Origin of the sequence: Lysobacter antibioticus (assembly GCF_000731095.1) — a bacterium.
Classification (GTDB): Bacteria; Pseudomonadota; Gammaproteobacteria; order Xanthomonadales; family Xanthomonadaceae; genus Lysobacter; species Lysobacter antibioticus_B.
In genome coordinates, this window is sequence record NZ_JMTZ01000016.1 from 1 (window position 1) to 57,316 (window position 57,316).

At 69.1% G+C, this 57,316-nt stretch carries 46 protein-coding genes and 1 pseudogene (1 of these 47 cut by a window edge); 23 read left to right on the forward strand and 24 right to left on the reverse strand.

Features of this window, described 5'->3' with window-relative positions:
- Positions 1–389 precede the first annotated feature (389 nt).
- The 4 genes from EX88_RS0106675 to EX88_RS0106690 form a co-directional block, all read right to left on the reverse strand.
- Positions 390–3,731 (reverse strand): ankyrin repeat domain-containing protein, encoded by a 3,342-nt coding sequence (locus tag EX88_RS0106675; RefSeq protein WP_031371228.1) that lies wholly within the window; start codon positions 3,729–3,731, stop codon positions 390–392.
- On the reverse strand, positions 3,724–3,981 hold the full coding sequence (locus EX88_RS0106680) for a YcgL domain-containing protein (RefSeq protein WP_031371229.1): 258 nt from the start codon (positions 3,979–3,981) through the stop codon (positions 3,724–3,726). Before EX88_RS0106680 ends, EX88_RS0106675 begins: the two co-directional genes overlap by 8 nt.
- Positions 3,982–4,188: 207 nt before the next feature.
- The gene (cydB, locus tag EX88_RS0106685; protein WP_031371230.1) at positions 4,189–5,193 is read right to left on the reverse strand and encodes a cytochrome d ubiquinol oxidase subunit II; all 1,005 of its coding nucleotides are present in this window, start codon (positions 5,191–5,193) and stop codon (positions 4,189–4,191) included.
- A gap of 63 nt (positions 5,194–5,256) precedes the next feature.
- Positions 5,257–6,657, reverse strand: a complete 1,401-nt coding sequence (locus tag EX88_RS0106690) for a cytochrome ubiquinol oxidase subunit I (protein ID WP_031371231.1) — start codon at positions 6,655–6,657, stop codon at positions 5,257–5,259.
- Between the two features lie 570 nt (positions 6,658–7,227).
- Here EX88_RS0106690 and EX88_RS0106695 point away from each other — a divergent pair.
- Together EX88_RS0106695 and hemF are read left to right on the forward strand one after the other, a co-directional pair.
- A complete protein-coding gene (locus EX88_RS0106695; protein ID WP_036148228.1) occupies positions 7,228–9,618 on the forward strand; it encodes a S9 family peptidase in 2,391 nt (796 codons plus the stop codon).
- A 136-nt stretch (positions 9,619–9,754) separates the two neighbouring features.
- Entirely contained in the window at positions 9,755–10,666 is a 912-nt protein-coding gene (gene hemF / locus EX88_RS0106700) for an oxygen-dependent coproporphyrinogen oxidase (RefSeq protein ID WP_031371233.1), read from the forward strand.
- Positions 10,667–10,721: 55 nt separating this feature from the next.
- Here the strand turns inward: hemF and EX88_RS0106705 are convergent, their stop codons facing one another.
- Positions 10,722–11,210 (reverse strand): DUF421 domain-containing protein, encoded by a 489-nt coding sequence (locus EX88_RS0106705; RefSeq protein WP_031371234.1) that lies wholly within the window; start codon positions 11,208–11,210, stop codon positions 10,722–10,724.
- A gap of 267 nt (positions 11,211–11,477) precedes the next feature.
- Between EX88_RS0106705 and EX88_RS23565 the strand changes: the two genes are divergently transcribed.
- On the forward strand, positions 11,478–13,460 hold the full coding sequence (locus EX88_RS23565; protein ID WP_152566137.1) for a TonB-dependent receptor domain-containing protein: 1,983 nt from the start codon (positions 11,478–11,480) through the stop codon (positions 13,458–13,460).
- Between the two features lie 377 nt (positions 13,461–13,837).
- Here EX88_RS23565 and polA read toward each other — a convergent pair whose 3' ends face one another.
- Positions 13,838–16,609: a DNA polymerase I gene (gene polA / locus EX88_RS0106715; protein ID WP_031371235.1), complete on the reverse strand. Its 2,772-nt coding sequence runs from the start codon at positions 16,607–16,609 to the stop codon at positions 13,838–13,840.
- A gap of 109 nt (positions 16,610–16,718) precedes the next feature.
- Between polA and EX88_RS0106720 the strand changes: the two genes are divergently transcribed.
- Positions 16,719–17,051 carry a DUF2782 domain-containing protein gene (locus EX88_RS0106720; RefSeq protein ID WP_051884641.1) on the forward strand — a complete coding sequence of 111 codons (333 nt, stop codon included), beginning with the start codon at positions 16,719–16,721 and terminating at the stop codon, positions 17,049–17,051.
- Positions 17,052–17,209: 158 nt separating this feature from the next.
- Positions 17,210–17,635: a GNAT family N-acetyltransferase gene (locus tag EX88_RS0106725; protein ID WP_031371237.1), complete on the forward strand. Its 426-nt coding sequence runs from the start codon at positions 17,210–17,212 to the stop codon at positions 17,633–17,635.
- Between the two features lie 336 nt (positions 17,636–17,971).
- Here the strand turns inward: EX88_RS0106725 and EX88_RS0106730 are convergent, their stop codons facing one another.
- Complete coding sequence (locus EX88_RS0106730) at positions 17,972–20,056, reverse strand: S9 family peptidase (protein WP_051884643.1); 2,085 nt, start codon at positions 20,054–20,056, stop codon at positions 17,972–17,974.
- A gap of 185 nt (positions 20,057–20,241) precedes the next feature.
- Here EX88_RS0106730 and EX88_RS0106735 point away from each other — a divergent pair, with 185 nt between their 5' ends.
- A complete protein-coding gene (locus EX88_RS0106735) occupies positions 20,242–20,838 on the forward strand; it encodes a hypothetical protein (RefSeq protein WP_152566138.1) in 597 nt (198 codons plus the stop codon).
- Between the two features lie 112 nt (positions 20,839–20,950).
- Here EX88_RS0106735 and EX88_RS0106740 read toward each other — a convergent pair whose 3' ends face one another.
- Both EX88_RS0106740 and uvrD read right to left on the reverse strand, forming a co-directional pair.
- Positions 20,951–21,370 carry a hypothetical protein gene (locus EX88_RS0106740; protein WP_152566139.1) on the reverse strand — a complete coding sequence of 140 codons (420 nt, stop codon included), beginning with the start codon at positions 21,368–21,370 and terminating at the stop codon, positions 20,951–20,953.
- 341 nt (positions 21,371–21,711) lie between these two features.
- Positions 21,712–23,892 carry a DNA helicase II gene (gene uvrD, locus EX88_RS0106745; protein ID WP_031371241.1) on the reverse strand — a complete coding sequence of 727 codons (2,181 nt, stop codon included), beginning with the start codon at positions 23,890–23,892 and terminating at the stop codon, positions 21,712–21,714.
- A gap of 64 nt (positions 23,893–23,956) precedes the next feature.
- Between uvrD and EX88_RS0106750 the strand changes: the two genes are divergently transcribed.
- Complete coding sequence (locus EX88_RS0106750) at positions 23,957–24,964, forward strand: hypothetical protein (RefSeq protein ID WP_152566140.1); 1,008 nt, start codon at positions 23,957–23,959, stop codon at positions 24,962–24,964.
- A 25-nt stretch (positions 24,965–24,989) separates the two neighbouring features.
- On the opposite strand, the gene EX88_RS0106755 is transcribed toward EX88_RS0106750, so the two are convergent.
- Positions 24,990–25,634 (reverse strand): TIGR00645 family protein, encoded by a 645-nt coding sequence (locus tag EX88_RS0106755; protein ID WP_031371243.1) that lies wholly within the window; start codon positions 25,632–25,634, stop codon positions 24,990–24,992.
- 206 nt (positions 25,635–25,840) lie between these two features.
- On the opposite strand from EX88_RS0106755, the gene EX88_RS0106760 reads away from it, so the two are divergent.
- The 4 genes and pseudogenes from EX88_RS0106760 to EX88_RS0106775 all read left to right on the forward strand — a co-directional run bounded on the left by EX88_RS0106760 (position 25,841) and on the right by EX88_RS0106775 (position 31,314).
- On the forward strand, positions 25,841–26,551 hold the full coding sequence (locus EX88_RS0106760; protein WP_031371244.1) for a glutathione binding-like protein: 711 nt from the start codon (positions 25,841–25,843) through the stop codon (positions 26,549–26,551).
- Between the two features lie 157 nt (positions 26,552–26,708).
- Positions 26,709–28,859: pseudogene (locus tag EX88_RS0106765) on the forward strand (S9 family peptidase); the annotation flags it as partial.
- A gap of 33 nt (positions 28,860–28,892) precedes the next feature.
- Complete coding sequence (locus EX88_RS0106770; protein ID WP_031371246.1) at positions 28,893–29,309, forward strand: cytochrome c oxidase assembly factor Coa1 family protein; 417 nt, start codon at positions 28,893–28,895, stop codon at positions 29,307–29,309.
- Between the two features lie 175 nt (positions 29,310–29,484).
- Positions 29,485–31,314 (forward strand): DUF885 domain-containing protein, encoded by a 1,830-nt coding sequence (locus tag EX88_RS0106775; RefSeq protein WP_031371247.1) that lies wholly within the window; start codon positions 29,485–29,487, stop codon positions 31,312–31,314.
- A 107-nt stretch (positions 31,315–31,421) separates the two neighbouring features.
- On the opposite strand, the gene EX88_RS0106780 is transcribed toward EX88_RS0106775, so the two are convergent.
- Positions 31,422–33,425 (reverse strand): serine hydrolase domain-containing protein, encoded by a 2,004-nt coding sequence (locus EX88_RS0106780; protein WP_051884645.1) that lies wholly within the window; start codon positions 33,423–33,425, stop codon positions 31,422–31,424.
- On the opposite strand from EX88_RS0106780, the gene EX88_RS26470 reads away from it, so the two are divergent.
- Entirely contained in the window at positions 33,418–33,987 is a 570-nt protein-coding gene (locus EX88_RS26470; RefSeq protein ID WP_031371249.1) for a hypothetical protein, read from the forward strand. The genes EX88_RS0106780 and EX88_RS26470 overlap by 8 nt on opposite strands.
- Before the next feature lie 513 nt (positions 33,988–34,500).
- The gene (locus EX88_RS0106790; protein ID WP_081930678.1) at positions 34,501–35,208 is read left to right on the forward strand and encodes a helix-turn-helix domain-containing protein; all 708 of its coding nucleotides are present in this window, start codon (positions 34,501–34,503) and stop codon (positions 35,206–35,208) included.
- A 230-nt stretch (positions 35,209–35,438) separates the two neighbouring features.
- On the opposite strand, the gene EX88_RS0106795 is transcribed toward EX88_RS0106790, so the two are convergent.
- Positions 35,439–36,122 (reverse strand): YdcF family protein, encoded by a 684-nt coding sequence (locus EX88_RS0106795; RefSeq protein ID WP_036148235.1) that lies wholly within the window; start codon positions 36,120–36,122, stop codon positions 35,439–35,441.
- Positions 36,123–36,400: 278 nt separating this feature from the next.
- Here EX88_RS0106795 and EX88_RS0106800 point away from each other — a divergent pair, with 278 nt between their 5' ends.
- From EX88_RS0106800 to EX88_RS0106810, 3 genes are read left to right on the forward strand one after another with little or no spacing between them, the layout of a single operon-like run.
- A complete protein-coding gene (locus EX88_RS0106800) occupies positions 36,401–37,603 on the forward strand; it encodes a beta-ketoacyl-[acyl-carrier-protein] synthase family protein (protein ID WP_031371252.1) in 1,203 nt (400 codons plus the stop codon).
- Between the two features lie 38 nt (positions 37,604–37,641).
- Positions 37,642–38,430: a beta-ketoacyl synthase chain length factor gene (locus EX88_RS0106805; protein WP_031371253.1), complete on the forward strand. Its 789-nt coding sequence runs from the start codon at positions 37,642–37,644 to the stop codon at positions 38,428–38,430.
- A complete protein-coding gene (locus tag EX88_RS0106810; RefSeq protein ID WP_081930681.1) occupies positions 38,423–39,313 on the forward strand; it encodes a glycosyltransferase family 2 protein in 891 nt (296 codons plus the stop codon). Before EX88_RS0106805 ends, EX88_RS0106810 begins: the two co-directional genes overlap by 8 nt.
- A gap of 420 nt (positions 39,314–39,733) precedes the next feature.
- Here EX88_RS0106810 and EX88_RS0106815 read toward each other — a convergent pair whose 3' ends face one another.
- Positions 39,734–40,213, reverse strand: a complete 480-nt coding sequence (locus EX88_RS0106815; RefSeq protein ID WP_031371255.1) for a hypothetical protein — start codon at positions 40,211–40,213, stop codon at positions 39,734–39,736.
- A 408-nt stretch (positions 40,214–40,621) separates the two neighbouring features.
- On the opposite strand from EX88_RS0106815, the gene EX88_RS0106825 reads away from it, so the two are divergent.
- On the forward strand, positions 40,622–41,875 hold the full coding sequence (locus EX88_RS0106825; protein WP_152566141.1) for a hypothetical protein: 1,254 nt from the start codon (positions 40,622–40,624) through the stop codon (positions 41,873–41,875).
- Positions 41,876–42,012: 137 nt separating this feature from the next.
- Here the strand turns inward: EX88_RS0106825 and fabG are convergent, their stop codons facing one another.
- The 9 genes from fabG to EX88_RS0106870 all read right to left on the reverse strand — a co-directional run bounded on the left by fabG (position 42,013) and on the right by EX88_RS0106870 (position 49,413).
- Positions 42,013–42,753, reverse strand: a complete 741-nt coding sequence (gene fabG, locus EX88_RS0106830; protein WP_031371257.1) for a 3-oxoacyl-ACP reductase FabG — start codon at positions 42,751–42,753, stop codon at positions 42,013–42,015.
- A 118-nt stretch (positions 42,754–42,871) separates the two neighbouring features.
- Positions 42,872–43,381, reverse strand: a complete 510-nt coding sequence (locus EX88_RS0106835) for a hypothetical protein (RefSeq protein ID WP_031371258.1) — start codon at positions 43,379–43,381, stop codon at positions 42,872–42,874.
- Between the two features lie 149 nt (positions 43,382–43,530).
- Positions 43,531–43,962, reverse strand: a complete 432-nt coding sequence (locus EX88_RS0106840) for a phosphotransferase (RefSeq protein WP_031371259.1) — start codon at positions 43,960–43,962, stop codon at positions 43,531–43,533.
- Positions 43,949–46,291: an MMPL family transporter gene (locus EX88_RS0106845; RefSeq protein WP_031371260.1), complete on the reverse strand. Its 2,343-nt coding sequence runs from the start codon at positions 46,289–46,291 to the stop codon at positions 43,949–43,951. Before EX88_RS0106845 ends, EX88_RS0106840 begins: the two co-directional genes overlap by 14 nt.
- A complete protein-coding gene (locus EX88_RS0106850; RefSeq protein ID WP_305067588.1) occupies positions 46,291–47,025 on the reverse strand; it encodes a LolA-related protein in 735 nt (244 codons plus the stop codon). The genes EX88_RS0106845 and EX88_RS0106850 overlap by 1 nt, the downstream gene beginning before the upstream one ends.
- Positions 46,940–47,917, reverse strand: coding sequence for an acyltransferase (locus EX88_RS0106855; protein ID WP_031371262.1), 978 nt, complete (start codon positions 47,915–47,917; stop codon positions 46,940–46,942). Before EX88_RS0106855 ends, EX88_RS0106850 begins: the two co-directional genes overlap by 86 nt.
- Complete coding sequence (locus EX88_RS0106860) at positions 47,914–48,219, reverse strand: dehydratase (protein WP_031371263.1); 306 nt, start codon at positions 48,217–48,219, stop codon at positions 47,914–47,916. Before EX88_RS0106860 ends, EX88_RS0106855 begins: the two co-directional genes overlap by 4 nt.
- Positions 48,220–48,382: 163 nt before the next feature.
- The gene (locus EX88_RS0106865; RefSeq protein WP_235186212.1) at positions 48,383–49,084 is read right to left on the reverse strand and encodes a ketosynthase; all 702 of its coding nucleotides are present in this window, start codon (positions 49,082–49,084) and stop codon (positions 48,383–48,385) included.
- A 59-nt stretch (positions 49,085–49,143) separates the two neighbouring features.
- Entirely contained in the window at positions 49,144–49,413 is a 270-nt protein-coding gene (locus EX88_RS0106870) for a phosphopantetheine-binding protein (protein ID WP_031371265.1), read from the reverse strand.
- Positions 49,414–49,642: 229 nt separating this feature from the next.
- On the opposite strand from EX88_RS0106870, the gene EX88_RS0106875 reads away from it, so the two are divergent.
- From EX88_RS0106875 to EX88_RS0106885, 3 genes are all read left to right on the forward strand, one after another.
- Entirely contained in the window at positions 49,643–51,043 is a 1,401-nt protein-coding gene (locus EX88_RS0106875) for an NAD(P)/FAD-dependent oxidoreductase (protein ID WP_081930682.1), read from the forward strand.
- A gap of 14 nt (positions 51,044–51,057) precedes the next feature.
- Positions 51,058–52,059 carry a pteridine-dependent deoxygenase gene (locus EX88_RS0106880; RefSeq protein ID WP_031371267.1) on the forward strand — a complete coding sequence of 334 codons (1,002 nt, stop codon included), beginning with the start codon at positions 51,058–51,060 and terminating at the stop codon, positions 52,057–52,059.
- 192 nt (positions 52,060–52,251) lie between these two features.
- Positions 52,252–52,500, forward strand: a complete 249-nt coding sequence (locus EX88_RS0106885) for a hypothetical protein (protein ID WP_031371268.1) — start codon at positions 52,252–52,254, stop codon at positions 52,498–52,500.
- Positions 52,501–52,699: 199 nt separating this feature from the next.
- Here EX88_RS0106885 and EX88_RS0106890 read toward each other — a convergent pair whose 3' ends face one another.
- Entirely contained in the window at positions 52,700–54,262 is a 1,563-nt protein-coding gene (locus EX88_RS0106890) for a dipeptide ABC transporter ATP-binding protein (protein WP_031371269.1), read from the reverse strand.
- On the reverse strand, positions 54,259–55,119 hold the full coding sequence (locus EX88_RS0106895) for an ABC transporter permease (protein ID WP_051884648.1): 861 nt from the start codon (positions 55,117–55,119) through the stop codon (positions 54,259–54,261). The genes EX88_RS0106890 and EX88_RS0106895 overlap by 4 nt, the downstream gene beginning before the upstream one ends.
- A gap of 464 nt (positions 55,120–55,583) precedes the next feature.
- Between EX88_RS0106895 and EX88_RS0106900 the strand changes: the two genes are divergently transcribed.
- From EX88_RS0106900 to EX88_RS0106910, 3 genes are all read left to right on the forward strand, one after another.
- Positions 55,584–56,048, forward strand: coding sequence for an RrF2 family transcriptional regulator (locus EX88_RS0106900; RefSeq protein WP_031371271.1), 465 nt, complete (start codon positions 55,584–55,586; stop codon positions 56,046–56,048).
- Positions 56,045–56,359, forward strand: a complete 315-nt coding sequence (locus EX88_RS0106905; protein ID WP_031371272.1) for a DUF2292 domain-containing protein — start codon at positions 56,045–56,047, stop codon at positions 56,357–56,359. Before EX88_RS0106900 ends, EX88_RS0106905 begins: the two co-directional genes overlap by 4 nt.
- Before the next feature lie 130 nt (positions 56,360–56,489).
- Positions 56,490–57,316 carry the 5' portion of an OprO/OprP family phosphate-selective porin gene (locus tag EX88_RS0106910; protein ID WP_051884652.1) on the forward strand. Its footprint extends 634 nt past the window's final position, so 827 of the gene's 1,461 nt are visible here — the first part of the coding sequence; the start codon lies at positions 56,490–56,492; its stop codon lies off the right edge, out of view.

Here is a 57,316-nt window from a genome sequence, read left to right on the forward strand (position 1 = left end):
TTTTGGGCTTAGCAAAAGAAAGTAACCCGGCCGCGTCAGCGGACGGAAGCTTTGCTATTGATGTTGCTTCACCGCTCTGTGATAACAAACACCGCAACGGCAAGCCACGCGGTCGCGGCTCGCGCCGCTCCTACCCTGTGGAGTTTCACTTCGATCAATAACGGCGTAGTTGCTGTCTCTGCGCGTTCCGTGGTCGCGGCTTACGCCGCTCCTACAGGGACATCCGCCGATACGAGGCGAGACCGCAGCCACGCGGTCGCGGCTCGCGCCGCTCCTACCCTGTGGAGTTTCGCTTCGATCAGTAACGGCGTAATTGCTGTCTCTGCGCGCCCCGTGGTCGCGGCTCCCGCCGCCCCTACCCCCACAGAAAACCCCTCGCGGCGAACCGCTCAGCCGCCCGGGCCGCGCAGGAAGCGCGCCATCGACACGTTGCTGCCGTTGCCCGGCGCCGGCGGGGTGAACTCGGCGGCGATATCGATGAAGCCGCGCATCACCGCGATCTCGCGCGGGGTGCGGTTGAGGGCATCGCGCATGTCCGGGTTGGCGCCGTGGCGCATCAGGCGCTGCACCACACGCAACAAGCCGTGCAGCGCCGCCAGGTGCAGCGGACCGAAACCGCGCGGGTCCTGCACGTCGAGCGAGGCGTCGTGATCGAGCAACAGTTCCAGGCCGGCGATCAGCACGTCTTCGTCGGCCGCGGTGCCGGGTTCGGCGCGCGCGCCCAGCAGCAACAGTAACGGCGTCGCGCCGGCCGCGGACTGATCGGCATCGACGCCCGCCAGCAGCAAGGTGTCGAACAAGGCCACCAGGCGGCTGCGCTCGCGCGCGGTGAAGCCGAACATCGCGGCGCAATGCAGGGCCATGCGGCCTTGCGCGTCGCGGGCATGGACGTCGGCGCCGGCGGTCAGCAGACGCGCGGCGAGGTCGGTGAGGCCGAGCGCGCAGGCGACCATCAGCACGGTCAGGTCGCCGGGCAGGCGCTGTTCCAGCGAGGCGCCGGCGGCGACCAGGCGGTCGACGATTTCGGCATGGCGCATGCTGACCGCGGCCGACAGCGGGGTCGCACCGGAATGCGCGGCGAGCTGCGGGTCGGCGCCGCGCGCGAGCAGCAGGTCGACGACCGCGCGATGGCCGCCACCGGCGGCGCGCAGCAGCGCAGTGCAGCCCTGGCTGTCGAGCGCATCGACCGGCAGGCCGAGGTCGAGCAGGCGGCGCACCGCATCGGCGTCGCCGACGATGGCCGCGGCCGGGACGTCCTGCGCGTGCAGAGCGCGGCGCGGCAGGGCCCAGCCACGCCAATCCAGCCAGTCGGCCAGATCGCGGCGGCCCGAGGACAGGGCCACGCCGAGCGGGGTCTGGCCGTCGGCGGCGAGCAGGTCGGGCGCGGCGCCGTTGGCGACCAGGCGCTTGAGCATGCTCTCGCGGCCCAACGCGGCGGCCAGGTGCAGGGCGCTCATGCCGTGGCTGTCGCGGGTATTGAGGTCGACGCCGGCGGCGAGCAGGCGTTCGAGCAAACGCGACCAGCCCAAGCGCACCGCGATCGCCAGCGGCGGATCGCCGGCCGGGGTCGGCGAAAACACGTCGGCGCCGCGCTCGATCAGGTCGAGGGCGAACTGCTCCAGGCCGCGGGTGGCCTGATCGCCGGCCGAACAGGTCGCCAGGAAGCGGCCGAGGCCGCCGCGACCGGCCGGCGAGACGCCGTGGCGCAGCAAGGCCTGCAAGGCCGGCATCGCGGCCGGGGTCCGGTCGAGCAGGGCGAACACCACGGTGTCGCCGTTCGTGTCGCGCACGTTGACGTCGGCGCCCTGGCCGAGCAACCAGTCGATGCGTTCGGCCGAGGGGATCTGGCCGTCTTCTTCGTGCAACTGCGCGCCGAGCTCGCTCGGGCTCAGCAACTTGGCCAGGCCGGTCAGTTCGGCGGCGCGGCCTTCGCGTAGGCCGTCGCGCAGCAGCGCGGCCGGCATGCGGTCGACGATCACCCGCTCGCCCTCGCCGTCCTCGCTGTCGCCTTCGCCGCTGACCGCGGCCGGCAAGGGATAGGCGCGGTCGAGCGCGGCCACCAACGACCAGCGGCCGGCCTCGGCGGCGCGGTCGACCGCGCGCTTGCCGTGGCGGTCGCGCAGTTCCGGGTCGATACCGAGGTCGAGCAAGCGCACCACCAGCGGCGGCGAGGCGGTCTCGGCCTGGCAGGCCAGGATCAGGGCGCTGGCGCCGTCGGCATCGAGCGCCGCGGCTTCGGCCACGCCACCCTGCGGCAGGTGTTCGAGCAGGCGTTCGAGCACCGCCGGGCGCGCACCGCGCGCGGCTTCGAGCAGCGGCGTGCGCTGTTGGGTGTCGATCGCGCCGGCATCGGCGCCGGCGGCGAGCAAGGCAGTGACGATATCGAGGTGGCCGGCGAACGCGGCCACGTGCAGGGCGCTGCGGCGCTGAACGTCGCGGGCGTCGATGCGCGCCTTGTGCTTGAGCAGCAATTGCACGCCGGCCGGATCGTCCTCGTCGCCGCCGGCCGCGGCCAGCAGCGCCGGGGCGCCGCCGGGCTGTTCGGTCTTGGCGCCGCGTTCGAGCAGGAACTTGGCCAGGCGCCAGTTGCCGCTGGCGCAGGCCACGCCGAGCGGGGAAAAGCCGTCGTGGTTGACCGGGTCGAGTTCGGCCTGGGCGTCGCGCAACAAGGCGGCGACGCCGGGGTCGGAACTGCGCGCGGCGTGGTGCAGCGGGGTGTTGCCTTCGTGATCGGCCAGGCGCGGGTCGGCGCCGTTGGCGAGCAGGGTCATGACCGCGTCGGGACGGCCGTGCCAGCTGTCGCGGGTGGCGGCCAGCAGCGGGGTCATGCCGGCGGTGGCGGCGTTCAGATCGACGCCGGCGCCGATCAGGGCGCGCAGCAGGCGCAGGTCGGGCAGCACCGCGGCCAGCACCGGCAGGCTGCGGCGGTCGCGATCCTCGGCGGCCGGCAGCACGTTGACGTCGGCGCCGAGTTCGATCAGCTCCAGCGCGCGCTCGACCTTGCCGGCGCGCGCGGCCGCGTACAGGGCCGGCTCCAACGCTTCGTCGTCGCCGAGTTCGTCGACCTGGGTGACGGTGTCGAGTTCCGGGTCGAAATCGACGCCGGGCAGGTAGTCGGCCGGGGCGATCCGCTGCAACAGCACGTGCAGGGCCGGCGAGACCAGGGCGAACACGACCGCCAGGGTCCAGCGCAGGCCATCGCTCAACAGGCCCGGCCAGGCCAGCACCAGGATCAGCCCGACCAGGCCGGCGACGATCGCCGCCACGCCGAGGCCGCGCCAGGCGCCGAGATCGAGATCGGGCAAGCGCGCCCATTGCGGCGCCAGCGCCGCACCTTCGCGCTCGGCCTCCTGCCACAGCGGCCACAGCCGCCACAGCGCCAGCAGCACCAGCCCGGCGACCACGCTCAGGCCCAGCACCGCCAGCAGCGAGCCGCTCTGCAACAACGCGCTCAGCGGCCAGGCCACCAGCACCGCGGTGGCCGCGGTCGCGCCGCCCCACAGCGTCGCCAGCACCGGCCATTCGCTGCGCCACTGCGGCGCGGCGTCGCGCCGCTGCCACAGGCGCGCGGCGATCGCGAACGCCGGCTGCGCCAGCGCGCCGCCGATCAGCGCCGCCAACGCACCGCCGACGCTGCCGCCGAAACCGGTCGCCAGGGCCAGCACCAGGCCGGCGGCGAGCGCAAGGGCGAGATCGCGGGACGGGGCGCGCGGAGTCTGGGCGTCAGGCATCGGGTGTCCGCGCCTCCTCGAGGGCCGGCGGGAACTGGAGATGGAAACCGCGCAGGCGCAGATTCTCCCGGACCGCCGCGGCATCGGCGCGGGCGAGTTTGCGTTCCGGGGTCAGCGCGGTTTCGAGCACGAATTGCAGGGTGCCCAGTTGATCGCGGACAGCGTCGGGCAAACGGGCGAAATCGTCGCGCTCGCTCAAAAACACATAGGTGTCTGCCTTGCGGAGACTTTTGTAAACGTAGGCTTGCATTAGGGCGGGCGGGTACGGCCGGGGGACGGGTTTTTCTGCGCCGCAGATGTGATGTACAGCATACCCGCCCGTCCGGGTGTCGCGAACCTGGGCGTTCAGCGCCAGGCGCAAGCCGAAGTGTTAGGACCGCCCCGTCGACGATCCAGTCGTGCGGACGGCGGCCCCGATGGGCAGCGTCCCGGTCCTATCTGCGAACGCCGGGCCGCATCAATGATACCCGGCGTCGGCGGCGATCTTGCCGCGGAACACGCGATACGACCAATACGTGTAGCCCAGGATCGCCGGCAGCAGCACCACCAGCCCGGCCAGCACGAAGCCCTGCGACGACGGCGGCGAGGCCGCATCCCAGATCGACAGCCCCGGCACGATGTTCGGCCAGATCCCCAGCACCAGGCCGAGGAAGCCGAGCACGAAGAACAACAAGGCGTAGACGAAAGGCTGGGCGTCGTTGCCCTCGCGCATCACCGCGCGCCACAGGGCATAAGCGTTGCCGATCACCAGCAGCGGCACCGGGAACAGCCAGTAGAAATTCCCGCCCTCGAACCAGCGCGCCATGATCCGCGAATCCAGGAACGGCAGCCAGGCGCTGACCAGACCGATGAACACCGCCACCACCAACACCAGCGGCCGCGCCAGGGTGCGGGCGATCTGCTGCATGCGGCCGTCGGTCTTGAGGATCAGCCAGGTCGAACCGAGCAGCGCATAACCGAACACCACCGCCGCGCCGGTCAGCATCGAGAACGGGCTGAACCAGTCGAACACGCCGCCGACGTACTTGCCTTCCTGCATCGGCATGCCCTCGACGATCGCGCCGAGGATCAAGCCTTGCGCGAAGGCGCAGAAGATCGAGCCCAGCGCGAACGCCGCGCCCCAGGCCGGCTTGGCGCGCCGCGCCTTGAACCGGAACTCGAAGGCGACGCCGCGGAACACCAGCGCAATCAGCATCAGCAACACCGGCAAGTACAGCGCCGACAGCACCAGCGCATACGCCTTCGGGAACGCGGCAAGCAGGCCGGCGCCGCCGAGCACCAGCCAGGTTTCGTTGCCGTCCCAGATCGGCGCGGCGGTATTCATCATGTGATCGAGCTGGCCTTCGTCCTCGGCGAACGGCGCCAGGATGCCGAGGCCGAGCACGAAACCGTCGAGCAACACGTACATCAGCACGCCGAAGCCGATCACGCCGAACCAGATCACGGGCAGCCAGTATTCCATCGTCCTACTCCATCGTGCTTTGCATGAGCGCGCGCGGCCTCGCCGGCGCGCACCGGGCCGCGCCTAGGCGCCGGCTTCGCTGGATTCGTCCGGCAACGACAACGGCCGCGCCGGGGTCTTCTCGCCCTGCTCGCTGCGCGGTGGCGGTTCGTGCGGATGCGGGCCCTTGCGGATCAGCTTGACCAGATAGCCGATGCCGGCGCCGAACACGACGAAATAGACCACCGCGAACACGATCAGCGAGGTCATCACGCTGGCCGCCGCGATCGGGCTGACCGCATCGGCGGTGCGCAACAAGCCGTAGATCACGTAGGGCTGGCGGCCGATCTCGACCACGTACCAACCCGACAGCAAGGCGACGAAACCGCTCAGGGTCAGCACGCGCCAGCCCCACAGCGCCGCGCGCGATTGGTACAAACGCCCGCGCCACCACTGCCACAGCGAGAACAGCACCAGCAGCAGCATCGCCACGCCGAGCCCGACCATGATGCGGAAGGCGTAGAACACCGGTTTCACCGGAGGCCGTTCGCTGGCCGGGACCGACTTCAGCGGCTGGATGTCGCCGTCGAGGGTGTGGGTGAGGATCAGGCTGCCGAGCTTCGGCACCGCGATTTCGAAGTCGTTGCGTTCGGCCTTTTCGTTCGGCACCGCGAACAGGATCAGCGGCACGCCTTCGCCGGGCGCGCCCGACTCCCAGTGCGCCTCCATCGCCGCGACCTTGATCGGTTGGTGCTCGCGCACGTTCAAACCGTGCAGGTCGCCGACGAAGACCTGCGCCGGCACGGTGATCGCGGCGAAGATCACCGCTGCTTTGAGCATGCGCTTGCCGGCTTCGACGTGCACACCGCGCAGCAGATACGACGCGGCGACGCCGCCGATCACGAAGCAGGTGGTGATGAAGGCCGCCAGCACCATGTGCGCGAGGCGGTACGGGAACGAGGGGTTGAAGACGATCGCCCACCAGCTGTCGGGTTCGAACACGCCTTCGACGATCTTGTAGCCGGCCGGCGTCTGCATCCAGCTGTTGGCCGAGATGATCCAGAACGTCGAAATCAGCGTGCCCAGCGCGACCATGCAGGTGGCGAGGAAATGCATGCGTTCCTTGACCCGGCTCCAGCCGAACAGCATCACGCCGAGGAAGGTCGCTTCGAGGAAGAACGCGGTCAGCACCTCGTAGGACAGCAGCGGACCGAGGATGTTGCCGGCCTGTTCGCTGAGCACCGCCCAGTTGGTGCCGAACTGGAAGCTCATGACGATGCCCGAGACCACGCCCATGCCGAACGACACAGCGAAGACCTTGGTCCAGAAGAAATACAGATCGCGCCAGAGCGTGTCGCGGGTGCGCAGCCAACGCCATTCGACGAAGGCCAGCCAACTGGCCAGGCCGATGGTGAAGGCCGGGAACAGGATGTGGAACGAGATCACGAAGCCGAACTGGATACGCGACAGCAGCAGGGCGTCCACGTGTATTGCCTCCACGGCGCCATACAGTGCGCCGGCCTGTTCATCTTGCGCCGCAGCGTGGGCGCGGTAAACGCGGATTACGGCGATTTCGTCGAATCACATAAACCGCAAAGACGTGATCGCGACGTGTTGATGCGATCCGGGTACGGCGGCGCTGGCCACTGGCGACCGCGGCAAGAGCGCGTCGCCTCAAGGCCTCGATGAGATCGCGAACGCGCCTGCCGGGCCCGGGACTGCATCACGAAACCGCCCGAATCCGGCCGGCCTCGTGCGACAAAATGCGACACGCGGCCATGACGGACGCGTGGCCCCTGCGAAGGGCGATCCGCGCCGGTGCGGCGACGCGAACGGCAATCTTTGCCGGCGCGGCGACGCGCCGGGGCCGGTTTCGGCAAAGCCGGCGAGCGGGCTCGGACAAGCCGCGAGAACGGGCCCGCCACGCCGCCGCCGATTCATCGGCCGCGACCCTCGCCGGACCGGCGATCATAGGCCTGGGCATGACCAACGGCCGGCCCGTCGGACGCTATCCGGCTGCTACCCTGCGCGGACTTTTGTCCCAGAGCCCGCTCGATGCGCCTTTCCTTCGTCACGCTCGCCGCGCTGCCTTGCGCGCTGTTCGCCTCCGCCGCCTTCGCCCAGGCCGCCGCGCCGCTGACCCTGGCCGACACCATGGCCAACCCGGACTGGATCGGAGCCCCGGTCGAACGCGCCTGGTGGAGTTGGGACGGCCAGCGCGTGCAGTACCAGCTCAAGCGCGACGACTCGATCATCCGCGACACCTGGCAGGTCGGCGTCGCCGGCGGCACGCCGCTGCGGCTCGACGGCGCCGCGCGCAACGATCTCGACGGCGCCAATCCGGCCTACGACGCCCAGCGCACGCGCATGGCCTTCGTGCGTAACGGCGACATCTTCGTGCGCGACCTGCGCAGCGGCGCGCTGACCCAGGTCACCCGCAGCAACGACACCGAGTCGCGGCCGCAGTGGAGCCGCGACGGCAACCTGGTATTCCGCGTCGACAACCAGTGGTACCAGTGGCGTGCCGGCCAGGGCCTCAGCCAGACCGCCCAGGTCCGTGCCGAGAACGACCCGGCCAAGGCGCCGAAAGCCGACGACCTGCGCGAACGCCAGCTCGCCATGCTGCAGACCCTGCGCGAGGACCGCGCCCAGCGCGAAGCCGCGCGCGAGCAGGACGACGCCTGGCGCCGCAGCGACGGCAGCCGCGCGCCGAAGCCGACCTATCTCGGCGACGACGTCGAGATCGTCGACAGCGCGCTGTCGCCCGATGCGCGCTGGCTGCTCGTCGTCACCCAGGCCAAGAAGGGCGATGCCGGCGCCGCCGGCAAGATGCCCAAGTACGTGACCGAGTCGGGCTACGAGGAATTCGAGGAAGTGCGCACCCGCGTCGGCCGCAACGAACCGCTGCCGCAGAAGCTGTGGCTGGTCGACGTTGCCAACGCCAAGGCCAGCGAACTCAAGTTCGGCGGCCTGCCCGGCATCGGCGAGGACCCGCTCGCGGCGCTGCGCAAGGCCGCCAAGAAGGACCCGCTGAAGGGCGAGCGCCCGGTCCGCATCGAGACCGACGGCGACGGCAGCGGCGTCTCGATCCGCTGGAGCGACGACGGCCGCCAGGCCGCGGTGCTGGTGCGCGCGATCGATAACAAGGACCGCTGGCTGGCCTCGGTCGACCTCGGCAAGGCCGCGCTGCAGCCCCGCCACCGCCTCACCGATGCGGCCTGGATCGGCTGGAACTTCAACGATTTCGGCTGGCTGCCCGACACCGGCAAGGGCGACGACGACCTGTGGCTGCTGTCGGAACAGAGCGGCTACTCGCACCTGTACGTCGCCAGCGGCGGCGGCGCGCCGCGCGCGATCACCTCCGGCCGCTGGGAAGTCTCCGAGCCGGAATTGAGCGCCGACGGCAAGACCTTCTTCTTCCTGTGCAACCGCAAGTGGCCCGGCGACTACGAAGTCTGCGCGGTCGACCGCAACGGCGGCGCGGTGCGCGAAGTGACCGCGCTCGACGGCGTCGAAAACTTCATGCTCTCGCCCGACGGCCGCAAGGTGCTGGTGCGCCATTCCGACAGCTACACCCCGCCGCAGCTCGCCGTGGTCGACAGCAGCGGCGAGAACACCGTCGCCCTGACCGACACGCGCAAGCCGGGCTTTCGCGAACGCGAGTGGATCCAGCCCGAGTACGTGCAGGTGCCGTCCAAGCACGGCGCCGGCACCGTCTGGGGCAAGTTCTACGGGCCGAAGAATTACGAGCCGGGCAAGAAGTACCCGATCGTGATGTTCGTGCACGGCGCCGGCTACCTGCAGAACGTCAGCGCGCGCTACCCGAACTACTTCCGCGAGCAGATGTTCCACAACCTGCTGGTCCAGGAAGGCTATGTCGTGCTCGATCTCGACTACCGCGCCTCCGAAGGCTACGGCCGCGACTGGCGCACCGCGATCTACCGGCAGATGGGCCACCCGGAACTCGAGGATTATCTGGACGGCCTGGAATGGCTGATCGCCAACAAGCAGGGCGACCGCGACCGCGCCGGCATCTACGGCGGCTCCTACGGCGGCTTCATGACCTTCATGGCCCTGTTCCGCGAACCCGGCACCTTCAAGGCCGGCGCCGCGTTGCGCCCGGTCGCCGACTGGTCGCAGTACAACCACGAATACACCTCGAACATCCTCAACACCCCCGAGCTCGACCCGGAGGCCTACAAGAAGTCCTCGCCGATCGAATACGCCAGCGGCCTCAAGGATCACCTGCTGATCGCCCACGGCATGATCGACGACAACGTGTTCTTCAAGGACTCGGTGATGCTGAGCCAGCGCCTGATCGAGCTGCGCAAGGACAAGTGGGAACTCGCGCCCTACCCGATGGAGCGCCACAGCTTCGTGCGCGCCGACTCGTGGTACGACGAGTACCGCCGCATCCACGAGCTGTTCAATCGCACGTTGAAGTAGCGCGGCCGGCGCGGGTCGTCGCCACGACCCGCGCCCGCGCCGGCGGCCGCATCCGACCGTCACGGCCAATGGCCGGCTCGCAGCCTCGGGCAATCTGTCCAAGGCTTATCGCGCCCGGGCCCACTACAATGGGCCCATGAACGATTTCGACCGCGTACGCGAGTATCTCTCCGGCCTGCAGGACCGCCTGTGCGCCGCCATCGAACAAGCCGACGGCGGCGCGCGCTTCGCCGAGGACCTGTGGCAACGCGCCGAGGGCGGCGGCGGACGCACCCGTATCCTGCGCGGCGGCAAGGTCTTCGAGCAGGCCGGGATCGGCTTCTCCGACGTCTCCGGCACCACCCTGCCGCCGTCGGCGACCGCGGCGCGCCCCGAGCTCGCCGGCGCCTCGTGGCGTGCGGTCGGGGTGTCGCTGGTGTTCCACCCGCACAACCCCTATCTGCCGACCACCCACGCCAACGTGCGCCACTTCCGCGCCATGCGCGACGGCGAGACCGTGGCCTGGTGGTTCGGCGGCGGTTTCGACCTGACCCCGTTCTATCCCTTCGACGAAGACGTGCGCCACTGGCATCGCACCGCACGCGAACTGTGCGAGCCGTTCGGCGGCGACGAACGCTATCGGGCGCACAAGCGCTGGTGCGACGAGTATTTCTTTCTCAAGCACCGCAACGAGACCCGCGGCGTCGGCGGCTTGTTCTTCGACGACCTGCACGGCGACTTCGAACGCGACTTCGCCTATCAGCGCGCCGTCGGCGACGGTTTCCTCGACGCCTACCTGCCGCTGGTCGAACGCCGCAAGGACATGGCTTACGGCGAGCGCGAGCGGCAGTTCCAGCTGTATCGCCGCGGCCGCTACGTCGAATTCAACCTGGTGTTCGACCGCGGCACCTTGTTCGGCCTGCAGTCGGGCGGACGCACCGAGTCGATCCTGATGAGCCTGCCGCCGCTGGTGCGTTGGGAATACGGCTACACGCCGGAAGCCGAGAGCGACGAAGCGCGGCTGGCCACGTATCTGGTGCCGCGCGATTGGCTTGGGAGCGAGGAGTGAGCGCAAAGGAGTGAGGAGCGAGTAAAACCGCCGCACTCTCGCCTCTACCAACTACTCACAACTGGTTACTCGTTCCTCGCTTCAAAATCGTGATGTGGCCGTTGGTCTCCAGCATCGCCACCGCGATGTCGTCGATCTGCGCGCAATCGTTCTCGCGCATCGCCTTGTCGAAATCCGCGCGGCTGACCAGTTCGCGGCGCAGCACGTCGCGGAACACGTGGCCGTCGCGCGCGAGCACCACCGGCACGCCTTCGAGCACGCGTTCGATGCGGTCGTTGCGCGAGGCGATATAGCCCACGCCCCAGTTCAACAGCATCAAGGTCGCCGCCAGGATCAGGCCGCCGCCGACCGAGGTGTCGGTGCCGAGCAAGGCGTTCTGCACGGCATTGCCGAGCAACACGATCAGCAGCATGTCGAACGAGGTGAACTGGCCCATCGTGCGTTTGCCCGACAGCCGGATCATGGCCAGCAAGACGAAATAGACGATGCAGGCGCGCACCAGGTATTGCCACCAGGGCATCGACAGATCGAAGGCGTCGGTCATGAACTCGGCTCCGGCAAGGCGAGGCCCGATTGTGGCCCGACCGGCCGTGCATCGGGCGTCATAGCCGGCGACAGGGCGCGACAGCCGGCGCGAATCCACACTTGTTGATCATGATTCGCATTTGCATCCTGGAGACGAGGACCGCAGAATGCGCAGGCTTCGCCCGCCCGGGGTTCTCCAGCCAGCGCGAAGCCTTCCCTATCCAGCGTCCGCCTGCGCCGTTCCGGCCGCAGGCGTTTGCGCGCCTATCCGAAGGAACGCCGCCTCATGTCCGCTCCGTCTTCGCGTCTGCTGTCCGGTCTGGCCCTGTTGGCCTGCGCCCCGCTCGCCCATGCCGCCGAGAGCGGCGACGCGGCGCGCACCCTGGACTCGATCACCGTCGTCGCCGAACGCGAGCCGGGCAATTTCGATCTCGATCGCGGCGAGATCGAGCTGAGCCAAGCCTCCGACCTCAGCGACCTGTTGTCGAACGAATCCGGTGTCGCCGTCGGCGGCGGCTCGCCGGTCGCGCAGAAGATCTACGTGCGCGGCTTCGAAGACACCATGCTCAACGTCACCATCGACGGCGCACAGGAGCCGGCCGAGTTGTATCACCACCAGACCCGGGTGCAGATCGAGCCGGAGTTCATCAAGTCGATCGAACTCGATGCCGGCGCCGGTGCGGCCACCGGCGGCGCCGGCGCGCTGACCGGCGCGTTGCGCGTGCGCACCCGCGACGCCTTCGACCTGCTGCGCCCCGGCCAGGACGCCGGATTCCTGGTCAAGGCCGCGGCCGGCCTCAACGGCGGCAACAGCTACAAGGGCGTGATGGCCGGCTACGGCCGCCTGTCCGACGGGCTCGGCGTGCTCGCCACCTACGTCTATCAGGACGGCGGCGATTACGACGACGGCCACGGCGACCGGGTCAAGCCGACCGCCTACCGGCACGAACGCGCCCAGTTCAAGCTCAGCGGCCTGTTCGATGCGCACAGCTTCGACCTGTCGGCCGAACACCTCGACGACACCGGCACGTTTTACGAACGCCCGCACATGACCAACTTCAGCGGTCGTTTCGTCCTGTCGGATCACCAGATGCGCCGCGACACGGTGTCCTACGAGCACCGTTACGACCCCGACAGCGACGCACTGAACCTGCGCCTCAACGCCTACCGCACCCGCAGCGAATACCAGAACCGCCGCAACACCACCGGCCTGCTCTACAGCGCCGGCGAACAGACCAGCACCGGCCTGGACCTGCGCAACACCGCGCTGTGGCAGTCGTTATCGCTGACCTACGGCCTGGACTACCGCAGCGACCGCCTGCATGCGCGCCAGCAGGCCACGCCGCCGCCGTTCTGGGGCCGCACCGAACAGACCGCGCGCGTGTTCGGCGCCTACGCCCAGGGCGACTGGGACGTGTCGCCGCAATGGAAGCTCTCGGCCGGCCTGCGTTACGACGATTACCGCCACAGGGGCGTGTCCGGCGTCAGCGCCGGCGCCTCCAACGATGCAGACAAGCTCAGCCCGAACCTGTCGATCGCGTGGACGCCGATCGAACCATTGACCTTCCGCCTGGCCTATTCGGAAGCCTTCCGCGGCGTGACCATCCGCGAAGCCTTCTTCAGCGCGCTCTACACCCACCGCGGCGATCTCGAAGGCGAACGCGCCGACAACCTCGAATTCGGCGTGTCCTGGGAGCGCAACGGTTACTTCGCCCGCGCCACCGCCTTCCGCCAGAACATCGAGCACTACATCTCGGCGGTGTATTCGGGCCAGGCCGCCTGGGGCTACTGGGAGAATATCGGCGACGCCAAGGTCGAAGGCTACGAGGCCGAGATCGGCAAGCGCTGGCAGCGCATGGGCGTGAGCGTCGGCGTGTGGCAGTCGGACAACAGCTTCGAGGACCGCCCGCTCAACGATGCGGACCTCGGCCTGGGCACCAGCATCGGCCGCACCTGGACCGCGCGCTACGACTGGCAGCCCGCATCCGGACAGGCCGACTACGCGGTGCGCGCGCGCCTGGTCGAGGACGAACGCAACAGCATCGCCGCCGATGCGCCCGACAAGCCGGGCTACGCCGTGGTCGACCTGATGGCGAACTGGAATCTGCTCGGCGACGATCGCCTGAAACTCGGCGCGGCGGTCAACAATCTGTTCGATCGTTTTTATTACGACCACGGCACTTACGGTTATCAGGCCGGTTCGAAAAGTTATATCGGTTTCCCGTCGCCGGGTCGCGAACTGTCGTTGTCGCTGACGTATCGATTCTGAAGATGCATCGATTCCGAGGCGGCGCGCTGCATACACATCGGTGATTAATAGCGCAGATAGCGACGACGCCCGGCGTCGCCCGCGAAACGCAGGCCTGGCCTACGTTAAGCATGTTCAGTAAACTTTCTGTCGCGCAAATAAAAAGCCCCGCAGGCAGGGGGGGCCGGCGGGGCTGGTGGAGCGTGACCTGGGGAGGGGTCGTTCGCTCCGGGGGATCACTCCAGGGGAGGGAGAGATCAGCGACAGACGTTGCATCTGTCGCGACCTATATGACCATCCCGCACATGGATAGTTCGTGAAGATGGGAGTTAATAAATTGTTGGATTCAGGACTGATTCATTAAACCAATTCCAGCAAAATCAATGGTTTCCGCATAATCAATGCGCTTCGTCCCAATTAATTCCGACCCCGCTGTCGACGACCAACGGCACCCTCAGGCTGGCCGCCCCCGCCATCCGGCGTGAAGCCTCGCCGACCAGGGTGTCGACGAAATCGGCTTCGACCTCGAATACCAGTTCGTCGTGCACCTGCAGGATCATCTTCGCGCGGGAGGCATGCGACGCCAACCAGGCGTCGATGTCGATCATCGCTCGCTTGATGATGTCGGCCGCGGTGCCCTGCATCGGCGCATTGATCGCCGCGCGTTCGGCGCCCGCGCGCAAGCCCTGGTTGGTGGCCTTGATGTTCTCCAGATACAGGCGCCGGCCGAACACCGTCTCGACGTAGCCGCGATCGCGCGCATCCTGGCGGGTGCGCTCCATGAAGTCGCGCACGCCGGGATAGCGGCTGAAATACAGGGCGATGTAATCCTGCGCTTCGCCGCGGCCGATGCCGAGCTGGCGCGCCAGACCGAACGCGCTCATGCCGTACATCAGGCCGAAGTTGATCGCCTTGGCGGCGCGGCGTTCGTTGCCGCTGACCTCGTCGAGCGATTTCTTGCCGAACACTTCGGCCGCGGTCGCGCGGTGCACGTCGGCGCCGGACTCGAACGCGCGCACCAGGCCGACGTCCTCGGACAGGTGCGCCATGATGCGCAGCTCGATCTGCGAATAGTCGCAGGCGACCAGGCGCCGGCCTTCGGGCGCGACGAAGGCGCGGCGGATGCGGCGGCCGTCGTCGGTGCGGATCGGGATGTTCTGCAGGTTCGGGTCGCTCGACGCCAGGCGCCCGGTCGCGGCGCCGGCCTGGTGATAGCTGGTGTGCACGCGCCCGGTGTCCGGGTTGACCATCTCCGACAGCTTGTCGGTGTAGGTGCTGCGCAGTTTCGCCAGGCCGCGGTATTCGAGGATCACCCGCGGCAGCTCGTGCTGGTCGGCGATCGCTTCGAGCGCCTCTTCGTTCGTGCTCGGCTGCCCGGTCGGCGTCTTCACCAGCACCGGCAGCTTCAACTCGTCGAACAACAAGGCCTGCAACTGCTTCGGCGAATCCAGGTTGAAGGTGCGCCCGGCCAGCTCGGTGGCCTTGATCTGCGCGTCGAGCATGCGCTTGCCGAGGTCCTGCGATTGCCGGCGCAGCTCGTCGCCGTCGATCATCACGCCGTTGGCCTCGATGCGTTCGAGCACCGGCACCAGCGGCATTTCGATTTCGCGGTAGACGCGTTCGAGCCCCGGTTCGGCGGCGAGGCGCGCGCCGAGCACGCGGTGCAGACGCAGGGTCACGTCGGCGTCCTCGGCGGCATAGCGGGTGGCGTCGTCGATGGCGACCTGCGAGAACGCGATCGCCTTGGCGCCCTTGCCGGCGACGTCGGCATATTTGATGGTGTCGTAGCCGAGGTAACGCTTGGCCAGCGAATCCATGTCGTGGCGGCTGGCGGTGGCGTTGTAGACGAAGCTCTCGAGCATGGTGTCGTCGGCATAGCCGAGCAAGTCGATGCCGTGCCGGCGCAGGATGTGCAGGTCGTACTTGCCGTGCTGGCCGAGCTTGCGCCGCGCCGGATCGGTCAGCGCAGGCCGCAGCGCGTCGAGCACCGCGGCGCGGTCGAGCTGGGCCGGCGCGCCCGGGTAGTCGTGGCCGAGCGGGATGTAGACCGCGCGGCCGGTCTCGGTGGCGAAGCTCAGGCCGACCAGGTTGGCGCGCATCGGGTCGAGCGAATCGGTCTCGCTGTCGAAGGCGAACTCGTCGGCCGACTGCAGCGCCGCGATCAGCGCGTCGAGCTGCGCTTGGGTGGTCACCGCCTCGTACTCGCCCTTGGCCGACAGGGCCGCATCCGGATTCTCAGCGCTCGCCGAGGCGCGCGCGTGGCCCGCCGCGGTCGCGCGCAAGCCGGCGCGGTCGGCGGCGAGTTCGTTGGCGGCCGCATTGGCGCCGCCTTCGAGCTCGCGCAGCGCCTGCTTGAAGCCGTAACGCGCATACAAGGTGCGCAGCGCCTCGGCATCGCGCTCGCGCAGGGCCAACTGCTCGGGGCTGCGGTCGAGTGCGACGTCGGTCTTGATCGTGGTCAGCTGGCGGTTGAGCGGCAGACGGCCGAGCGCGGCGCGCAGGTTGTCGCCGATCTTGCCCTTGATATCGCCGGCGTGGGCGATGACGTTTTCCAGGGTGCCGTACTCGCCGAGCCACTTTGCCGCGGTCTTGGGCCCGCATTTGTCGACGCCGGGGACGTTGTCGACGCTGTCGCCCATCAGCGAGAGCAGGTCGATGATCTGGTTGGGCTGCACGCCGAACTTGGCGAACACCGCCTCGTCCGAATCCATGCGGCTGCCGCTCATGGTGTTGACCAGGGCCACGCCCGGGCGCACCAGTTGGGCGAAGTCCTTGTCGCCGGTCGAGATGGTCACGTCGATGCCTGCGTTCGCGGCCTGCAGCGCCAGCGTGCCGATCACGTCGTCGGCCTCGACCCCGTCGACGCGCAGGATCGGCAGGCCCAGCGCTTCGACGATCGCGCACATCGGCAGCACCTGAGCGCGCAGGTCGTCCGGCATCGGCGGGCGGTTGGCCTTGTACTGCGGGTCGAGGTCGTCGCGGAAAGTCTTACCCGGCGCGTCGACGACGAAGGCCACGTAGTCGGGCCGTTCGTTCAAGGTCGAGCGCAGCATGTTGACCACGCCGAACAATGCGCCGGTGGGTTCGCCGGCGTCGTTGCTCAGCGGCGGCAGCGCATGGAAGGCGCGGTAGAGGTAGCTGGAACCATCGATCAGGACGAGTCTTTTCATGCCGGCGATTCTACGCTGCCCCATCGCCGGGGCTGCGACCGTGACCGCGGATGCAGCGGCTTAACGGGCGCGCAGCGTATGCTGTCGGCCTGAGACACGGAGAACCGCCATGCGCGCCCCCACCGCCTCGCCGGCCCGCAAAGCCGCCGGCCTGCTCGTCCCTTCCCTGATCGCCATCCTGCTCGCCGCCTGCGCCACGACCGGGGGCGCCAACGACGACCCGACCGCCGCCCTGCAGGGGGCCGATGTCCGCACCCGCACCGTCGAGAACGGCGACGTGATCGAGGAATACCGCATCGCCGGACAGCTGCGCGCGGTCAAGGTCACCCCCACCCGCGGCCCGACCTATTACCTGGTCGACAACGACGGCGACGGCCGCCTCGACACCAGCAAGGGCGAAGGCACGGTCTCGCCGGTGTACTACAAGCTCTTCAGTTGGTGACCGGCTGAGGAGCGAGTGGAGAGGAGTGAGCAAAGCCTCGTCTCCATCCTCAGCGGTCCTTCCAACCTGCGCCGAGGCGTGGGGAATGCGCGCGAGCCGAAGCTTGCCCTCAATTCTCTCGTCTAACTCCTCACTTCTGACTCCTCGCCCCCGAACCCATGGACATTCGAACCATAGTCGGAGACACCGAGCTTCGCGCCGTCTGGCCGCTGGTCTCGCAACTGCGCCCGCACTTCGACGAGGCCGGCTTCGTCGCCCAGATGCACCGCCAGATCGCCGAGGGCTGTCGCGCCACGGTGCTCTACGACGAACAGGGGGTGCCGCGCGCCTTCGCCTGTTGGCGAGTGATGGAGATGCTCGCAGTCGGGCTGCACGTCTACGTCGACGACCTGATCACCGACCAGGCCGTGCGCAGCCGCGGCTACGGCAAGACCATGCTGGACTGGCTCAAGGCCGAGGCCAAGCGCCTGGGCTGCGCGCGCCTGCAACTGGATTCCGGCACCCATCGCCAGGACGCGCACGCCTTCTACCTGCGCGAGCGGCTGCGCATCGAGGCCTTCCATTTCGGCGTGAAGCTGGATTGAACCAAGCCTGCACGAAATATGGGGGCGGCGACGCTGCCTTTTCGACTGCGGCCCATGAAGTTGCACAAAGGTTTAGGCGGCGACGAGGCTGTCCTACCAACGCCATCGCGAACTCCTGCCCCCTTTGAAGAAGGGGGCGGACGCCCGGCGCAACCGGCTGGGTCGATGCGAATCGTAGCGTGGGGGATTTGCTTGGGGCCGCGCTGGCTGTTCGAGTTCACGAGCCAAAGCAAATCCCCCCTGCCCCCCTTTTGCAAAGGGGGGAACGGCTTGGGAGATCTCGAAGCGGGAACGGGCTTGAGAGATCTCGAAGGGGAATAGCATGAGGGTGGAATCTTAGCGGCCGTTACCGGCTGAGCCTGCGGCGGTAGCGGCCGCCGCTTTGTCGCGATAGCGCTCGAACCACTCCAGGGTGTTGAGCACCTGCGCCAAGGTCTCGCTCGGGCGCGCACCGATGCCGTGCGATGCCCCGGGGATGCGGATCATCGCGCTGTCGACGCGACGCAGCTTCAGCGCCGTGTAGTACTGCTCGGTCTCGGAGATCGGCGTGCGGTAGTCGTTCTCGCCGGTGATCAGCATGGTCGGGGTGACGACCTTGCCGACGTGGGCCAGCGGCGACAGCTTCCAATACAACTCCTGCGCCTCCCACGGCCCGCTCGGGAACCAGTGCTGGGTGACGTAAGACGGCCCGTCCGAGGTCAGGGCGAAGCTGGTCCAGTTGATCACCGGCTTGGCGACCACGGCGGCGCGGAAACGGTCGGTGTGGCCGACGATCCACGCGGTCAGCACGCCGCCGCCGGAACCGCCGGTCACGAACAGCTGCTGCGGGTCGACATAGCCCTTAGCGATGGCCGCGTCGACCGCGCTCATCAGGTCGTCGTAGTCGTGGCTCGGATAATTCTGGTGGATGTGGTCGGCGAAGGCCTGGCCGTAGCTGGTGCTGCCGCGCGGATTGACGTACAGCACGACGTAGCCGGCGGCGGCATACAGTTGGGTTTCGACGGCGAAGCGCGGGCCGTAGTTCTGATAGGGGCCGCCATGGATCTCCAGCAGCAGCGGATAGCGCTTGCCCGGCTGGAACTGCGGCGGCTTGACGATCCAGCCCTGCACCGCGAGCCCGTCGGCCGAAGACTTCGTCCACAAGGTCTCGACTTCGCCCAGACGCTTGCGCGCCAGCGAGTCGGCGTTGAGCTCGGTCAGCACGCGTGGCTTGGCGCCGCGTTCGACCACCGCCACGTCGGCCATGCGCGCGGCGGTGCCGTGGGTGTAGGCGACGCGGCCGGCGGCGACCGAGAAACTGCCGCCGGGATAGGGCCGGCCGACCGCCGTGCCGCTGACGTCGCCGGTCACCGGTTCGACCTTGCCGCCGCTCGCGGCGATCCAACCCAGGTGGCTGACGCCGTCGCGGTCGTAACCGAAGTAAAGCCCGCGGCCGTTGCGGTCCCATTGCGGGCTTTCGATGTCGTAGTCGAAGCCCTCGGTCAAAGCGCGCGAAACGCCGCTGTCGAGATCGAGCACATACAGATGCGCGATCTGATAACTGCGCTTGCGGTCGTCGTAGCCGAGGTAGGCGATCTTGCGCCCGTCCGGCGACAACACCGGCGCGCGGTCGGGGCCCTTGCGGTCGGTCAGCGCGACCGCGGCGCCGGTGGCGACGTCGACGCGGTAGATCTCGCTCTCGATCGGGTGGTACTCGTAATCGTCGCGGTGATTGGACTCGACGAACAGCGAGCGGCCGTCGTGGCTCCAGGCCAGGGTCGAACCGTGCTGGAAATCGCCCTGGGTGACCTGGCGCGGCGTGCCGCCGTCGGCCGGCATCACGAACACGTGTTCGTAGCCGGGCTTGAGGTAACCGGCGCCGTCGGCGCGGTAGTTCATCTTGTCGATGAGCTTGACGTCCTCGGCCCACTCCGCGCCCTTGGGCTTGGCCGGCAACTTCGCCAGCGGCGTAGTGTCGGCGGCGACGTGCATGGTGAAGGCCAGCCAGCGCCCGTCCGGCGACCAGGTCAAACCGCTCGGGCCTTCGCTCAGGCGGCTGATCGGCGATTGCTGGCCGCTGTCCATCCAGCGCACCCAGACCTGGGTCGAACCGTCGCGATCGGACACCCAGGCGATGCGATCGCCCGACGGCGACCACACCGCGGCGCCGTCGCTGGCCGCGCCGCTGGTCAGCGGCCGCTGCTGGCCGCTGCCGGCATCGACCAGCCACAGATTGCTGCGGCGGCGGTCCTTCATCCGGTCGAAGAACTTGCGCTGATAGACGATGCGGCGCCCGTCCGGCGACAGCGCGGGTTGATCGGCCCACTCCAGATCGAACAGATCGGTCGGTTGCAGATTGCGCGGGTCAGCGTGCAGGTCGGCGGCGGTAGCCGGCAGCGCGCCGACGGCAAGCGCGGCGGCAAGGACGAAACGCAAGGACATCGGCGGGCCCCTTTCGATAGACGAATGAACCGCAGCCTAGGCCGGCATCGCGGCCGCCTCCCAGTGTCGTTGGTCGTGTCCGCCGGGCTCTGCGTCGCAAGACCAACGGCAGGCGAGGAATCGGCGGCGAGCTGCTAGGGTGAGCGCCGTGTCCACAGGGGTGGCGACACTCAGGGAAGATGTCGATGGCTCGCGAATCCGCGCTGCGTTCGTTGTTGTCCCGTTGGTGCTCATATCGTTGGTGGCTGGCCGGCGCCTGCGCCGTCGCGTTGTGCGCCTGCGGCGAACCCGCCGCCGACGTCTCGCGACCACTCAGCTACGACCGCCTCGGCGTGCACATGAGCATCCCCGGCAACTGGAGCATGGCCGAGGACAAGCGCGTCGACGCCGTCCACTACATGATCGTGGAGAGCCCGGGCGCGGCGATGTTCGTCGCCATCGTGCAGGCCGACACGACCGCGGAACTGGAAGACTTCGCCCGCGACTTCTCCGCCGAGGCCGACAAGGCGACACCGCCGGTAATGAATGGACACAGCCGCTTCGACCGCTCTGCCTTCGCCGAGGGCACGATCCGCGAGCACTACACGCTGAGCCTGGGCGGGGTTAAAGTTCCGCACCGGCGCGAGTACCGCAAGATCACCGGCGCCCACCGCACCGCGTTCCTGATCACCCAGAGCGCCGACGAAGACCTGCCGCAGACCCAGCCCGGTTTCGACCTGCTGCTGAAATCGTTCAAGCTCGCCGACGCGCCACGCGCGGCCCCAGGCGACGCCACGCGCTGAAGCAGCGCGAGGCTAAGCGGAACCAGGCCGACGATCGCCGACCGGATGCCGTCGCGAGAGCACTCCCCCTGCCCCCCTCTTCAAAGGGGGAACGAAGCTGCGGAGGTTTCGCTCAGCGGCTGGACGCTCGCTTCGCCAGCGCGCGCGCGCCGTCGACGATACCGCGGACGACGAACAGCATCACCGCCGGGATCAGGCAATGCAGGCCGACCCAGCCGTAGTTGAACAGCAGATTCATCCACAGGCCGGAATGGGCGTGATCGTTCGAGTAGACGATCAAGACCGGTAGCGGCGCCAGAAAGACGCACTTCGCCAGCGCCGCCGCGACCGACTTCAGACGCTCCGGCATCAGAGCCGCAGGCGCCAGACACAGTAGGCCGATGAAATCCGACACGCCCAGCCAAGTAGGCAGGAACTGCGCCCAGTCCGGTCGGATCGAGACCTTGGAGAACAGATAGATGTCGCGGAATACGAACACCGCGATCGACAGCGCCGACAGGCTCAGCAGAAATCCGACCGTGTTTCTTTTCATCGTGCACTCCATTGCTTGAGCGGTTGCTCGGTGGGACGGCGGTTTTGAACCGTCATCCCCGCATCCGAACTGTACGCCCTGGCCGGGGCGCAAAGACTTCGGAGTCATTCGGCGGAAAACCCTGGATCCCCGCCTTCGCGGGGATGACGATCTGAAGGAATCGCGGCGATCTTGCCTGCCGTCATCCCCGCGAAGGCGGGGATCCAGAGACTTCAGAGTAATGCCTCGGTGAAGCCGTGGGTATTCGGCTGCGCCGAAACGAAGACTCCGGGCCGGCAACTCATCGTGGGGGATGCGGCCTGAGAGAGTCTCGCTTCTTTATTGGCGCGTCGAACGTTTAGCTAGAGTGGCTGCAGGTTCGCATAGGCCAACACCAGCCACTTGCTGCCGGCGTCGTCGAAGTTGACCTGCACCCGCGCATGCGTGCCGGTGCCTTCGTAGTCGGTCACTGTGCCGGTGCCGAAGTTGGCATGGCGCACCTGCGAGCCGAGCTTGACCGGCGGCGCCTCGATCGCGGCATGGCCGTAGTCGGCACGGCGCGGGCCGGCGCCGTACACCGGACGCGACACCTGCACCTTCGGCCGCACTTCGTTGAGCAGGGCCGGCGGAATCTCGCGCAGGAAGCGCGAGGGCACCCCGAACATGTCCATGCCGTGGATACGCCGGGTCTCGGCATAGCTGAGCACCAGCTTCTCGCGTGCACGGGTGATGCCGACATAGGCCAGGCGGCGCTCTTCCTCCAAGCGGCCGGACTCCTCGGTCGAACGCCCGCTCGGGAACAGGCCTTCTTCCAGGCCGCCGAGGAACACCAACGGAAACTCAAGGCCCTTGGCGCTGTGCAGGGTCATCAACTGCACGCCGTCCTCGCCGGCCTGGGCCTGGCCTTCGCCGGCCTCGAGCGCGGCGTAGCTGAGGAAAGCGATCAGCTCCGGCATCGCCGCGGCTTCGTCTTCGTCGGTGCGGGTGAAGCGCGAGGCCACCGAGACCAGTTCGTCGAGGTTGTCGGTGCGCGAATCGAGCTGGCCGCGCGATTCGTTGGCGTAGTGCTCGCGCAGACCCGAACGCTGCAGGATGTGATCGATCTTCTCCGGCAGCGGCATCTCGACCACATTGCTTTCGAGCGTGTCGATCAACAGCGCGAACCCGGCCAGGGCGTTGCGGGCGCGCGCGGCGAGCCCGTTCTCCTGCGAGATTCGCCGCGCCGCCTCCCACAGCGAGACCGCATCGGCGCGGGCGCGCTTGCGCACCTCGTCGAGGGTGCGCTCGCCGATGCCGCGGGTCGGCGTGTTGACCGCGCGCTCGAACGCCGCGTCGTCGGCGCGGTTGGCGATCATGCGCAGATAAGCCAGGGTGTCCTTGATTTCGGCGCGCTCGAAGAAGCGCTGGCCGCCGTAGACCCGGTACGGCACTTGTTCGGACAGCAGGGCTTCTTCGTAGGCACGCGATTGCGCGTTGCTGCGGTAGAGCACGGCGACGTCGCCGTAGCTGCCGCCGTCGCGCACCCACTGGCGCAGGCGCTCGACCACGAAACGCGCCTCGTCCATCTCGTTGTAGGCCGCGTACAGGTCGATCGCTTCGCCGTGGCCGGTATCGGTCCACAGCTTTTTGCCGAGGCGGTCGGGGTTGTGGGCGATGACCGCGTTGGCGGCGTCGAGGATGTTGGCGCTGGAGCGGTAGTTCTGCTCCAGGCGGATGGTGCTGGCGCCGGGGAAATCGCGCAGGAAGCGCTGCACGTTCTCGACCTTGGCGCCGCGCCAGCCGTAGATGGCCTGGTCGTCGTCGCCGACCACGAACACGCGGCCGGAGTCGCCGGCGAGCACGCGCACGAAGGCGTACTGGATCGCGTTGGTGTCCTGGAACTCGTCGACCAGGATCTCGCGGAAACGGTTGCGGTAATGCGCGAGCAGCGCGGCGTTGTCGCGCAGCAGTTCGTGCGCGCGCAGGAGCAGTTCGGCGAAGTCGACCAGGCCCGCGCGTTCGCAGCGCTCCTGGTAGGCCTCGTAGCAGCGCAGCATCACGTCGGCCCACTCGTCGCCGGCCGGCTGGATGTTGCGCGGCCGCCGGCCTTCGTCCTTCTGGGCGTTGATCCACCACACGATCTGGCGCGGCGGGAAGCGGGTCTCGTCGAGCTCCAGCGCCTGCACCACGCGCTTGACCAGACGCAGTTGGTCGTCGCTGTCGAGCACCTGGAAGCCTTCCGGCAGTTTGGCCTCCTGCCAGTGCAGGCGCAGCAGGCGGTGGGCCAGGCCGTGGAAGGTGCCGATCCACATGCCGCGCGCGCCGTGGCGCAACTGCGCATCGACGCGGCCGCGCATTTCGCCGGCGGCCTTATTGGTGAAGGTCACCGCGAGGATGCCGTGGGTCGGCACGCCGAAGACTTCGTTGATCCAGGCGATGCGGTGGGTCAGCACGCGGGTCTTGCCGCTGCCGGCGCCGGCGAGCACGAGGTAATGACCGGGAGGTGCCGAAACGGCTTCGCGCTGGGCGGGATTGAGTGCGTCGAGCAAATGCGATACGTCCATGCCGGCTATTGTAGCTGCGATGGATTCGGGAACCTTCGCAGCGCATCGCGTTCCAATGCAGGCCATGGCCGCCCACCTGCCGTCGTTGCCGACCCTGCTCGTCTGCGCCCTGCTCGCTTGCGGGACGGGCGCGGCGCCGGCCGTTGCTCAAGACGTTGCTCAAGACAATGAACGGGTGATCCGCGTCGGCGATGCGCGCCTGCGGGTGATCGTCGAGGGCGTGGCCGACCGCGAGCGCGTCGACGAGCTTCAGCGCTGGATCGCCGAATGCGCCGACGCCGCCCTGACCGCCTACGGCCGCCTGCCGCTGCGAGAGGCCAAAGTGCTGATCCGGCAAAGTCGCGGCACGGGTCGAGGCAGCCCCGGCCAGAGCGGCCGCCGAGGCGATCCCAGCCCGGTGCCCTGGGGCCAGACCCGGCGCGACGACGGCGTCTCGGTGCTGCTGTACGTGCGCCCGGACGCCGGCATCGACGAGCTGCGCGACGACTGGACCGCCGTGCACGAGCTCTCGCACCTGTTCCATCCTTATCTCGGCGAAGACGGCCGCTGGCTCGCCGAGGGCTTGGCGAGCTATTACCAGAACGTGTTGCGCGCCCGCGCCGGCCAGCTCGACGGCGACGAAGCCTGGCGCCGGCTCGATGCCGGCTTCGCGCGCGGCCGCAACAGCGGTGCCGGCATGCCGCTGGGCGAGATCGGCTGGAGCCGCGCCAGCACCATGCGCATCTATTGGGGCGGGGCGATGTTCTGGCTCGAAGCCGACCTGGCGCTGCGGCGCGAACGCCGCCTCGACCTGGATACGGTGCTGTCGCGCTATTCGCGCTGTTGCCTGGGCAGCAACAGCGAGGCCACGCCGGAAGAATTCGTCGCCGAACTCGACCGGCTCGGCGGCGGCAAAGTGTTCACGGCGCAGTTCCGCCGTTATGCGGCGATGCGCGAGTTCCCACCGACACAGAACGCGTATCGCGCGCTCGGGCTGGACAAACAGGACGGCCGCCTGCGTTTTTCCGATCGCGCCGACGCGGTGCGGCTGCGGCGCGCGATCATGCAACCGCGAGCGGCCGCCGCGCGCTGAGCGGGCGGCCGCGTCGTCGCCGGGCTCAGTGCGCGGACTTGCCCGGCTTCTGCACCGTGGTGCTCATGAGCTTGTCGGTCCAGGCGATGCCGATCGCCGAGACGATGAACAGGAAGTGGATCAGCGCCTGCCACATCACGCCTTCGGAGGTCAGGTCCGAGCAACGCGCGGTCGCGTTGGCCACGCCGTTGGCGGTCGCGAGCGCGGCGGCCTGCGCGGCTGCGAAGGCTTCGGGCGTGCCGCACAAGGGCAGGCCGAGGCTGCCGGCACCGATGAAGGTCTTGAGCAGATGGATCGAGGAGATGCCGATGATCGCCATCGCCAACTTGACCTTGAGCACGCTCGCATTGACGTGGCTCAGCCATTCCGGTTGGTCGGGATGCCCTTCCAGGCGCAGGCGCGATACGAAGGTCTCGTAGCCGCCGACGATCACCATCACCAGCAGGTTGGAGATCATCACCACGTCGATCAGGCCTAGCACGATCAGCATGATCCCCTGCTCGGTCAGCGTCGCCGCGTCGTGGACCAGGTGGATCAGTTCCTTGACGAACTGGAAGACGTACACGCCCTGGGCGACGATCAGGCCCAGATAGAGCGGCAGCTGCAGCCAGCGCGAGCTGAAGATCAGCGCCGGCAGGGGATTGAGGCGGTTGCTCTTTGGATCGGTCATGCGAAGCCCGTAACTGATGCGATATAGGGGGCCAAGAGTAGCCGGGCGCGGATGACGCCGCCACGTCGGGCCGGCCCGAGGGTTCAGCTGCAGTGGGCGCAGGCCTTGCCGCGACTGGGCGCGGCCGGCACACGCCATTCCATCGGCAAGGCCGCCGCGGCCGCGGGGCCACGCTTACACTGCGGCCTTTCGACGCGGAGTTGCCGATGATCGACCTTTATTACTGGCCGACCCCGAACGGCCACAAGATCACCCTGTTCCTGGAAGAGGCCCAGCAGGCCGGGGCCGGGCTCGACTATGCGATCAAGCCGGTCGACATCGGCGCCGGCGACCAGTTCAAGCCCGAGTTCCTGCGCATCTCGCCGAACAACCGCATGCCGGCGATCGTCGACCATGCCCCGGCGGATGGCGGCGCGCCGATCAGCGTGTTCGAGTCCGGCGCGATCTTGCAGTATCTGGCGGCCAAGACCGGTTTGTTCCTGCCCCAGGACCTGCGCGGCCGGGTCGAAGTGGAGGAATGGCTGTTCTGGCAGGTCGGCGGCTACGGCCCCATGCTGGGCCAAAACCATCACTTCAACCGCTACGCGCCGGAAAAAGTGCCCTACGCGATCGACCGCTACCAGCGCGAGACCGAGCGCCTGTACGGCGTGCTCGACCGGCGCCTGGCCGGGCGCGAGTTCGTCGCCGCCGATACACTCAGCATCGCCGATTTCGCCTGTTACCCCTGGACCCGCGAGCACGAATGGCATTACGTCGACCTGAGCCGTTATCCGAACGTGCAGCGCTGGCACGACGCGCTGTCGTCGCGGCCGGCGTTCGGGCGCGTCTACGAGATGGGCAAGGCCTACCGTGCCGACCGTACGATGACCGACGAGATGCGCCGCCATCTGTTCGGCACGCCGGCCCCCATCACCTGATGCCTCGCCGTCGAGGCCACGCTCCGGAACCATCGCCCGCATGAACAACCTGCCCCGCCGCCTCGCTTTCTGCCTGCTCGCCATGTCGATCATCGCCACGCCCAGCTTCGCCCTCGCCGCCACGCCCGACGCCGCGCACAGCGTGCCGGCGCCGGGCCAGCTGACCCTGGAAGCCCTGACCGGCGATGCGCCCTTGTCGGGGCCGAGCCTGGTCAAGCCGAAGATCGCGCCCGACGGCAGCAAGGTCGGCTTCCTGCGTGGCAAGCAGCGCGACAAGAACCGCCTCGATCTGTGGGCCTACGACATTGCCAGCGGCAAGACCGAATTGCTGGTCGATTCCGACGATGTGCTGCCGGGCGCGGAAGTACTCAGCGACGCCGAGAAGGCGCGCCGCGAACGCCAGCGCATCGCCGCGCTGTCGGGCATCGTCGACTACCAGTGGTCGCCGGACGGCAAGCGCCTGCTGTTCCCGCTCGGCGGCGAACTGTATCTGTACGACCTGGGCAAGTCGGGCAAGGCCGCGGTGCGCAAGCTCACCCACGGCGAAGGCTTCGCCACCGACCCCAAGCTGTCGCCGAGGGGCGGCTACGTCAGCTTCGTGCGCGAACGCAACCTGTGGGTGATCGACCTGGCCGACGGCAAGGCGAGCCAGCTCACCCGCGATGGCAGCGACACCATCGGCAACGGCGTCGCCGAATTCGTCGCCGACGAGGAAATGGACCGCCACACCGGTTACTGGTGGGCGCCCGACGACAGCGCCATCGCCTATGCGCGCATCGACGAATCACCGGTGCCGGTGCAGAAGCGTTACGAGGTGTATCCCGATCGCACCGACGTGGTCGAGCAACGCTACCCGGCCGCCGGCGACGCCAACGTCGGCGTGCGCCTGCTGGTCGCCACGATCGGAAGCCAGGCCGCGCCGCGCGAGATCGACCTCGGCAAGAACCCGGACATCTACCTGGCCCGCGTCGATTGGCGCGATGCCCAGCACCTGACCTTCCAACGCCAGTCGCGCGACCAGCACCTGCTGGAGTTGATCGAAACCGACCTCGGCGACGGCAAACAGCGCACCCTGGTCAGCGAGCGCTCCAAGACCTGGGTGCCGCTGCACAACGACCTGCGCTTCCTCAAGGACGGCCGCCTGCTGTGGAACAGCGAACGCAGCGGCTACGAGCACCTGTATCTGCTGAGCGACGACGGCAAGGCGACCGCGCTGACCTCGGGCGACTGGCCGGTCGACAGCGTGCTCGCGGTCGACGAAGACGCCGGCCAAGTCTATTTCGCCGCCGGCAAGGACTCGCCGCTCGACAGCCAGGTCTATCGCGTCGCCCTCGCCGGCGGCCCGATCGAACGCCTGTCCAAGACCGATGGCTATCACTCGGCCAGCTTCGCCCATAAGGCCAATGTCTACGTCGACGCCTGGTCGAGCCCGCAGACGCCGCCGCAACTGGAGCTGTACCGCAACGACGGCACCCGTATCGCCGCGCTGATCGACAATAACCTCGACGACGCCGCGCATCCGTTCGCGCCCTACCGCGCCGCGCAGCGCCCGATCGAATACGGCACGATTCCCGCCGCCGACGGCAAGACGGCCCTGCATTACAGCCTGATCAAGCCGACCGGGTTCGACCCGGGCAAGCGCTATCCGGTGGTGGTCTACGTCTACGGTGGCCCGGCCACCCAGACGGTCAAGCGCGCCTGGTCGCCGGACTTCAACCAGTACCTGGCCCAGCGCGGCTACGTGGTGTTCTCGATCGACAACCGCGGCACGCCGCGGCGCGGCGCGGCCTTCGGCGGCGCGCTGTACGGCAAGCAGGGGACCGTGGAGGTCGCCGATCAGCTCAAGGGCGTCGACTGGTTGAAGTCGCAGCCTTGGGTCGACGGCAACAAGATCGGCGTCTACGGTTGGTCGAACGGCGGCTACATGACCCTGATGCTGCTGGCCAAGGCCAGCGACCGCTACGCCTGCGGCGTCGCCGGCGCGCCGGTCACCGACTGGGGCCTGTACGACACTCACTACACCGAGCGTTACATGGGCCTGCCGAAGGGCAACGTCGAAGGCTATCGCGAGGGCCGCGTGCTCGAACACATCGACGGCCTGACCTCGAAGCTGCTGCTGATCCACGGCATGGCCGACGACAACGTCTTGTTCACCAACTCGACCGTGCTGATGAGCGCCCTGCAACAACGCGGCCAGCCGTTCGAATTGATGACCTACCCGGGCGCCAAGCACGGCCTGCGCGGCCGCGACAACCTGCACCGCCTGCGCCTTACCGAAGATTTCTTCGATCGCTGCCTCAAGCCCTGAGCGCACTGACGCCCACCGAATGGATGCCCTGCCATGAATGCCTCCCGCCCCGCCGCGCCCTACCGCAAGCCCTGGGTACAGCGTCACTGGATCCTGACCCTGCTGCTGGCCTTGGGCGTGTTGTTCACGCTGAGCGTGGCGATCGGCGCATGGATGACGTATTCGGTCATGGATTCGATGAGATACACGCCGCCCTTCATGGAGGCGATGGAGCGGGCCCGTGCGAATCCCGAGGTGAAAGCCGCGCTCGGCGAACCGCTCGAGGACAGGTTCGTGCTCGGCGCGGTCGAGCCGAAGGATCAGGGCGTGGCCAAGCTGTTCATCTTCGTGCAAGGCCCGAAGGGCAAGGGCGACGTTCAGATCGAAGCCGTCAACGAGCAGGGCGCCTGGCGCTATGAAGTGATGCGCGTGAACCTCGACGCGAACAAGACCTCGATCGATCTGCTGTGACCGCCGTGTCGAAGTGCCGCCGCCATCGGGCGGCGGCGCTTCGATGCCGAGCCCCTCGCAAGGCGCTGCATTCGAGATGCCTCATTCAAGGCATTCGCGCGCCGCATGACCTTCGGCGCTTGGCCGCGGGGGCCGTCGCGCCGATGCTGGCCGCTTCAACCCAGTGAGCCACCTCATGAAGCTGCTCGTTCTCGCCGTCGCCCTGGCGCTGTCCGCGCCCACTCTCGCTTTCGCCGGCTCCGCCCCGCAAGGCGCAGCCAAGCCGGTCCCGGCCTCCGCGCCGCAAACCGCGGCCAAACCGGTACCGGCCTGGGTCGCGCAGAGCAACGAATACGCCAAGATCCTGATCCAGGCGCAGGGGCAATTCGCGCCCGAGCAGATGTCGTTCTTCGGCGTGCCCGGCTACGACGACAAGGTCAGCGACCTCAAGCCCGAGGTCGGCAAGCGCTTCCGCGCGGCGATGGCCGAGGCCAAGCGCGGGTTGCAGGGCAAGCTCGAAGTCGAGCGCAACGCCGACGTGCGCCAGGACCTGCAGATCATGATCCAGGCAGCCGAGGACAACATCGAAGGCAGCGCGCTCAACGAGCGCCTGGTGCTGCCGTGGTTCGATGCGCCGCAAACGGTGTTCTCGGGCATGCAGGCGCTGCTATCCGACCAGGCGCCGGCCGAGCGCCGCGCCAGCGCGCTCGCGCGCCTGAACGCCTATGTCGGCCTGGCGCCGGGCAGCGAACCGCTGACCGTGCTCGCGCGCCAGCGCTACGAGGAGCGCCTCGGCGACACGAATCTATTGCAGCCGACCAAGCTCGAAGTCGAGCAGGCGCTCGGCAACGTCGATACCTACGCCGCCGGCATCCGCAAGCTGTTCGAGAAGTACCAGATCAAAGGCGCCGAGCCGGCGCTGAAGGCGATGGAAACCCAGTTGCGCGAGTACGGCCAGTGGACCCGCAGCACGGTGTTGCCGAAGGCGCGCAGCGACGCGCGCCTGCCGCCCGAGCTTTACGCCTATTCGCTCAAGCAATTCGGCATCGACGTCGATCCGCAATTGCTGATCCGCCGCGCCCAGGTCGAGTTCATGGAAACGCGGGCGGCGATGGCCCAGCTCGCGCCGCTGGTGGCACAGGCCAAGGGCCTCAAGGTCGCCGACCCGCAGGACTATGTGCAGGTGATGCGCGCGCTCAAGCGCGACACCATCCCCAACGATCAGCTCGAACCGCGCTACCGCAAGGTCATCGACGCGATCGACCCGATCATCCGCAAGCAGCAGATCGTCGACGTGCCGCAGCGGCCGATGGTGATGCGCCTGGGCAGCGAGGCCGAGTCAGCGGCGCAGCCGGCGCCGCACTTCCTGCCGGCGCCGTTGGTCGGCAATACCGGTCAGCAAGGCCAGTTCGTGCTGCCGCTGTCGGTGCCGAGCCCGGACGGCAAGTCCCTGCAGTACGACGACTTCAACTACGAGTCGGTGGCCTGGACCCTGTCCGCGCATGAGGGCCGCCCGGGCCATGAGCTGCAGTTCACCGCCATGGTCGAACGCGGCATCTCGCTGGCGCGTTCGATGTTCGCCTTCAACTCGGTCAACGTCGAAGGCTGGGCGCTGTACGCCGAAGCCGAGATGGTGCCGTACGAGCCGCTCGACGGGCAGTTGATCGCGCTGCAGTTCCGCCTGCTGCGCGCAGCGCGCGCGATCCTCGACCCGATGCTCAACCTCGGCCTCACCGACCGCGCCAGCGCCGGCCGCGTGCTGTCCGAACAGGTCGGCCTGTCGGAAGCTATGACCAAGCAGGAACTCGACCGCTACATGTTCCGCGCGCCGGGCCAGGCCGGCAGCTATTTCTACGGCTACAGCCGCATCCTGGAACTGCGCATGGAAACCGAACTGGCGCTCGGCGATCGCTTCGACCGGCTCAAGTTCAACAACTACCTGCTCGACCAGGGCCTGCTGCCGCCAGACTTGCTCGGCAAGGCGGTGCGCGAAGACTTCGTGCCGGCGCAGAAAGACAAGCGCTGAGGCGAAACCGCGTTATCCGGCGCTGCACCGGTCGCCTTCGCAACAAACGACGAGGCCGCGGATCGCTCCGCGGCCTCGTCGTTTCAACCGGTGCTCGCCGCCGCGATTCAATACACCAGCGACCAGCTCATCGTCCGCAGCGCGAACACGTACCAGACCATCGCCACGCAGGCCGCGGCGACCGCGATCGCGCAGACGCGGCGCAGACGCTGCGGCGACGAACGCCACACCGCGCGCGCGTTGAGCACGGCGACCACCGCGGTCGCCACGCTCGCCAGCCCCAGCAACTGGGCGACGCGAACCCACGGATCGAGCGCGCCGTCGAGCATGCGCACCGACGCGTCGATGCGGGTGATGATCCACAGCCACAGCAGGGCCAGGACCAGATTGCCGATCGGGCCGAGGAAACTCAGCAGGCGCAGGCGGCGATCGCGTTCGCTCAACAGCAATCGCCGTTGGGTGTAGCGGCGCACCAAGGCCGCGACCGGCCACAGCAACACCGCCAACGCCTGCACCGCGAGCGCAAGGCACAGCAGCGGCAGCATCCAGCCCGGCGAACGCCAGCCGGGCACCGGCTGCAGCCACATCGCCGCCGGCACGTCGTCGCTGCTGACCGCGATCACCTGGTTGCCGTCGAGCTTGGCCGCGAGCAGGCTGTCGCCGCCGACCTCGCGCCACACATAGGGTTCGACTTCGCGCCAGCGCTTGGGCCGGCCGTCGGGCGTGCGGAATGCCGACACGCTCAGGGTGTCGTCGTCGTTGACCTCGATCTTGGCGCTGCCTAGCAGTCGCGCGATGGCAAGGAAGTTGCTGCTCGAAGCTCGGCTGTTCTCGTAACGGCCGACGAGTTGCTCGGCGTGCAGGCGCGCCGTCGGCAGAGTCGGCTGCTGCGCCGCGCGCACCGGGAAATAGCGCTGGATCACGCCCTTGATCAGGTCGCGATGCAGCGCGCGCCCGGCGCTGCCGGGACCGTCGGCGGACACGAACAAACCGAGCCCGTGCGCCGGCAGCAACACCAGATTGCTCTGGAAGGCTTCGGTCGCGCCGCCGTGGCCGATCACCACCGGCCCGCGCGTGTCGCGACGGAAGAACCCCAGCGCCATCGCATCCAGGCCCGGGATCGGCCGCGACGCGGTCGCATGCAGGGTCTGCAGGCTGTGCGGTTGCAAGATCCTTACAGCGCCGGCACCGCGCTCGTCGAGCTGCGCGATCATGAAACGCGCCATGTCCAGGCCGGTCGCCGACAGGCTGCCGGCCGGCGCCGGGTTGACCAGTTCGAACGGAATCGGTGCGCCGCCTGCGCTGCTGTAGCTCTTGGCCATATCGCCGGCCAGGCCCTTCGGCAGCGGCTGGCGGAAGCTCGACTGGCGCATGCGCAGCGGCACGAGCACGTTGGCTTCGATGTAGTCGTCGAAGGGTTGCTTGCTGATGCGTTGGACGATGTAGGCGGCGAGCGCGGCGCCGTAGTTGGAATACGCCGGCACCTTGCCGGGCGCATACACGCGCTCGGGCTGCACCTGTTTGAGATAGCGCTCGAGCGGCAGCAGGCGCGATTCGTCGGCGGCGAACAAATGCTTGGCCGATTCCTCGAAACCCGCGGTGTGGGTCATCAGTTGGCGCATCGTCGCCGGCTGGCCGGCGTAGTCGCGGATCTTGAAGTCGAGGTAGCGGTTGACGTCGGCGTCGAGGTCGAGGTCGAGCTTGCCCTGCTCGACCAACTGCATCGCCGCGGTCCAGACGAACAACTTGGAGATCGAACCCGGACGCACCAGGGTACGCGCGGCGTCCATCGGTTTGCGCTTTTCCACATCGGCGTAGCCATAGCCTTTCGCCAACAGCACCTGGCCGTCGCGAACCACCACCACGACCGCGCCGGCGAGTCCGCCGCGCGCGATCGCCAGCGGCACCAGGCCGTCGACATAGGCCTCCAGATCCGGCGCGCTGAGCATCGGGATCGGTGCGGCCGCGCCGGGCTCGACCAGGATTTCGCTCAATGCTTCGTTATCGCGAACGAGCGAGGCTTCGACCGGGTAGCCGGCGGCCGCCGTCGCCTGCGCCACCGGCGCTGGGTCGACGGCATCGGCGATCGCGTCCGGCAGGGGTGTGGGCAAGGGCGCGAAGCTGGCCGGTGCGTTCGCGTTCGCTGCGGCAGCCGCGACCGGCTGCGCCGGTTTGCTTGCGACGGCCGGCTTGGCCGGCGCAGCCTTCACCGCGATGGCCGCCACATCGGTGTCGGCGGCGGCCGGCGTCTTCGCCGGCAGCTTCGAAGGCACCGGCGAAACGCGCGTAGGCAGGGCCGTGCTTGTGGGCGCAGCTTGCCCGGCGTCGATCGCGGGTGCCGCGTTCGACAGCGGCAAGGCACGGGTAGTGGCCGGAAACGCCGACGAAGCGGCCGGCTTGACCGGGGCCGGCATGGGCGCCGGAGTCGGCGCGGCTTTGACCGGCTCGGCTTTTGCGGGCTCGGCTTTCGCGGGCTCGGCTTTGGCCGGCGCGGGTTTGGGCGGGGTTTGGGTCGGCTCCGGCTTGACCGCCTCGGGCTGGTCCGGTCGAGGCGAGGCGCCGGTCGCAGCCTCGGCCGGCGGCGGCGACTGCGCCCACAGGGAACCGGCCAACATCATCACCGCGACGCCGGACATCGCGATGCCGCGCATCGAACGCTTGGACTTCATCTAACCCCCGAAAGCAGCTGCACCGTCGCCGGGTATTCCGCCGGCATGCGTTGCCGGTCGCTCCAGGCGCGGACGTTCGCGGCGAGTGTACGCGTTCGGGCCCGGGGTTCATTCGCGCAGGAGCTGGAGCAAATCCCCCTACCCCCTTCAAAGGGGGATCGTCTGGGGAGTCGCGCGCTTGAACGGGAGGGTCGCTCGGACGGTTGAAGGAGGAGGCGCTCGGCCGCGAGATTCGTCGGTCGGCGCGCCAACGCCGCCACCGATGATGTGCAGGTCTTGCGAGTGCCGGAAACCGCGACGGTGGTCGCGCCCGAATCCGCCCGGCATGGCCGATTCGGCGGCCGCTTACCGCAGCGGCGGCAACGGCCCGGGCCTGCTTCGACCGGCTGCCGGATTCCGGGATCGTTTTTCCGAATCGGCAAATTACTTTCAATAAGTAAACAACGGTTGGCTTTCGCGGCTTGGCAAGGCCCGGGGGGCCGCCTAGAGTCGTCCGTGACCCCTCTCGGCCGCCTTCATGCCCGCCAAGCGCAGCCAGAACGTAACCACGGCCGCACCCGCGGTCCCGAATCCCGGGATCGCGCTGCGGATGCTGCGTCGTCAGCGGGGCTGGACCCTGGCCGAGATCGGCGCGCGCACCGGCCTGCCGATTTCGACCTTGTCGAAGATCGAGAACGGCAAGATGTCGTTGAGTTTCGACAAGCTCACGCGCATCGCCCAGGGCCTGGAAGTCGACATCGGCGAGTTGTTCTCGTCGCCGCCGGCGGGCGTCAACGAAAACTTCAGCGGACGCCGCAGCATCACCCGCGCCGGCGAGGGCTATGCGATCCGCACCGAGCACTACCACCACTTCTATCCGGCCTCGGAACTGCTCAACAAGCGCCTGGTGCCGATCATCGCCGAGGTCCACGCGCGTTCGCTGGAAGAGTTCGGCGACCTGATCCGCCACACCGGCGAAGAGTTCGCCCTGGTCCTGGAAGGCACGATCGAACTGCACAGCGAGCTGTATGCGCCGGCGCGCCTGGACGTCGGCGATTCGATCTATTTCGACAGCGCGATGGGCCATGCCTACATCGCCGCATCGGCGAGTCCGTGCCGCGTGCTCGCCGTGTGTTCGGGCAACGAAGCGCATTTGCGCGAAGCGCTGTCGCGCAAGATCGCGTCCGAGCCGATCCGCGTGTCCGCTGCGCGGCCGCCTAAAATCCGGCGCAGCGCCAGCCTCTGAGCGCTGCGGATAGGGCATGGCCCCGGCGGCGAACGCTCGCGCGCAAGGGCCTTTCGTCCAGGCAACTGCGGATAACGGTCACATGGGCCGCAAACGCCGGTCACGACGTCGGATTTTCGCATTGCGAAACTGCCCGGCCCACCCCGCCCGGACCAAGCGGGCCCGGACGAAGCCGGCCCGGACCCAACCCGCTCGAAGCCGGCGCGCCGGATGCGCGCGGCCCGGTCGCTTCAGCTGACGCGAGCGAGCATGCGCCGGTTGCCGGTCAGCCGCGCCCAGCGCGCGCCGATGTCGCTCATGCACACGTAGGCCGCTTCGCCGGCCAGGCGCCACAGCATGCGCGGGCTCAGGTTCAGGCGCGGCTCGGCGGCGCACAGCTCCCAGTCGTAACCGAGCTGGCGCGCGAACAAGGCGCAACGCGCGAGGTGGTAGCGGCTGCTCAGCAGGGTGACGCGCGAGCGCATGCCCTCGCCGAGCATCGCCCGAGCATTGCGCAGGTTCTGCAAGGTGTCGCGCGATTCCGATTCCAGTTGCATCGGCGCATCCGAAGCGAAGCCGCGCGCGAGCAAGCCGTGACGCGCGAGCTCGGCTTCGCTGGGTTCGTTGGCGGCGCCGCCGCCGAGCAACACGACGTTGCGCGGCGGACGTTCGCGCCACAGCGACACCGCGCGATCCAGGCGCGCCTCGAAGTCCTGGTCCAGCCGCCCACCCGGCGCATGCTTGCCGAACAACAACACGCATTCGCCGCGTTCGGGCTGGCAGGGCGCATTGCGCGCGACCCGCAGCACGTGCACGAAATAACCGACATAGACCAGCCCGGCGCTGAGCACGCACGCGGCCGAGGCGACCACGGCCACATGCAGCACGTCGCGATCGCCCAACAGGGACAGGCGGTGGCCGAGGCGATTGGACATGGAAGCGGGCGCGACCTGCATGGGAAGGAAAACGGGGACGGAGGTACGACAGCGGTATGAGGGCGCAGCGCGGCGAGCGCAAGCACGACGCCGCGGCACAGCCTCCGGCGCAGACGTATTCGATCGCCCGCGCATGAAGCATTCAGCCTCGCAGCGCCTGCGGCCGCCGCCCTGGCCCGTGCGGCCCGCCCCCGGCGGTGCCCGAGCGCCCCTCGCTATACTGCGGGCGTTCCCCACCGCGCGATTCTACCGACTACGTGACGTCCCCACCTTTACCGATGCCGCCGCTGGCGATCCGCGCCTACACCGCGACCACCGCGCTCGGCCGCGGCCTGGACGCCCAGGCGAGCGCCTTGCGCGAACGGCGCAGCGGCCTGCGACGCAACGATTTCGCCCCGCTCGCCGCCGGCGAGGCGCCGCTGGACTGCTGGATCGGCCGCGTCGACGGGCTCGAACAGGCCGCCCTGCCGGCCGAGCTGAGCCAGTGGGAGTGCCGCAACAACCGCCTGGCCTGGCTGAGCCTGCAGCACGACGGCGTGCGCGAGGCACTGGACGCGGTGGTCGCGCGCCATGGCGCCGAGCGGGTCGCGGTGATCCTCGGCACTTCGACCTCGAGCATCGGCGCGACCGAAGAGGCCTATAGCCGCCTGCGCAACGACGGACGCGAATTCCCCGAAGACCTGGCCCGGCCGACCCTGCATACGCCGCACTCGCTCGGCGCCTTCGTCGCCGCCGCGACCGGCCTGCGCGGCCCCTGCGTGACCGTCGCCACCGCCTGCTCGTCGAGCGCCAAGGTGTTCGCCCAGGCCGCCCGCCTGATCGCCGCGGGCGTCGCCGACGCGGCCCTGGTCGGCGGCGTCGACACCCTGTGCGGCAGCGTGTTGTTCGGCTTCAACTCGCTGCAACTGGTCTCCAACGCACCCTGCCGCCCCTTCGATGCCGAACGCGTCGGGCTGTCGCTCGGCGAAGCCGGCGGATACGCCGTGCTCGAACGCCTCGACGCCGGCGAACGCGCCGCACTGGAACTGCGCGGCTACGGCGAATCCAGCGATGCCCACCACATGTCCTCGCCGCATCCCGAAGGCCTGGGCGCGCGCCTGGCGATGGGCGATGCGATGACCCGCGCCGGCATCGACGCGGCCGAGGTCGGTTATCTGAACCTGCACGGCACCGCCACCCCGGCCAACGACAAGATCGAGGCGCTGGCGATCGCCGCGCTGTTCCCCGCCACCCTGCACGCCTCCTCGACCAAAGGCTGGACCGGGCATACGCTCGGCGCCGCCGGCATCGTCGAGTCGGCCTTCGCCTTGCTCGCACTCGAACGCGAGCATCTGCCGGGCACGCTCAACAGCGTGCTGCCCGACCCGGCCAACGGCCCGCAGATCCGCTTCGATTCGGCCGACACCCGGATCCGTTATGCCATGAACAATTCCTTCGGCTTCGGCGGCAACAACTGCTCGCTCGTGTTCGCGCGCCCATGACCGCCTCCGACTTCGCCCAACCGGCGACACGCTCGCCGGTGCTCACCGCCGTCGTCGAAAGCGTCGGCTACTGGAGCCGCGGCCTGCCCTCGTGGGAAGCCGCGCGCGCCTACGCCGTGCACGGCGATCTCCCCGCCGACGCGCCGTCGCGGCCGTCGCCGCAATTGCTGGCGCCGAACGAACGCCGGCGCGCACCGGAAACGGTGGCGGTGGCGCTCGAAGTCGCACTCGCCGCCTGCCAGGCCGCGAACCGCGATCCGGCCGGCCTGCCGTCGGTGTTCGTGTCCTGCCACGGCGACATGGCGATCACCGACTACATGTGCGCCACCCTGGCCAGCGAACCGCGCACGATCTCGCCGACCCGCTTCCACAATTCGGTGCACAACGCCGCCGCCGGCTACTGGACCATCGGCGCCGGCGCGATGCAGCCGGCGACCGCGCTGAGCGCGCTCGACGCCAGCTTCGCCCAGGGCCTGATCGAAGCGCTGGCCCAGATCGCCGCCGGCGACGAGGCGGTGCTGCTGGTCGGCTACGACGGTACCGCGACCGGCCCGCTGCAGACGATGTGGGGCAGCGACGGCCTGCTCGGTGCGGCGCTGGTGCTCGCGCGCGCGCCGGCCGATCGCCGCGCGACCGGCCCGCTGTTGCGCGCCTGGCTCGGCGACGAGCCGCCGTCGCCGCTCGAAGGCAAGCTGTCTCGCCGCGAAACCGGCAACGCCAGCGCCGCGATGCTGCCCTTGTTCGACGCCTTGGCCTCGGGCCATGATCGGCTCGCATTACCGGCCGGTGGCGGCCGAACCCTGCGGGTGGAGCTCGTCCATGACTGAAAGACCCGTTTCGCCAGGACGCGACGGCCAGACGCCAGGTAAGGCAACCGCGCACAGGACCCGTCCGCTGCGCCTGGATCGCGATAACGTCGCGGTGATCATTCCGGCGCTCAACGAGGCGCTGCGCATCCGCGGCGTGGTCGAAGGCGCGCTGGCCCAGTGCGCGCACGTGATCGTCATCGACGACGGCTCCGACGACGGCACCGCCGAACGCATCGCCGACCTGCCGGTGACCTTGCTGCGCCATGCGCAACGCCAGGGCAAGGGCGCCAGCCTGCGCGACGGCTTCGCCGAAGCCCTGCGCCGCGGTTTTCTCGCCGTGCTGACCATGGACGGCGACGGCCAGCACGCCGCCGAAGACATCCCGCGCCTGATCGACAGCGCCAACCGTCATCCCGGCCACATCGTGATCGGCGCGCGCCTGCGCAAGCGCGCCTCGCAACCGACCTATCGGCGCCTGGCCAACAATTTCGGCGACTGGGGCGTGGCCTGGGGCACCGGCTACCAGATCGCCGACAGCCAGAGCGGCCAGCGCCTGTACCCGGCCGCGGTGATCGCCCTCGACGACGTACCCGGCGAAGACTTCGTGTTCGAGGCGCAGATCTTGATGTCGGCGGCGCAGCAACTGGGCACGCGCTGCGTCTCGGTGCCGATCGAATCGCGCTACCAGAACGAAGACTCGCAGGAAGAATTCCGCGCCAGCCATTTCAAACCCTTGCGCGATTTCACCCGCATCACCAGCCACATCGTCGGCCAATGCCTGCGTCGCGGCGGCATCCCCGCGGTCTATCGCAGCATCCGCGCCAACCCGCCGTTGATCGACGACCCGAGCGGCGAGTTTTCCGGCGAGGCCGCGCACAAGGCGCAGACGCATACGCGTTGATGTTGCGCTGATGCAGCAACACCTTCGCAGGCACCGGGCGAAGCTTCGATGCCTCAGCCCCGACAATCCAGGGTAGGAGCGGCGCAAGCCGCGACCGCGTTCCGACAGATCACCGCGCTGGCGGGCTCACTGAGTGACCGAGCCGCGTCGCCCACCCGATGTCATCCCCGCGAAGGCGGGGATCCAGAGACCTCAAGCGTTCTCGCCCGAATGGCCCTGGATCCCCGCCTTCGCGGGGATGACGATTGCTGGCTGTCTTAGTCCCGGCTGCAGGGCGCGCTAAAGCTGACTTGCGCGATCTGAGAGATCTCGGCCGGCGCAGGTTTGTCGAGTAATCGAGCCGAGTCGTCTACCCGAACGTTATTCCCGCGAAGGCGGGGATGACGGCTGGAGGTGTTCGTGCCGACCCTACGCGCCGCCTCAGTTGCGTGGCGGGTTGACCGGAGGCGCCTGCGGGCCCGGGTCGTTCATCGGCGGCGGATTCAGCACGTAGATCGCCACGCCGCGCGCGAACTTCTGCCGAGGGCTGATGCTGACCCCCACGCCGCCACCGCTGTAGTGGCGCCCGCCGAAACTGCCGCCGCCGGCACCGACGCTGACGCCGCTGCCGCCGTAACCGTCCTGGGTGCCCTGGAACAGCACGCCGTTGGCGCCGAGCTTGGCCGCTTCGGCGCGCAGCTTGCCGACCACCGAATCCATCTTGTTCTGCTCGCCGTAGGTGAACGCGCCGCTGTTGCTTTCGAGCAGGGCGATCTCTTCGTAGCGGCTCGGCGGCGGCGCGAAATACACCCGCACCTGCGACACCGGCACCGGCGGGCGCGGCCGCCCGGTGATCACGTGGGAACTGGCGCAGGCCGACAGGGCGAGCGCGAACAAAGCGATGAACAGGGTGCGCGACATCGGAGGTCTCCCGTACGGCCTTCGCGGCGGATCGGCTCATGCTACGCCCGCCGGCCCGGCATCGGGTGAGCGCCCGGTGAGCGGTCGCCGGCCGGCGACGACCGGGCCGCGACGCTGCCGGGCCGTACTCGACCGCGCCGGAACGAGCCTCGCATCGGCGAGCGCGCCGCCGCCCGAACCGCCGCCCGGGTAAATCTTGTCCGCATCCGGACGCCTGTCACCCACGTTCCGCTGCGAGCGTGATCTGATGCGCGCGCGAGCCCGGGCGCGCCTCATCGGCCCAGCGATCGTCGACGGCCAGCCTCTTGCGCCAGCCGCCCTCAACATCGAGCGCCGCCCGCTTACCGACGGCGTACGGCGCCTTGGTCCGCACTCATCGATATCCCACGCGTCTCAATGGAGTGAACCATGCGTATCAGGAATGCATTGCTGCTGTCCCTGCTGGCCTGCGCGCCGGCCACCGCAGCGATCTACGCGCCGCCCCCGGCCTACTACCCGCTGTACCAGACCTACAACCCGACCATCACCGATTACTTCTACACGCTCAATTACTACGAGGCCTACGGCGCCGCCGGCTATCAGGGACCGAGCGTGTTCACCTACGTCGAGAAGACCCCGCAGCCGTCCACCGTTGCGCTCAGGCGCTACTGGAAGGGATCGCCGCAGAACGACCACATTTATCTGACCGACCAGTTCCCGGAAGAGATCAGCTACGTCCTCAACAACGGCTTCGTCTACGAAGGCATCGAGGGCTATATCTACACCCAGCAAGTGCCCGGCTCGCTGCCGGTGCATCGGCTCAACTACAACTACGGCAACGGCGATCTGATGCACAAATACGTGACCAGCGAGGCCGAACGCCAGGCGCTGGTGCAGCAGGGCTGGGGCTACGATCGCGTGCAGGGTTACGTCCCGTCGCAGAGCGCGCTGTTGCAGCCTAACGGCACCGTGCTCAGCGGCTACCCCGCTCTCCCCGGCGGCGCCGTCGTGGCGCGGCGCTGCGATCCGGTCAGCACACCGAACTTCTGTTCCAACCCGCAGCATCCGGGCCGCGAACCGCACTACCGCAACAACTTCTATGGTTATCGCGGCGTATCCAGCACGGTCAAGCCGGCCGGCAGCAACGTGCAGAAAATCCAGTTCGACGTGTGGTCGCCGGACTTCTTCATCGGCTCCGACGAGCACATCGTGATCGGCGTGCACGGCGGGCTCACCGTCGGCACCGATCAGATCACTCTCGAAGGTCTCGGCATCACCCTGGGGCAGTCGCAGATGTGCGGCGACGGCGTGTCGCAGGTCGAAGGCTTCTGGCTCGCGCCGGGCACGCCCGCGGGCTACGGCGGTTTCCTGGCGTCGACCTGTCCGGCCCGCACGGCCGATCCGAACGGCAAATACTTCGCGCCGATCCCGATGGAGAACCATCATCCGTATCGCGTGGTGATCAAGGTCTCCGACGCGGGCACGATCCAGTACTCGGTGCTCGACGGCTACACCCTGGCCTCGATCCAGGGCCAGACCTTCAACGCCGTCAACCAGTATCCCGGCGGCATCGGCGGCTTTCCGAACAAGACCGGTTACTACATCGCACCGTCGACCACCTCCAACCGCGACTACACCTTGTACCTCAGCAACCTCAGCGTGAGCTGGCAGAACGGGTTTTGATCGCAGCGTTTCGATCGCAACCCGGGTTCGGATCGCAAGCGGTCCGAACCACCGGCACGCCTCAGCCCATGCCGCACGCTTCAGCCCATGCCGCACGCTTCAGCCCATGCCGCACGCTTCAGCCCATGCCGCAGGCTTCAGCCCATGCCGCCATTAATCCCGATCACCTGGCCGTTGATGTAGCCGGCCGCATCCGAACACAGGAACGCGACCAACGCGGCGACTTCATCGGCGCGGCCGGCACGGCCGGCCGGGACCATCTGCTTGATCGCCTCCGCAGTGAACGTGCCGTCGGCCATGCGCCCTTCGATGACGCCGGGCGCGACCACGTTGACGGTGATGCCGCGGCTGGCCATTTCGCGCGCCAGCGATTTGGAGGCGCCGTGCAGCGCCGCCTTGGCCGCGGCGTAGTTGGTCTGGCCGCGGTTGCCGAGCACCGCCGCCACCGAAGACACGTTGACGATGCGCCCCCAGCGCGTGCGCGCCATCGGCAACAACAGCGGTTGGGTGACGTGGAAGAAGCCGTGCAGCGACACGTCGATCACCCGCTTCCACTGCGCCAGGCTCATGCCGGCCATCGGCGCGTCGTCGTGGATGCCGGCGTTGTTGATCACGCCCTGGATCGGCCCGGCTTCGAGCAGGCCTTCCAGCGCGGTGCGCGCCGCCTGGTCGTCGGCGACGTCGAAGGCGATCGCCGAGGCCTGGCCGCCGGCCGCCTCGATCTGCGCGACCACTGCCTGGGCGCGTTCGAGGTTGTGGTTGGCGTGCACGATCACCTGCCAACCGGCCGCCGCCAGTGCGAGACAGATCGCCTGGCCGAGGTCGCCGCTGCCGCCGGTGACGAGGGCGCGGCGCGGCGAAGGGTGCGAAATGGACATGCGGACGACTCCGAGCGGCAAAGCCCGATTGTCCCCGCCCCGCCGCCGTGGCGAAAGCCACGCGGCGGAGCGGGGAGTCGCCGCTCCTGGCCAGCCGGTCTGTGGCACGGCTTCCGGCTCAGGTCGAAACGCGGAAACCGTCCGGGTACGGCGGGTCGCCCTCGCGGCCGTGCAGGTTGTCGATCTGCACCAGGCTGTGCTCGATCGCCTGCCCCTGCCCGTCGCAACGCAGGCGTTGCTCGCCGCGCCAGACCGCCCAGGCGCGCTCGTCGCCGTCCTCGTCCTCGCCGTCGACGGCAACCACCCACCATTCCAGGGTGCGCTGCGCATCCGGCGCCAACCGCATCGTCGCTAGCGCGTCGAAATCGAGTTCGATCCGGCCTTCGTCGGTAGCGGTGCCGAGCCATTGCGCGAAGATCGCCGAACGCCCGCCGGCGATGCGGAACATATCGACCCAGGTATTGGCCGGCATGTCTTCGTCGTAGGGCCGGTCGCAACGTTCGAGCCAGTGCAGGCGCGCGCCTTCGCGGCGGCCGAGAGCGATGCGCAGGCGCAAGCGATGGCCGATGCGGCCCTCGTCGATGGCGCGATGCGGGCCAAGGTCCTCGAAATGGAACTGCAGCGACATGCGCGACGCTCCCGGGCGCGATGCGGCACGGCCGCCGCATCTGCACTAGGAAACGCCGGCGCCGGCAGGGTGTGAATGCAGACGGCGCGATGCGCCGCAGCGCAGATTCGGTAGCGCGGACTCAGTGGAGCGGATTCAATGGCGCGGACTCAGTCCGGCCGCGCCATCACCGCGGCACGCCCCTGCGCGATCGGCACGCCGGCGTGGTGCAGCTCGAACTCGTACTGCCAGCTCTGGCCGGTGTCGATCAGCTTGTGCGCGCGGCCTTCGATCGCACCGGGCAGGTCGTCGAAACGCGCCAGGTGCAACTGCACGCCGCGCAGCGCCACCAGCACGCCGGGCTTGGCCACGCCGCCGTCACGGCGCGCGAGCAAACCGCCGTGCACGGCCATGGTCTGTGCGCCGTATTCGCACAGATGCACAGCGTGCAGGCGCCCGTCGCGACGCAGCGGATGGGCGGGGTCGCGATGCCCGTTCGTGCGCAGCACGATGCGCTCCTCGTCCCATTCGACGACTTCTTGCCACAGGCACATCAGGCCCTGGTGCGGGATCAGCGCGGCGATGGCCTCACGCGTGCGCATCGCCGGCCTCCATCGCCGCCGGTTCGCGCACGATCAACAAGGCCAGCACGAAGTTGAAAACGACGCCGAGCGCGACCGTGCTGCCGATCGCGCGCAACACCGGAATCGACGACAAACCCAGCAGCGCGAACACCAGCAGCGTGGTCAGGCTGCACACGATCACCGCGTGCAGGGTGCGCAGCTGTTCGGCGCGGTCGTCGCCGGCATGATCGAAGAACAGCGCGTAATCCAGGCCCAGGCCGGCGGCGAGGATCAGCGAGACCAGATGGAACAGGTTGAGTTCGATGCCCAGGCCGCGCAGCACCGCCAGGATCAGCAGGCTGCTCAAGGCCATCGGCGCCAGCACACGCAGCACCCGCCGCGGCGAGCGCAGGGCCACCCATACCGCAGCCGCGAGCAGCACGCCGGCCAGGCCCAAGGCCATCAGCACGCGGCCGCGGTAGTCGGCGACCAGCGATTCGGAAGCCTGCTTGAGATCGAGCAACTGGCCGCCGTGACGGCGCACCACGCTCGCGACCGCGGCCGGATCGTTGAGCCCGGTCAGCGACACCAGCGCGGTGGCATGGTCGCCGCGTTGCAACAGCAGGCCCTCGACGCTGACCGCGAGCGGCGTGCCGGCGAGGTCGCGCGGGGTCAGCGGCGGCGCCTGCCGCGCGCGTTCGACGTCGGCGAGGAAATCGGCGAAGGCATCGCTGCGGAACGGCGTCGCCGCGACGGCGGTGTCGAGCGCCGTGCGCAGGCTGGCCGCATCGGGCAGGCGCTGCTGGCGTTCGCGCTGGGTCTTGGCGCTCGGCAGATAACGCGCGGCGAGGTCGTAGCCGGCGATCGCGCCGCGCCGGCGCAGCGCCGGCAGCTCGGTCAGCAAGGCTTCCGAGGACTGCAAAGCGGCCTCGGCATCGCGGCCCTCGATGGCGATGACGTAACGCACGTCGGGCGCGCCGAGTTCGTCGCGCAACTGCGCATCGCGGGCGAGCGCGGCCGGCGGCACCGGGGTCAGCTTGGCCAGGTCGTTCTGCCAGAACGCGCCGGGCACGAACAGGATCACCGCCAGCGCCAGCGCGGCGATCAGCGACACGCCGGCCACGCCGAGCCGCGGCCAGCGCGCCAGCCGCGTCCACAGCCGCGCCAGCGCCGGCGAGCCGGCGGCGTCGCGCGGCGCCGGATCGATCAGCGCCGGCAGCACGAAACGCGTGGCGAGCGCGGCGGTGGCAAGGCCGACGATGGTGAACACCGCGAGTTGCTGCAGGCCGTCGACGCCGGAGACGAAGAAGGTCAGGTAGGCGATGCAGGTCGAGGTCACGCCGGTGCCGAGCGTCGGCCACAGGCTGCGCGCGCTCGCCCACGGCGACAGGCCAGGGCGTTGGTGACTGAACAAATGGATCGGATAGTCCTGGACCACGCCGATCAAAGTGAAACCGAAGGCGACGGTGATGCCGTGCACGCCGTCGAAGAGTGCGGCGACTGCACCGAGCCCGGCCAGGCCCGCGGTCGCCAGCGGCAGGCCGCCGAGCAGCGGCGCCTTCCAACTGCGGTAGGCCAGCCACAGCAACAGTACGAACACCAGGCTGTCGATGGTGCCGATCAGGCTCGCTTCGCGTTGGGTGCGCCCACCGATTTCGACCGAGAACGCACCCGGGCCGCTGATCGTCAGCCGCGCCGGGCTGGCGCCGCGCGCTTGCGCGAACGCGGCCTGGATCGCATCGAGCGCGCCTTGCTGGCCGGTCGGGTCGAAGCCGGCCGCGCGCGTCTCGATCGCCAGCAAGGCCTGCTTGCCGGCGCGGTCGAACCACACGCCGTGCTCGGTCTGCGGCGCCTGCGCCGGCTGCCAGGCCTCGGCCAGGCGCAGCATCTCCAGGGTGGGATCGCTCGGCAGCAGCGGCTCGATCAGCTCGCCGGCCGGCGAGCCGAGGTCCTGCACGCGGCTGTCGAGTTGCTCGCGCAAATAGGCGCTGTCGAGCGGCTGTTCGTCGAAGCTCGGCGTCAGCAGATAGCGGTACGGACGCAGGCGTTCCGGCACCGCCTCCAGCCCCTGCCCGGCGCCGTTGGCGACCAGCTTGAACTGCGGCTGCGCGGTCAGGCGTTCGCGCATCGCCGCCGATTGCGCGGCGAGAGTGGCCGGCTCATCGCCTTCGATCGCCAACAACAACAGACGCGAGCCCGGGCCTTCGCCGAGTTCGTCGATCAGCAGTTTCTGCGCCGGCGTCTGCGCGCTCGGCATGAAGCGGCGCAGATCGCCGCTGAGCTGCAGGCGGCTGCCGATCGCCCAGCCGGCGACCGCGAGCAGGGCCAGCCACAGCAGGGCGAGGGCGAGACGGCGCGCGGGCGTCATCAACGCGCCGCGCCGTGGCCGCGGCACAGCGCCGCCAACTGGCTCGCGTCGGCGACGCCGGCGGCGGCGCGCGCAGCGCTGGCCAACAAGGTGCGCTGTTGCTCGTTGCCGCGCGCCGGCCGGGTCTCGATGCAACGCAGCTCATCGTCGCGGCCGAGCAGGACGATCTCGCGCACGCGTGCGGCCAGACTGGCGTCCTTCGGGATCAGGCTGATCGTCCACTGCCGGCGCGTGCCCTCGGCGACCAGCCGGTAATGCTGTTCGAGCAAGGCGCGGTCGCCGCCGAGCAAGGCGCCGAAGCTGGCCTGCAAGGCGACCAGCTCGGGCGCGCGCGCCAGCGAGAAACGCCTGGGCGGCTTGCCGGGGCGGACGATGGCGACCTCGCCCTGGCCGGGCTTGGCGCCGGTGCGGATGCTGGTGGTCTCGGCGTAGGGCGCGCGCACTTCGCGCACCAGGGTGGTCGCGTCGGGACGACGGTACTCGCCGGACAGGCGCAACGGTGCTTTGAGCAGGGCCGAGCCGCGCACTTCGACGAAGTCGGTGCGGGCCGGGACCGGCTGCGCCAGGCGCGGCAGGATCCAGTCGGGATCGGCCGCGACCGCGGCTTCGGCGGCCGATGCCCCGGCCGGCACGCCCTGGGCGGCGGCCTCAGTAACCGGAGCGGCGCGCAGCGACCCGGCGCCGAGCATCAGCGCCAGGGTCCACGTGCAAGGCTTGATCAGCGTCATCGGCATGCCAGAAATCGTAGAAGTTGAACCAGTTGTAGGGGGCGCTGCGGGCTTGGGCCTGCAGGCGCTCGGCGTAACGCTGGACCAGTGCGGCAAGGATCGCCGGGCGGTTATGCCGCTCGATCGCCACACCCTCGCTGAACGTCTCGAACACCAGGTCGTAGCGCGCCCCCCCACGGTACAGGCCGAAGGCCAGCACCACCGGCACTTTCAGTGCCGCCGCGATCAGCCACGGCGCGCTCGGGAACTCGGCCGGCGCGCCGAGGAAGGAGGCGGTGGTATGCGGCTCGTGCGGCGCGGCGCGGTCGACCAGCAAGGCGACGATCGCGCCTTCGTCGGTGGCCTGCTTGATCGCGAACACGATCGAGGGGCCGTCCTGGCCGGCATCGATGACGGTGCGCGCGATCTGCGGATCCAGCGCGTCGAGCATCTCGGTCAGGGCCGGGTTATGGCCGCGGTCGAACACCACCCGCAGCTTCAGGCCGGGCCGACTGCGCGACAGCACCCGCAAGGCCTCGAAGCTGCCCAGGTGCGAGCCGAACAGCAGCAGGCCTTGGCCGCGGTCGAGATAGGGTTCGAGCTTGTCCAGGCCGTCCACGCGCACGTCGAACGGCGCCATGCGGCCGCTGAGCATGTACAGGCGATCGAGGATGGTCGCGGCGAAGGTGTGGATGTGGCGGGCGATGTCGAGCAAGCGCGGCGGACGGTCGAGCACCCGCGCCAGATAGTCGCGCGAGGCGCGCCGCTCCGGGCCGCGCACGATCAGGAAGTAGGCGACGATCGGATACAGGGTCAGGCGCGCGATCGAGCGCCCGCCGCGACGGGCGATGAAGCCGATCAGGCGGAAGGCGAGGCGGCCGCCGCCTTCGGGGCGTTGCTTCCAGTGCTCGCCGCTCATGCCGAAGCCTCGGTGATGGGCAGATCGGCGACGACTTCGCCGCTGGCGAGCAGGTCGTCGCCGCGGCGCACGCGAAAGCGCCAACGCGCCGCGCCCAGCGCGTCCAGTTCGACCTGCGCCGATTGCTCCGGCAACAAGGGCTGCAAGAACTTCACCTGCGGCAGACGCAATCCGTTCAGCGGCCCGTGCGCGGCTTCGACCGCGGCGATCACCTGCTCCAGCAGGACCACGCCAGGCACCAGCGGGCGCCCCGGGAAATGGCCGGGCAGGCAGGGATGATCGGACGGGATCGAGAACGGCATACAGGCGGGCGGCGGGGTCGGCGGTTGCGGCGAGGGTCACAGGATAAAGCACGCGCATTCAGCGGGGCGTCGAAATGCGACGGCGGCCCTTGAATTACTGGAATTCGCAGTGTGCGACGGTGCCCAAACGCAGCGCCTGCGCGGTATCGGCCAACGGCTCCGTTCAGGAGAACAGCTCGCGCCAGAAGCCCGGGCCGAGCTTGGCCATGCGGTGCATGAAGTCGAAGAAGCCGCTCTCCGGGCGCACCGGGAAACGGCGCTGCCGCACCAGGTATTCGCCGGCGAACATGCCGACGACGACGCCGTAGTTGATCAGGTTGGCGAACCAGGACCATTGCTCCTGGCTGATCGCGACCGGCGGCACCTGTCCCAGGCGCGCCAGCACGCCGTCGGGCACGGCGATCATCGCCAGGGCGCCGTTGACCAGCGCCAGCACCGTCAACACCACCGCCCACAGCGCGGTCAGGCGGCGGGTATAGCGATACAGCTCGGGCGACAAGGCCGACACCGGGCCTTCGTGCAGGGCCGCGACGATGCGCGTGATCAGGGCCTCGCGCGGCGCGCGCAGGCTGCGCCCGAACCACCACGCCAGCCAGCCGTTGAACAGCATCGGCGGCGCCAGCAACAACATCTGCGCGTAGGGGGTGAAGGCCGACGCGGCCAGGGCCGCGAGCAGGACCACGGTCGCCGCCCAGGCACGCCAGCGCAGGCCCAGCAAGCCGTCGATGGTCACGAACACGACCAGATCGGCCAGGGCCAATGCCGCCAGCGCGCCGCCGCCGTCGTGGCTGGCCCAATGCGCCAGCACCGGGTAGGCGATCGCCAGCAACAGGCGCGCGAGGGCGCTGGACGAAGGAGGGTTCACGTCGGCTCCGGGAACGGGCGCATGCACTGGCGGTTCGACGCCGCGCCGGCCGCCGGCGTTCAGGCGGCCCGCTGCTGCTCGATATGCGCCGACAGCGCGCGCAGCGAAGCGAAGATGCGGCGGTTCTCGTCGCTGTCGGAGCGCAGCTGGAAGCCGTAGCGCTTGGTGATCGCCAGGGCGAGTTCCAGTGCGTCGATCGAGTCCAGGCCGAGGCCTTCGTTGAACAGCGCCGCTTCCGGATCGATCTGCTCCGGTGCCACGTCTTCCAGGTTCAGGCTCTCGACCAGCAGCTGCGCCAGTTCGCGTTCGGCGGGGCTTTGTTCAGACATCGGGCGATCCGGTCACGGTGGGACAAGGGGCGCAACGATCCGCCATCGGCGCCGCAGGCGCAACCGCCGGGTGCGGCGAGCCCGCTGTTCGGCCCCACCCGGCAGCCGCTTCGGCCTGCGGCGGACCTGCGTTATCAGGCACTTGAGGCGTTGTGCCGAAGCGGCGCGACGACGCCGGCGCCCCGCCGCCGCTGCGCAGCGGGCCGAGGCGGCAGGCTATCATTTGCGCATGAATCCGCCCGACTCCGCGCCCGACGCGGCCGCACCGACGGCCACCGCTGCTTCCAGCACGGCCAGCCCCTCCCACGCCGCGCAGACCATCGACACCGATGTCCTGGTGATCGGCGGCGGCCCGGCCGGCACCACCGCGGCGACCCTGCTCGCCCGCAAGGGCTGGAAGGTGTTGCTGCTGGAAAAAGGCAGCCACCCGCGCTTCCACATCGGCGAGTCGCTGCTGCCGATGAACCTGGCCATCCTCGAGCGCCTCGGCGTGCTCGAACAGGTGCGCGCGATCGGCATCCACAAGCCCGGCGCCGAGTTCCCGATCGACGCCGAGCGCTACAACACCTTCCGCTTCGAGCGCGCGCTCAACCCGGTCTACGGCTACGCCTTCCAGGTCAAGCGCGAGGAATTCGACGAACTGCTGTTCCGCCACGCCCAGGCCAACGGCGTCGACGCCCGCGAACGGGTCAAGGTCGAGAAGATCGAGTTCGGCGCCGACGGCCGCCCGTCGATGGTTCACGCCCGCGGCGACGACGGCCGCGAGCTGCGGGTGCGCCCGCGCTACCTCGTCGACGGCAGCGGCCGCGACACCTTCCTCGGCGGCCAGCTCAAGCTCAAGCAGAAGAATCAGCTGCACCAGTCGGCGGCGATCTTCAGCCACTTCACCGGCGTGCAGCGCCGCGACGGCGAGGACGCCGGCAACATCACCGTGCAGCGTTTCGCCCACGGCTGGATGTGGCTGATCCCGCTGCAGCGCGACGTCATGAGCGTCGGCGCGGTGTGTTTCCCCGAATACCTCAAGCAACGCCGCGGCGACAGCGAAGGCTTCCTGATGCAGACGCTGGAGTCCGAGCCGTCGGTATGGCGGCGCATGCAGGGCGCACAGCGCTGCGGCGACGTCCATGTGACCGGCAACTATTCCTACACCTGCTCGCGTATGACCGGCCCGGGCTGGGTCATGGTCGGCGACGCCTACGCCTTCGTCGATCCGGTGTTCTCCTCCGGCGTCTACCTCGGCATGAACAGCGGCGAACAAGCCGCCTCGGTGGTCGACGGCGCCCTGCGCGAGCCGGCGCGCGAGACCGAACTGCAGGCGGCGATGGTCAAACGCCTCAAGCGCGGCCTGCGTCATTTCCAATGGTTCATCTATCGCTTCACCACGCCGGTGATGCGCGAGCTGTTCAACGCCCCGCGCAACTATTGGCAGATCGAGCAGGCGGTGATCTCGATGCTGGCCGGCGACGTGTTCGACAACCGCGAGGTGCTGCGCCGCCTGCGCGTGTTCCGCTTCGTCTATGCGATGACGGCGCTGCGCATGGCGCCGCAGGCGCTGCGCGGCTGGTGGCGGCGCAAGCGCCAGGTCGGCGTCGATTTCCGCGGCGACACCCTGCAACGGGGCAATCCGTGAGCGCGGCCGAAGCCATGTTGGCGATGCCGCCGCAACTGCAGGTCGACTACGTCGCGGCCACGCCGGCCGAGTTGCTCGCCCAGGACGACACCCTGGCGGTATTCGGCTTCGGCGCGCAGGCGCCGCAGCACGACGACCCGCGTTATCTGCGCGTGGCCCTGGAACCGTTCGGCGACCGGCGCCTGGAGCGCTGGCGCGGCCGCGGCCCGGTGATCAAGGGCCGCGACGGCGACCTGGCCTGGTCGGAAGACGGCGCGCTGCAGTTCGGCGTGATCGAATTCGACGAGCCCGAACCGCTGCCGGGCGAAGCCACCAACGGCGAGATCGCGCGCGCCGCCGAATACCTGTACCGCAAGTTGCTCGCCTTCACGCAAGCGCGCGGCTATCCGCATTTGTTGCGGATCTGGAACTACCTCGACGGCATCACCCTCGGCCACGGCGACGAAGAGCGCTACCGCGTGTTCTGCGTCGGCCGCGCCAAGGGCCTGGGCGATTTCGACATCGCGCGCCTGCCGGCGGCGACCGCGATCGGCCGCGTCGACGGCGCGCGCCGCTTGCAGGTGTATTGGCTGGCCTCGCGCACGCCCGGCACGCCGCTGGAAAACCCGCGCCAGGTCAGCGCCTATCGCTACCCGCGCCAGTACGGCCCGCAGCCGCCGAGCTTCGCCCGCGCCATGCTGCCGCCGCAGCCGGCGGCGATGCCGCTGCTGTTGTCGGGCACCGCGGCAGTGGTCGGCCACGAGTCCAGGCATGCCGATTCGGTGCTGGCCCAGCTCGACGAAACCCTGGCCAACTTCGACAGCCTGCTCGGCGTCGCCCGCCAGCGCCAGCCGCAGTTGTCGAGCGCGTTCGGCGGCGGCTCCTGCCTGAAGGTGTACGTGCGCGACGTCGAGGAGATCGACAACGTCGCCGCCGCGCTCGACCGCCGCTTCGGCGATCGGGTGCCGCGCATCCTGCTGCACGCGGCGATCTGCCGCTACGAACTGCGCGTGGAGATCGACGGCTCGCACGGCTGACGCGCCGCCGTGCAAACGCCGCCGGGCTTGTTCGCGGCCGGCAACCTCGATGCAGCGGCGCCTCAGGGCGCCGTTTGCGCCTGAATTCGCGCCGACGCCCATCGGTCCCGGCCACCTGTGGCACTTGAAATCGGCCCGCCAGACGCTACGTTGCGCATGTGGCCAAACGGGCCGACTGCGGAGTACGACACGATGGGATTGATCAGCCTGCTCTGGGGCATCGTCGCGCTGCTGTGGATGATCCTCGCCCTGATCCCGCTGCTGGGCTGGGGCAACTGGTTCCTGATCCCGTTCGCCGCGGTCGGCGCGATCATCGCCGCGATCGGAGTGCTGTTCACCAGCTCGGAAAAGAACGGCCGCGCCAAGACCGGCCTGCTGCTCAACGCCATCGTGATCGTGGTCGGCGTGGTCCGCCTGGGCATCGGCGGCGGCATCGTCTGAGCGCGACCGCCTGAGCGGAGGCTTCATTCGAGAGCGATCGCCTGAGCGGCGACCGCATTCGAATCCGTTCGCTGAGCCGCGACCGCGCCGCTCAGCCCGATACGGCGATGCAGTGGCGCGATCGTCGCGCCCGATCCTGCGCTATCGATGCTCCGGGCCGAAATCCGGTTCGGACGGTTCGTGAGCGCGAAGCTCGGGCTCAGGCCTGGTCGAGCGCGGTTTTCGGACGCGCGGCGAGCAAGGCCTGCGTGTGCGCGTGTTGCGGCGCGCGCAGCACCTGCGCGGTCGGCCCGGTCTCGACGATGCGGCCGGCTTCGAGCACGGCGATGCGTTCGGCCACCGCCGCCGCCGCGGCGAGGTCGTGAGTCACGAACAACAAGGCCAGGCCGCGTTCGCGCTTGAGCCGCGCGAGCAGAGCCAAAATCGCCGCGCGGTGATGCGCGTCCAGGGCCGACACCGCTTCGTCGCAGACCAACAGTTCGGGATCGGTCGCCAGTGCGCGCGCGATCGCGATGCGCTGGCGCTGGCCGCCGGAGAACTGGTGCGGATAGCGATCCAGCATGGCCTCGTCCAGCCCGACCGCCTGCATCAATGCGGCGGCATGACGGCGACGCGCGGCGGCATCGCCGCGAGCGTGGATGCGCAAGGGTTCGGCCACGATCTCGCCGATGCGCAGGCGCGGATCGAGCGAGGCGTAGGGGTCCTGGAACACGACCCCGGTGCGTGCGCGCAAGCGGCGCAAGGCGCGCGCGTCGAGACCGCCGAGATCGGTGCCGTCGATCGACACCCGGCCCTGCGCGCCGCGCAACAGGCGCAGCAACACGCGGCCGAGCGTGCTCTTGCCGCTGCCGCTCTCGCCGACCAGGGCCAGGCCCTCGCCGCGGCGCAGCTCGATGTCGACACCGTCGAGCGCGCTGTGCGCGGCGCGCGGATAGCGCATGCGCAGGCCTTCGCCGCGCAGCAACACCGGCTCCTCCGACGCACGCTCCGGTAAAGCCTCGATGCGGTCGGCGGCGAGCAGTTCGCGCGTATAGGCCTGGGTCGGCGCGGCGAACACCGCGGCGGTGTCGCCGCGTTCGACCACCGCACCGCGCTGCAGCACCAGCAATTGCTGCGCGTAGGCGCCGACCAGCGGCAAGTCGTGACTGATCAGCAACAACGCCAGGCGATCCTCGCGACGCAGGCGGTCGAGCAGGTCGAGGATGTCGCGGGCGATGCGCGCATCCAAGGCCGAGGTCGGTTCGTCGGCGATCAACACCCGCGGCTGGGTCGCCAAGGCCAAAGCGATCGCGATGCGCTGGCGCTGGCCGCCGGAAAACTGGTGCGGATAGCGCCGCAGCGCGTTCGCCGGGTCCGGCAATTGCACGCGCTCGAACAAGGCCAGCGCACGTTCGCGCGCGGCCGCCGCCGACAAGCCGCAGACCGCGCGCAGGGTTTCGTCGAGTTGCGCACCGACGCGACGCAGCGGATGCAGGGCCGCAAGCGGGTCCTGCGGCACCCAGGCCAGGCTGCGGCCGCGCAGGCGCGCGTGCGCGGCGCCGCCGAGGGCGATGCTTTCGCCGTCGACCTGCAGGCGCCCTTCGCCGCGCAGCTCCGGCGGCAACAGGCCGAGCAGCGCGAGCGCGGTCAGGCTCTTGCCGCTGCCGCTTTCGCCGACCACGCCGAGGCATTCGCCGGCGTGCAGTTGCAGATCGAGCGGCCCGAGCAAGCCGTGCGCGCGCGTCGCCACCGTCAGCGCCTGCAAACGCAACAACGCGCTCATGCGGCCGCCGCCCCGACCTTGGCGCCGCCGTCGCCGGCGTCGCCGCGCACGTCGAGCCAATCACGCAGGCCGTCGCCGAGAAACTGGAACGCCGCCAGGGTCGCGACCAGGAACCCGGCCGGGAACAACAAGGTCCACGGTGCGCTGTCGAGCTCCTGCACGCCTTCGGCGAGCAGGCCGCCCCAACTCGACGAGGGCTCGTCGATCGACAGGCCGAGGAAGCCGAGGAAGCTTTCGACCAGGATCGCCTGCGGCAGGATCAGGCCGAGATACACGAACGCCAGCGGCAACAGATTCGGCAGCACATGCCAGCGCAGGCGCTGGCCGAAACTCGCCCCGGTCGCTTGCGCGGCGAGCACGAACGGCGCCTCGCGCAGGCGCGCGGCCTCGGCGCGCATCACCCGCGCCAGGTCGATCCAGACATACCCGCCGATCGCCGCGAGCAGCAGCAACAGCGAGCGCTCGAACAGGGTCAGCAACAGGATCACCACCAGCAGGAACGGCAGCGCCGAGAACACGTCGAGCACCCGCAGCATCGCGCGCTCGACGCGGCCGCCGGCGAGCCCGGCGATGGCGCCGTAGCCCAAGCCGATGACCAGGGCGACCACGCTGGCGAGCAAGCCGATGCCGAGCGAGAGGCGGCCGCCGGCGAGCGTGCGCGCGAACACGTCGCGGCCGATCGCGTCGGTGCCGAACCAGTGCCCGGCCGTGCCCGGCCGCACCGACAGCGCGTCCCAGTCGGGCAGGATCGGCCCGTAGCGACCCAGCGCCGGCGCGAGCCAGCAGGCGGTGGCGAGCGCGGCGAGCACCAGCAAGCAGGTGCGGGCGAGCGGCGGAAGCGAGGCGAGAGAACGCATGGGCGCTCATCCTAACGGCTTCGTGGGCGAACCGGTCCGGCAGAGCGGCGGTGTATCCGCGCCTTACTTCCTATCGACCTACTCCATTCCCCACTTTGAAAAAGGGAGTTAAGGGGGATTTGCCTTTGGCCTTGCTCCCGCTTCGACCGGATCACCGCGACCTGCCCGCAAATCCCCCGGCGCAGCCGCAACCTAGTTTCGCCATGCAACGCAGGCGCCAGCCCCCTTTTGCAAAGGGGGCGAATCATCTGCGCGCCCCAGATCGACCGCGCCCCTCGGATCGTCCGTATCCGGCCGAAGCATTCCCCCTTTTGGAAAAGGGGGGAGGGGGGATTTGCCTTTAGCTTTTGCCTCGCCCCCATCGCGACCTGCCCCCACATAGCCCCAGGTCATAAGCAGATGAGGCAATACCTTTTCCCCTGGGCCACCGGTCGCGGCCACATTCCCTACATGGTGAATGGGAAATGCTGACGATGAAGGCCAAGTACGCACTGCGCGCGATGTGCGCGCTGGCGCGTGCCGACGGCGGCCGGCTCCGGGGCGGACGGCTGCAGGCGCGCACGATCGCCGAACACAGCCGCGCACCCGGCAAGTTCCTCGAGACCATCCTGGTCGATCTGCGCCAGGCCGGTTTCATCGACAGCCGGCGCGGCCAGAAAGGCGGCCACGCCCTGGCCCGCCCGGCCGATCAGATCATGATCGGCGACCTGATCCGCGCCATCGACGGCCCCCTGGCGCCGGTGCGTTGCGCCAGTGTCAGCGCCTACCAGCCCTGCTCCGACTGTCCCGACCCCGACGCCTGCAGCCTGCGTTCGCTGATGCGCGAGGCGCGCGACGCGATCTCCGACGTGCTCGACCGGCGCAGCCTGCACGAGCTGGCCCTGGCGCCCGGTTCGAGCCTGGCCGCGCTGGCCGGAGACGGCCCGTGAGCCGGCATGTGCCGGGCGAGCGCGGCGCCGGCCGCCGGGTCCGCACGCCGGCCGAACCGCGCCAGCACGATCAGCGCCAGCCCGAACGCGCCGCCGCGCGCCGGGCCGATGCCGCCGCCGACCGGCCGGCACCGACCGTCGAACCCGAGATCAACATCGTCAACCTCAGCGACAGCGAGTACCAGTTGCTGACCGCGGTGCGCGAACTCGGCCAGGGCCAGATCGAAGTCGTCGTGCACAGCTCGCGCATCGTCCAGATCACCCGCAGCCAACGCCTGCCGGTGGCGCCGACACGGGCCCCGCGTCCGTGAGCCGCACGCGCTGTCGACGCCGCTAATCCATCTCCGCCGCCGTCGCCGCGGCCGCTCGACCTCCACCCACCCGCTATCGGCCCGATCGATGGGCCCGCCGACTGTCCAGTCACCGCTGAAGGAGCACGACATGCAAACCCGGGTTCGACTTGCGAACGCAACGCCTACCGCGACCCCTTGGCTGTGGGGCGCGCTGGCGTGTGCGCTCGCCTTGCCGGCCCAGGCGCAAACCGCTCCGCCCACGGTCGAAGAGCTGGCCCAGCGTCTGCGCGAGATCGAACGACGCCTGGGCGGCGGCGAGGCCGTCGCCGGCGCCGCCGCCGACAGCGGCAACCTGAGCGATCTCGATCAACGCCTGCGGGTGATCGAACGCCGCCTGGAACTGCAAGCCGAGGAAAGCGCGGCCAAGGCCGCGAGCACGCCGACGGTGACGCTCAGCGCGAGCAAGGGGCTGGCGGTGAAATCGCCGCCGCCGGGCGACGTCGAACTGAAGTTCAAGGCGCTGGTCCAGGCCGATGGCCGCTTCTTCATCGGCGACGACACGGTGCCGCAGAACGACACGTTTCTGTTCCGCCGGATCATGCCGACCATCGAAGGCAGTTGGGGTTCGCTGGTCGGCTTCCGCCTGACCCCGGAATTCGCCGGCGACAGCGCGACCATCGCCGACGCTTACCTGGATCTGAAGTTCGACCCGCGCGCGACCGTGCGCATCGGCAAGTTCAAGAGCCCGGTCGGGCTGGAACGCCTGCAGTCCAGCGGTTCGACCGCCTTGATCGAACTCGGCCTGGCTTCGGAACTCACGCCCAACCGCGACCTCGGCGTGCAATTGCAAGGCGAGTTCGCGCAGTCGACGGTGTCGTACGCGCTCGGCGTCTACAACGGCGCGGTCGACGGCCGCGACAGCCCGACGGTGAACCCCGACAACGACTTCGAGCTCGCCGGACGCCTGTTCTTCGA

Excerpts from the sequence above, each read along its gene's own strand:
- EX88_RS0106675 (WP_031371228.1), bottom strand. The coding sequence starts at position 3,731 with ATGCCTGACGCCCAGACTCCGCGCGCCCCGTCCCGCGATCTCGCCCTT.
- EX88_RS0106680 (WP_031371229.1), bottom strand. The coding sequence starts at position 3,981 with ATGCAAGCCTACGTTTACAAAAGTCTCCGCAAGGCAGACACCTATGTG.
- cydB (WP_031371230.1), bottom strand. The coding sequence starts at position 5,193 with ATGGAATACTGGCTGCCCGTGATCTGGTTCGGCGTGATCGGCTTCGGC.
- EX88_RS0106695 (WP_036148228.1), top strand. The coding sequence starts at position 7,228 with ATGCGCCTTTCCTTCGTCACGCTCGCCGCGCTGCCTTGCGCGCTGTTC.
- hemF (WP_031371233.1), top strand. The coding sequence starts at position 9,755 with ATGAACGATTTCGACCGCGTACGCGAGTATCTCTCCGGCCTGCAGGAC.
- EX88_RS0106705 (WP_031371234.1), bottom strand. The coding sequence starts at position 11,210 with ATGACCGACGCCTTCGATCTGTCGATGCCCTGGTGGCAATACCTGGTG.
- EX88_RS23565 (WP_152566137.1), top strand. The coding sequence starts at position 11,478 with ATGTCCGCTCCGTCTTCGCGTCTGCTGTCCGGTCTGGCCCTGTTGGCC.
- polA (WP_031371235.1), bottom strand. The coding sequence starts at position 16,609 with ATGAAAAGACTCGTCCTGATCGATGGTTCCAGCTACCTCTACCGCGCC.
- EX88_RS0106720 (WP_051884641.1), top strand. The coding sequence starts at position 16,719 with ATGCGCGCCCCCACCGCCTCGCCGGCCCGCAAAGCCGCCGGCCTGCTC.
- EX88_RS0106725 (WP_031371237.1), top strand. The coding sequence starts at position 17,210 with ATGGACATTCGAACCATAGTCGGAGACACCGAGCTTCGCGCCGTCTGG.
- EX88_RS0106730 (WP_051884643.1), bottom strand. The coding sequence starts at position 20,056 with ATGTCCTTGCGTTTCGTCCTTGCCGCCGCGCTTGCCGTCGGCGCGCTG.
- EX88_RS0106735 (WP_152566138.1), top strand. The coding sequence starts at position 20,242 with ATGGCTCGCGAATCCGCGCTGCGTTCGTTGTTGTCCCGTTGGTGCTCA.
- EX88_RS0106740 (WP_152566139.1), bottom strand. The coding sequence starts at position 21,370 with ATGAAAAGAAACACGGTCGGATTTCTGCTGAGCCTGTCGGCGCTGTCG.
- uvrD (WP_031371241.1), bottom strand. The coding sequence starts at position 23,892 with ATGGACGTATCGCATTTGCTCGACGCACTCAATCCCGCCCAGCGCGAA.
- EX88_RS0106750 (WP_152566140.1), top strand. The coding sequence starts at position 23,957 with ATGGCCGCCCACCTGCCGTCGTTGCCGACCCTGCTCGTCTGCGCCCTG.
- EX88_RS0106755 (WP_031371243.1), bottom strand. The coding sequence starts at position 25,634 with ATGACCGATCCAAAGAGCAACCGCCTCAATCCCCTGCCGGCGCTGATC.
- EX88_RS0106760 (WP_031371244.1), top strand. The coding sequence starts at position 25,841 with ATGATCGACCTTTATTACTGGCCGACCCCGAACGGCCACAAGATCACC.
- EX88_RS0106770 (WP_031371246.1), top strand. The coding sequence starts at position 28,893 with ATGAATGCCTCCCGCCCCGCCGCGCCCTACCGCAAGCCCTGGGTACAG.
- EX88_RS0106775 (WP_031371247.1), top strand. The coding sequence starts at position 29,485 with ATGAAGCTGCTCGTTCTCGCCGTCGCCCTGGCGCTGTCCGCGCCCACT.
- EX88_RS0106790 (WP_081930678.1), top strand. The coding sequence starts at position 34,501 with ATGCCCGCCAAGCGCAGCCAGAACGTAACCACGGCCGCACCCGCGGTC.
- EX88_RS0106795 (WP_036148235.1), bottom strand. The coding sequence starts at position 36,122 with ATGTCCAATCGCCTCGGCCACCGCCTGTCCCTGTTGGGCGATCGCGAC.
- EX88_RS0106800 (WP_031371252.1), top strand. The coding sequence starts at position 36,401 with ATGCCGCCGCTGGCGATCCGCGCCTACACCGCGACCACCGCGCTCGGC.
- EX88_RS0106810 (WP_081930681.1), top strand. The coding sequence starts at position 38,423 with ATGACTGAAAGACCCGTTTCGCCAGGACGCGACGGCCAGACGCCAGGT.
- EX88_RS0106815 (WP_031371255.1), bottom strand. The coding sequence starts at position 40,213 with ATGTCGCGCACCCTGTTCATCGCTTTGTTCGCGCTCGCCCTGTCGGCC.
- EX88_RS0106825 (WP_152566141.1), top strand. The coding sequence starts at position 40,622 with ATGCGTATCAGGAATGCATTGCTGCTGTCCCTGCTGGCCTGCGCGCCG.
- fabG (WP_031371257.1), bottom strand. The coding sequence starts at position 42,753 with ATGTCCATTTCGCACCCTTCGCCGCGCCGCGCCCTCGTCACCGGCGGC.
- EX88_RS0106835 (WP_031371258.1), bottom strand. The coding sequence starts at position 43,381 with ATGTCGCTGCAGTTCCATTTCGAGGACCTTGGCCCGCATCGCGCCATC.
- EX88_RS0106840 (WP_031371259.1), bottom strand. The coding sequence starts at position 43,962 with ATGCGCACGCGTGAGGCCATCGCCGCGCTGATCCCGCACCAGGGCCTG.
- EX88_RS0106845 (WP_031371260.1), bottom strand. The coding sequence starts at position 46,291 with ATGACGCCCGCGCGCCGTCTCGCCCTCGCCCTGCTGTGGCTGGCCCTG.
- EX88_RS0106850 (WP_305067588.1), bottom strand. The coding sequence starts at position 47,025 with ATGCCGATGACGCTGATCAAGCCTTGCACGTGGACCCTGGCGCTGATG.
- EX88_RS0106855 (WP_031371262.1), bottom strand. The coding sequence starts at position 47,917 with ATGAGCGGCGAGCACTGGAAGCAACGCCCCGAAGGCGGCGGCCGCCTC.
- EX88_RS0106860 (WP_031371263.1), bottom strand. The coding sequence starts at position 48,219 with ATGCCGTTCTCGATCCCGTCCGATCATCCCTGCCTGCCCGGCCATTTC.
- EX88_RS0106870 (WP_031371265.1), bottom strand. The coding sequence starts at position 49,413 with ATGTCTGAACAAAGCCCCGCCGAACGCGAACTGGCGCAGCTGCTGGTC.
- EX88_RS0106875 (WP_081930682.1), top strand. The coding sequence starts at position 49,643 with ATGAATCCGCCCGACTCCGCGCCCGACGCGGCCGCACCGACGGCCACC.
- EX88_RS0106880 (WP_031371267.1), top strand. The coding sequence starts at position 51,058 with ATGTTGGCGATGCCGCCGCAACTGCAGGTCGACTACGTCGCGGCCACG.
- EX88_RS0106885 (WP_031371268.1), top strand. The coding sequence starts at position 52,252 with ATGGGATTGATCAGCCTGCTCTGGGGCATCGTCGCGCTGCTGTGGATG.
- EX88_RS0106890 (WP_031371269.1), bottom strand. The coding sequence starts at position 54,262 with ATGAGCGCGTTGTTGCGTTTGCAGGCGCTGACGGTGGCGACGCGCGCG.
- EX88_RS0106895 (WP_051884648.1), bottom strand. The coding sequence starts at position 55,119 with ATGCGTTCTCTCGCCTCGCTTCCGCCGCTCGCCCGCACCTGCTTGCTG.
- EX88_RS0106900 (WP_031371271.1), top strand. The coding sequence starts at position 55,584 with ATGCTGACGATGAAGGCCAAGTACGCACTGCGCGCGATGTGCGCGCTG.